Source organism: Marinifilum sp. D737 (assembly GCF_026672275.1).
Classification (GTDB): domain Bacteria; phylum Bacteroidota; class Bacteroidia; order Bacteroidales; family Marinifilaceae; genus Marinifilum.
In genome coordinates, this window is record NZ_JANQCD010000030.1 from 1 (window position 1) to 57,542 (window position 57,542).

Annotated in this window: 44 protein-coding genes and 2 pseudogenes; 16 read left to right on the plus strand and 30 right to left on the minus strand. The window is 36.1% G+C overall.

From position 1 onward, the window contains the following. Positions 1 to 1,340: 1,340 nt before the first annotated feature. Together NQ163_RS15915 and NQ163_RS15920 are read right to left on the minus strand one after the other, a co-directional pair. Positions 1,341 to 3,812, minus strand: coding sequence for a bifunctional UDP-N-acetylmuramoyl-tripeptide:D-alanyl-D-alanine ligase/alanine racemase (locus tag NQ163_RS15915; protein WP_268191321.1), 2,472 nt, complete (start codon positions 3,810 to 3,812; stop codon positions 1,341 to 1,343). A 40-nt stretch (positions 3,813 to 3,852) separates the two neighbouring features. Next, complete coding sequence (locus tag NQ163_RS15920) at positions 3,853 to 4,443, minus strand: thymidine kinase (RefSeq protein WP_120240707.1); 591 nt, start codon at positions 4,441 to 4,443, stop codon at positions 3,853 to 3,855. Between the two features lie 228 nt (positions 4,444 to 4,671). Between NQ163_RS15920 and NQ163_RS15925 the strand changes: the two genes are divergently transcribed. After that, on the plus strand, positions 4,672 to 5,364 hold the full coding sequence (locus NQ163_RS15925; RefSeq protein WP_268191323.1) for a hypothetical protein: 693 nt from the start codon (positions 4,672 to 4,674) through the stop codon (positions 5,362 to 5,364). A 3-nt stretch (positions 5,365 to 5,367) separates the two neighbouring features. Then, positions 5,368 to 6,081: a 16S rRNA (cytidine(1402)-2'-O)-methyltransferase gene (gene rsmI, locus NQ163_RS15930; protein ID WP_268191324.1), complete on the plus strand. Its 714-nt coding sequence runs from the start codon at positions 5,368 to 5,370 to the stop codon at positions 6,079 to 6,081. Positions 6,082 to 6,232: 151 nt separating this feature from the next. Here the strand turns inward: rsmI and NQ163_RS15935 are convergent, their stop codons facing one another. The 11 genes from NQ163_RS15935 to NQ163_RS15985 all read right to left on the minus strand — a co-directional run bounded on the left by NQ163_RS15935 (position 6,233) and on the right by NQ163_RS15985 (position 23,046). Beyond that, complete coding sequence (locus NQ163_RS15935; protein WP_268191325.1) at positions 6,233 to 7,297, minus strand: PorP/SprF family type IX secretion system membrane protein; 1,065 nt, start codon at positions 7,295 to 7,297, stop codon at positions 6,233 to 6,235. 210 nt (positions 7,298 to 7,507) lie between these two features. After that, complete coding sequence (locus NQ163_RS15940) at positions 7,508 to 10,090, minus strand: gliding motility-associated C-terminal domain-containing protein (protein ID WP_268191326.1); 2,583 nt, start codon at positions 10,088 to 10,090, stop codon at positions 7,508 to 7,510. A gap of 19 nt (positions 10,091 to 10,109) precedes the next feature. Beyond that, a complete protein-coding gene (locus tag NQ163_RS15945) occupies positions 10,110 to 10,826 on the minus strand; it encodes a hypothetical protein (RefSeq protein ID WP_268191327.1) in 717 nt (238 codons plus the stop codon). 10 nt (positions 10,827 to 10,836) lie between these two features. Continuing rightward, on the minus strand, positions 10,837 to 11,589 hold the full coding sequence (locus NQ163_RS15950; RefSeq protein WP_268191328.1) for a hypothetical protein: 753 nt from the start codon (positions 11,587 to 11,589) through the stop codon (positions 10,837 to 10,839). A 25-nt stretch (positions 11,590 to 11,614) separates the two neighbouring features. Next, entirely contained in the window at positions 11,615 to 12,295 is a 681-nt protein-coding gene (locus NQ163_RS15955) for a hypothetical protein (protein ID WP_268191329.1), read from the minus strand. A 36-nt stretch (positions 12,296 to 12,331) separates the two neighbouring features. Next, positions 12,332 to 13,240 carry a hypothetical protein gene (locus NQ163_RS15960; RefSeq protein ID WP_268191330.1) on the minus strand — a complete coding sequence of 303 codons (909 nt, stop codon included), beginning with the start codon at positions 13,238 to 13,240 and terminating at the stop codon, positions 12,332 to 12,334. A 17-nt stretch (positions 13,241 to 13,257) separates the two neighbouring features. After that, positions 13,258 to 14,112, minus strand: coding sequence for a hypothetical protein (locus NQ163_RS15965; protein WP_268191331.1), 855 nt, complete (start codon positions 14,110 to 14,112; stop codon positions 13,258 to 13,260). A gap of 35 nt (positions 14,113 to 14,147) precedes the next feature. Further along, positions 14,148 to 15,005 carry a hypothetical protein gene (locus tag NQ163_RS15970; protein ID WP_268191332.1) on the minus strand — a complete coding sequence of 286 codons (858 nt, stop codon included), beginning with the start codon at positions 15,003 to 15,005 and terminating at the stop codon, positions 14,148 to 14,150. Positions 15,006 to 15,039: 34 nt separating this feature from the next. Next, positions 15,040 to 17,871: an HYR domain-containing protein gene (locus NQ163_RS15975; protein ID WP_268191333.1), complete on the minus strand. Its 2,832-nt coding sequence runs from the start codon at positions 17,869 to 17,871 to the stop codon at positions 15,040 to 15,042. 534 nt (positions 17,872 to 18,405) lie between these two features. Further along, a complete protein-coding gene (locus tag NQ163_RS15980) occupies positions 18,406 to 19,320 on the minus strand; it encodes a hypothetical protein (protein WP_268191334.1) in 915 nt (304 codons plus the stop codon). Positions 19,321 to 19,455: 135 nt separating this feature from the next. Continuing rightward, a complete protein-coding gene (locus NQ163_RS15985; RefSeq protein WP_268191335.1) occupies positions 19,456 to 23,046 on the minus strand; it encodes a choice-of-anchor L domain-containing protein in 3,591 nt (1,196 codons plus the stop codon). Between the two features lie 304 nt (positions 23,047 to 23,350). Between NQ163_RS15985 and NQ163_RS15990 the strand changes: the two genes are divergently transcribed. Further along, positions 23,351 to 24,046, plus strand: coding sequence for a YjjG family noncanonical pyrimidine nucleotidase (locus tag NQ163_RS15990; RefSeq protein ID WP_268191337.1), 696 nt, complete (start codon positions 23,351 to 23,353; stop codon positions 24,044 to 24,046). A gap of 478 nt (positions 24,047 to 24,524) precedes the next feature. Here the strand turns inward: NQ163_RS15990 and NQ163_RS15995 are convergent. The 3 genes and pseudogenes from NQ163_RS15995 to dnaB form a co-directional block, all read right to left on the minus strand. Then, a pseudogene (locus tag NQ163_RS15995) lies at positions 24,525 to 24,905 on the minus strand (GxxExxY protein). 112 nt (positions 24,906 to 25,017) lie between these two features. Beyond that, positions 25,018 to 26,199, minus strand: a complete 1,182-nt coding sequence (locus NQ163_RS16000) for a hypothetical protein (RefSeq protein WP_268191338.1) — start codon at positions 26,197 to 26,199, stop codon at positions 25,018 to 25,020. A 404-nt stretch (positions 26,200 to 26,603) separates the two neighbouring features. Then, the gene (gene dnaB, locus NQ163_RS16005) at positions 26,604 to 28,163 is read right to left on the minus strand and encodes a replicative DNA helicase (RefSeq protein WP_268191339.1); all 1,560 of its coding nucleotides are present in this window, start codon (positions 28,161 to 28,163) and stop codon (positions 26,604 to 26,606) included. Positions 28,164 to 28,322: 159 nt separating this feature from the next. Here dnaB and ispE point away from each other — a divergent pair, with 159 nt between their 5' ends. After that, complete coding sequence (ispE, locus tag NQ163_RS16010) at positions 28,323 to 29,138, plus strand: 4-(cytidine 5'-diphospho)-2-C-methyl-D-erythritol kinase (RefSeq protein ID WP_268191340.1); 816 nt, start codon at positions 28,323 to 28,325, stop codon at positions 29,136 to 29,138. 57 nt (positions 29,139 to 29,195) lie between these two features. On the opposite strand, the gene NQ163_RS16015 is transcribed toward ispE, so the two are convergent. The 4 genes from NQ163_RS16015 to tgt form a co-directional block, all read right to left on the minus strand. Then, positions 29,196 to 29,504: a biotin/lipoyl-containing protein gene (locus tag NQ163_RS16015; protein WP_268191341.1), complete on the minus strand. Its 309-nt coding sequence runs from the start codon at positions 29,502 to 29,504 to the stop codon at positions 29,196 to 29,198. A gap of 12 nt (positions 29,505 to 29,516) precedes the next feature. Continuing rightward, the gene (locus NQ163_RS16020; protein WP_120240727.1) at positions 29,517 to 31,061 is read right to left on the minus strand and encodes an acyl-CoA carboxylase subunit beta; all 1,545 of its coding nucleotides are present in this window, start codon (positions 31,059 to 31,061) and stop codon (positions 29,517 to 29,519) included. Positions 31,062 to 31,261: 200 nt separating this feature from the next. Beyond that, a complete protein-coding gene (locus NQ163_RS16025; RefSeq protein ID WP_268191342.1) occupies positions 31,262 to 32,338 on the minus strand; it encodes an LptF/LptG family permease in 1,077 nt (358 codons plus the stop codon). A gap of 119 nt (positions 32,339 to 32,457) precedes the next feature. Then, positions 32,458 to 33,588: a tRNA guanosine(34) transglycosylase Tgt gene (gene tgt / locus NQ163_RS16030; RefSeq protein WP_268191343.1), complete on the minus strand. Its 1,131-nt coding sequence runs from the start codon at positions 33,586 to 33,588 to the stop codon at positions 32,458 to 32,460. 207 nt (positions 33,589 to 33,795) lie between these two features. Between tgt and NQ163_RS16035 the strand changes: the two genes are divergently transcribed. From NQ163_RS16035 to NQ163_RS16065, 7 genes are all read left to right on the plus strand, one after another. Then, positions 33,796 to 34,920, plus strand: a complete 1,125-nt coding sequence (locus NQ163_RS16035) for a glycosyltransferase (protein WP_268191344.1) — start codon at positions 33,796 to 33,798, stop codon at positions 34,918 to 34,920. After that, entirely contained in the window at positions 34,920 to 35,534 is a 615-nt protein-coding gene (locus NQ163_RS16040) for an RNA polymerase sigma factor (RefSeq protein ID WP_268191346.1), read from the plus strand. Before NQ163_RS16035 ends, NQ163_RS16040 begins: the two co-directional genes overlap by 1 nt. Positions 35,535 to 35,599: 65 nt before the next feature. Next, on the plus strand, positions 35,600 to 36,220 hold the full coding sequence (rsmG, locus tag NQ163_RS16045) for a 16S rRNA (guanine(527)-N(7))-methyltransferase RsmG (protein ID WP_268191347.1): 621 nt from the start codon (positions 35,600 to 35,602) through the stop codon (positions 36,218 to 36,220). Between the two features lie 103 nt (positions 36,221 to 36,323). After that, positions 36,324 to 36,482 (plus strand): 50S ribosomal protein L34, encoded by a 159-nt coding sequence (rpmH, locus tag NQ163_RS16050; RefSeq protein WP_110363239.1) that lies wholly within the window; start codon positions 36,324 to 36,326, stop codon positions 36,480 to 36,482. Between the two features lie 288 nt (positions 36,483 to 36,770). Then, positions 36,771 to 37,598 (plus strand): PASTA domain-containing protein, encoded by an 828-nt coding sequence (locus tag NQ163_RS16055; RefSeq protein ID WP_268191348.1) that lies wholly within the window; start codon positions 36,771 to 36,773, stop codon positions 37,596 to 37,598. A gap of 15 nt (positions 37,599 to 37,613) precedes the next feature. After that, positions 37,614 to 38,669: an RluA family pseudouridine synthase gene (locus NQ163_RS16060; protein WP_268191350.1), complete on the plus strand. Its 1,056-nt coding sequence runs from the start codon at positions 37,614 to 37,616 to the stop codon at positions 38,667 to 38,669. Positions 38,670 to 38,686: 17 nt separating this feature from the next. Beyond that, positions 38,687 to 39,661 (plus strand): D-alanine--D-alanine ligase, encoded by a 975-nt coding sequence (locus NQ163_RS16065; RefSeq protein WP_268191351.1) that lies wholly within the window; start codon positions 38,687 to 38,689, stop codon positions 39,659 to 39,661. A gap of 386 nt (positions 39,662 to 40,047) precedes the next feature. Here the strand turns inward: NQ163_RS16065 and gcvP are convergent, their stop codons facing one another. The 3 genes from gcvP to thpR all read right to left on the minus strand — a co-directional run bounded on the left by gcvP (position 40,048) and on the right by thpR (position 44,530). Then, on the minus strand, positions 40,048 to 42,936 hold the full coding sequence (gene gcvP, locus NQ163_RS16070; protein ID WP_268191352.1) for an aminomethyl-transferring glycine dehydrogenase: 2,889 nt from the start codon (positions 42,934 to 42,936) through the stop codon (positions 40,048 to 40,050). A gap of 299 nt (positions 42,937 to 43,235) precedes the next feature. Beyond that, the gene (locus NQ163_RS16075; protein WP_268191353.1) at positions 43,236 to 43,883 is read right to left on the minus strand and encodes an MBL fold metallo-hydrolase; all 648 of its coding nucleotides are present in this window, start codon (positions 43,881 to 43,883) and stop codon (positions 43,236 to 43,238) included. Between the two features lie 68 nt (positions 43,884 to 43,951). After that, a complete protein-coding gene (gene thpR, locus NQ163_RS16080) occupies positions 43,952 to 44,530 on the minus strand; it encodes an RNA 2',3'-cyclic phosphodiesterase (RefSeq protein WP_268191354.1) in 579 nt (192 codons plus the stop codon). A 119-nt stretch (positions 44,531 to 44,649) separates the two neighbouring features. Here thpR and elbB point away from each other — a divergent pair, with 119 nt between their 5' ends. Together elbB and NQ163_RS16090 are read left to right on the plus strand one after the other, a co-directional pair. Then, positions 44,650 to 45,303: an isoprenoid biosynthesis glyoxalase ElbB gene (gene elbB, locus NQ163_RS16085; RefSeq protein WP_268191355.1), complete on the plus strand. Its 654-nt coding sequence runs from the start codon at positions 44,650 to 44,652 to the stop codon at positions 45,301 to 45,303. 80 nt (positions 45,304 to 45,383) lie between these two features. Then, positions 45,384 to 45,929: a hypothetical protein gene (locus NQ163_RS16090; protein WP_268191356.1), complete on the plus strand. Its 546-nt coding sequence runs from the start codon at positions 45,384 to 45,386 to the stop codon at positions 45,927 to 45,929. 64 nt (positions 45,930 to 45,993) lie between these two features. Here NQ163_RS16090 and NQ163_RS16095 read toward each other — a convergent pair whose 3' ends face one another. Next, the gene (locus tag NQ163_RS16095; RefSeq protein ID WP_268191357.1) at positions 45,994 to 46,674 is read right to left on the minus strand and encodes a DUF4294 domain-containing protein; all 681 of its coding nucleotides are present in this window, start codon (positions 46,672 to 46,674) and stop codon (positions 45,994 to 45,996) included. A 168-nt stretch (positions 46,675 to 46,842) separates the two neighbouring features. On the opposite strand from NQ163_RS16095, the pseudogene ggt reads away from it, so the two are divergent. From ggt to NQ163_RS16110, 3 genes and pseudogenes are all read left to right on the plus strand, one after another. Continuing rightward, positions 46,843 to 48,414: pseudogene (gene ggt, locus NQ163_RS16100) on the plus strand (gamma-glutamyltransferase). Between the two features lie 214 nt (positions 48,415 to 48,628). After that, entirely contained in the window at positions 48,629 to 49,918 is a 1,290-nt protein-coding gene (locus tag NQ163_RS16105) for an arginine deiminase (RefSeq protein ID WP_268191358.1), read from the plus strand. 87 nt (positions 49,919 to 50,005) lie between these two features. Next, positions 50,006 to 50,542, plus strand: a complete 537-nt coding sequence (locus NQ163_RS16110) for an RNA methyltransferase (protein WP_268191359.1) — start codon at positions 50,006 to 50,008, stop codon at positions 50,540 to 50,542. A 1-nt stretch (position 50,543) separates the two neighbouring features. Here the strand turns inward: NQ163_RS16110 and NQ163_RS16115 are convergent, their stop codons facing one another. The 6 genes from NQ163_RS16115 to rpsO all read right to left on the minus strand — a co-directional run bounded on the left by NQ163_RS16115 (position 50,544) and on the right by rpsO (position 57,194). Further along, positions 50,544 to 51,335, minus strand: a complete 792-nt coding sequence (locus NQ163_RS16115; RefSeq protein WP_268191360.1) for a hypothetical protein — start codon at positions 51,333 to 51,335, stop codon at positions 50,544 to 50,546. A gap of 129 nt (positions 51,336 to 51,464) precedes the next feature. Further along, positions 51,465 to 53,189: a tetratricopeptide repeat protein gene (locus NQ163_RS16120; protein ID WP_268191361.1), complete on the minus strand. Its 1,725-nt coding sequence runs from the start codon at positions 53,187 to 53,189 to the stop codon at positions 51,465 to 51,467. Positions 53,190 to 53,304: 115 nt separating this feature from the next. Further along, complete coding sequence (locus NQ163_RS16125) at positions 53,305 to 53,940, minus strand: deoxynucleoside kinase (protein ID WP_268191362.1); 636 nt, start codon at positions 53,938 to 53,940, stop codon at positions 53,305 to 53,307. Positions 53,941 to 54,095: 155 nt separating this feature from the next. Then, complete coding sequence (locus tag NQ163_RS16130) at positions 54,096 to 54,584, minus strand: hypothetical protein (RefSeq protein ID WP_268191363.1); 489 nt, start codon at positions 54,582 to 54,584, stop codon at positions 54,096 to 54,098. 95 nt (positions 54,585 to 54,679) lie between these two features. Continuing rightward, on the minus strand, positions 54,680 to 56,824 hold the full coding sequence (gene pnp / locus NQ163_RS16135) for a polyribonucleotide nucleotidyltransferase (protein ID WP_268191365.1): 2,145 nt from the start codon (positions 56,822 to 56,824) through the stop codon (positions 54,680 to 54,682). A 100-nt stretch (positions 56,825 to 56,924) separates the two neighbouring features. Then, positions 56,925 to 57,194, minus strand: a complete 270-nt coding sequence (gene rpsO / locus NQ163_RS16140; protein WP_110363274.1) for a 30S ribosomal protein S15 — start codon at positions 57,192 to 57,194, stop codon at positions 56,925 to 56,927. Positions 57,195 to 57,542: the final 348 nt, after the last annotated feature.

Genomic DNA, 57,542 nt, shown 5'->3' on the forward strand with positions numbered 1-57,542 from the left:
TGTTTAAAGTCCTCCTGAAAAACTGCGAGCAACATCTTGATTCCATTGGCATCAGCTAATTTTTATTACGTAACTTCGGCTATGCAATAAAAAATAGAGCTTCGCCACTGAAAACCAATAAGTCACTCTCGAAATCCCAGTAGGACTCTAAACAACTTCAATGTGTAATACCTAATTGGGAATAATCAATCTAATATTTCCAAAATTCCAGTAATAATCTGTCAAGCTATTTTAGGAAGGGTCATAGAGGAAAGAGGTTAAAGCATGAATGCCAATAGTCAAAGACATTCCGAACTAAGCCAATAGTATTTTGCACTTAGCCAAAGACTTTCTGAGCTTAGCCAGAGACAGTCCGTCCTAAGCCAGTCATATTCCGAGCTTAGCCAGAGACAGTCCGTCCTAAGCCAGTCATATTCCGAGCTTAGCCAGAGACAGTCCGTCCTAAGCCAGTCATATTCCGAGCTTAGCTAGAGACAATCCGCCTTTAGCCAATCACTTTCCGGCCTTAGCCAAAGACAATCCGCCTTTAGCCAATCACTTTCCGGCCTTAGCCAAAGACTTTCCGCCGCTCCGCTGCCATCTTCCGCCGCTCGGTTGAAGCTTTCCGCCACTCGGTTATGGCTTTCCGCCGCTCCGCTGCCATCTTCCGCCGATCGGTTGAAACTTTCCGTTGTAGCTACACTATAAAATATAAGATCACAAATAAAAACATACAACACTAAACCTCAATAGTTTGCAGATAGGTTGTTTTTGGAAGCATTTCTTCTTTAAGCGATTGGCGGAAGTGAATAGGTGCTTGACAAAAAAAGTCAAGCAGAAAGGGGTATAATCTAGGCGAATGGCAGGGCTTGATTTATTTGCATGGTAAATTATCAATTGCCAGCGATGATATTGCAGCTGTGTTAGGGATAGCAGCGGAAAGCCCACAGCGAAGCGAGGACTTGTAGCGGATAGCCCGACCCGAAGGGGAACACCGATTATTAATTAGTATTAGTTATTGATGCGTTCCACTTTCAATAACTAACTAATTATATATCGGCATTTCAATTTAATATTTCTCTGTTTCGCCACTGGCTCACACAGAAATTTAAATGGTATAACACCCTCAAATAAGTTGATTTTGATATTCTCACTTTGGGTGAGATTATCAATATTTTTGAGAACAACCGGCTTTTACTGATAATCCCACTTGGAGTGGGAATATCAGGAGAAGTACTATTAAAGAAATTATTCTTGCAGGTAAACGCGCTTAACGCGACGGGGAACACCAATTATTAATTAATATTAGATATTGATGTGTTGATTTTTGATAATCCCACTTGGAGCGGGAATATCAGGAGTTACTCCTGAAGATAAATGCGTTTTACGCGGCGCGAAACGGTGGTAAGTATTTCGTAAGGTATGGTATCGAGCTGATTGGCCATTTGGCTTACGGGATAATCGTCGCCGAAAATGGTAACCGTGTCGCCTTCCTTGGCTTGCACATGGCTAAGGTCTATCATGCTCATGTCCATGCACACATTGCCCACCACGGGGCAAAGCTTGCCATTTACCAACACTTTGCCAAGGCCATTGCTTAACTTGCGGCTGAAACCATCGGCATAACCAATTGGAATAACGCCTATGCGGGTATCTTTTTCGAGTACGCCCTTGCGCCCGTAACCAATGGTATTTTCTTTCGATACGGTTTTAATTTGCGAGATGGTGGTTTTAAGGGTGCTAACATTCATGAGCTTGTCCTGATGCACTGCACTTACGCCATACAAACCAATGCCCAGGCGCACCATTTCGAATTGTGCATGGGCAAAACGCTCAATTCCTGCAGAGTTTAGGACATGGCGATCGATGGCATAAGGAAAATGCTGGCGTATTGTATCGCTCCATTGCTTGAACAGTTGTATTTGATGACGGGTGTAATCGTCGTGTTGCTCCTCGTCGGCACCGGCCAAATGCGAGAATACCGATCGGATATAGAAATGATCGTTGTTCTGAATTTGTGCAGTTAATTCGTCGAGCTCAGCTTGCATAAAACCCATGCGATGCATTCCGGTATCGAGCTTTATGTGTATGGGATAGTTTTTGACCACATTTTTACGCAAAGCCTGCTGAAATTCGTGTAATATTTTCAGGTTGTAGATTTCGGGTTCCAGATTGTACTCAATCATGGTTTCGAAACTATGCGGCTCGGGATTCATCACAATAATGGGGATGTTGACTCCTGCATTACGCAATTCCACTCCCTCGTCGGCAATGGCCACTGCCAGGTAATCGACCCTGTGGTACTGCAAAAGATTGGCAATTTCTACCGATCCGCTTCCATAGGAGAATGCCTTTACCATTACAGTAAGCTTGGTTTGGGGTTTAAGCAGCGATCTGAAATAATTCAGGTTGTGTACCATGGCATTTAAATCGACCTCGAGAACGGTTCTGTGTGCCTTAAATTGCAAGGCTTTCGATATTCGTTCGAAGTGAAAATCCCTGGCTCCTTTTATCAGGATGACCTCATCGTGAAACTTGCTTCGGTTAAATTGCGACAGAAACAAATTGGTATCCTGATAGAATATTGCATTATCGCCAAACAAATCGGCCTGCATGGATATGCGCTCGCCAATTCCAATGATGCGATCGATTTTTTGCTTGGCAACCAATTTTGCCACCGCCTTGTACAATCGTTTATCGGTGTATCCCGATTGGTAGATATCGGACAGGATGATGCATTTTTTCTTATCGGTTTGCTGTTGGTTCATTAAATCGATGGCAATCTCGAGCGATCCCAAATCGGAATTGTAGTAGTCGTTGATTAGAGTGCAATTGCCAAATCCTTCCTTAATTTCCAATCGCATGGCAACCGGTTCAAGCTTTAGCATTTCCTGTTTCAAGTCCCTTTCATCGAGGCCCAGCACCAATGCGGTAACATAGGTAGTAATGGCATTATCTACAGATGCACGATCGGTAAAAGGAATTGTAAACTCGCTGGTATTTTTTCCAACCTGAATGGTAATGCGTGTTCGATTGCCGATCTGTTTCTCCTTTAGAATTCGGCAAAATGCATGTTTATTCCTGGCCCAGGTATATTGCTTCTGATTGGGTTCAAGATTTACCACAAAAGAATTCACCACCAAAGTATCATCGGAACAGTACACCACTTTCTTACATGATGCAAACAACTTTAACTTTTCGGATAGTAAATGTTGTTTGTTCTCAAAGTTTTCGCGATGTGCCTGGCCAAGGTGTGTAAATACCCCGATGCCTGGTTGAATAATTTCGGCCAATTGTTGCATTTCTTCGGGTTGAGAAATTCCCGCTTCGAAAATCCCCAAATTCGCATTGGAATTCAGATTCCAAACCGATAATGGTACTCCAACCTGGGAGTTGTAGCTTTTGGGACTACGAACTACTCGGTAGGTATTCTGCAAAACCTGATTCAACCACTCCTTCACAATGGTTTTTCCATTGCTTCCGGTTATACCGATAACGGGAGAATTGAAATGCTTGCGATGCCTGGCTGTAAGTGTCTGAAGTGCTTTTAATGTATCCTCGACACGAACAAAAGAAGCATTTGTATATTTTTTTAGGCTTTCATCATCCTTACTGATTACAAAAGCCCGGACGCCTTTCTGGTACAAATCTGAGATGTATTTGTGTCCGTCGTGGCGATCGCCCACAATGGCAAAAAATACAGTTTCCTCAGGCAAGTATAAAGATCTGCTGTCAATTGATATGGATTGAATTTCATAATCGGCATTGCCAATTGTTTCCCCACCAACAATTTGGGCTATCAATCCTATGGAGTACAATTGTTCAGATCTCATTTAACAAGGCTTTGAATAAATGTCTTAATGATTTAAAATTCTATTTTGCTTCTGAATGATTTATGGCTTTGGTGTAGCACTCACGACAAAGCGGTTCGTACTCGTCCCTCTCACCCAATAAAACCAATTTTTCGGCTTCTGATAATCTGTGAGAGTAATTGGCCAGATTTCCACAACGCATACAAATTGCATGCACTTTGGTTACATATTCGGCACAAGCCATTAAGCTTGGTATTGGTCCAAATGGTTTTCCTTTAAAATCCATATCCAAACCAGCAACAATTACCCTTACACCCTGGTTTGCCAATTCGTTGCAAACATCCGACAAACCTTCATCGAAAAATTGTGCTTCATCAATTCCAACCACATCAACATTGCTGGCCAATAGTAAAATATTAGCAGAGGTTTCTACAGGAGTTGATCGAATAGAGTTTGAGTTGTGCGATACCACCTCATCTTCGGAATAACGAACATCGATATGAGGTTTAAAAATTTCTACGTTCTGTTGCGCAATCTTAGCACGATTCAAGCGACGGATTAATTCTTCTGTCTTACCAGAAAACATCGAACCTACAATCACCTCAATCCATCCCTGTCGACCAGCTCTGTTTATATCATTTTCAAGAAACATCTATTATAGTTTAGGTAGTTTATTGCCACTTATCATTGTATTCCAATTCAATTGGAAGGCATTCAATGCGTAAATGACATTGTTATGCGATTATTTAAAAAATTCAAATGGTTGTTACATCGATATACAAAAATAGGAAAAGAATCTTAGCAGAGAGAAAACAATCAAATCAAAAAAATCTCGTTTCTTTGTATAGATTTAATTTAAATCAATAATAAGCTCATTAAGATGGATCATAAATTACTACTTCAGCTGCTCCAAAATAAAACAGAGGAAATTCAAAAGCTTTTGGGTCATTTCAAGAACAATCCTGATGATTTGAACAAAGGTTTGAATCTTTTGGCAGATCGAATTGAAAGCCTTTCCAAAGAATTTGAATTCATGAAGGATGGTTTTTCTAAAGTAAATTCTTCTGTTCCCAAAGAGGAAAAAGTAGATTTGTTAAATGCTGAAAGTAGCGAAGCCAAAGTGATTCATGGTGAAGAAAAAAAGGAGTCAATTACGGAGGTAATCAAAAAAAGTGTGGAGATAAAAACTGAAACAGAAACTGTATCAGAAAATTCAACAGAAGAAAAATTGGAATCCATTGTAATTAGCTCGGAAAAAGCAAAAGAAGAAAAAACTGATACAGACGAAATACTAAATGACCAACTGCAAAAGAAATCAACAGAGGTAATTGGTGAAAAATTAATCAACAACAAGCTTAGCGATATCCAAACTGCAATTGGTATTAACGATCGTTTTTTATTTATTCGCGAACTATTTGAAAACAATACGGAAGCATACAATTCCATTATCAAATTCATTAACGAAACAAATAATTTTAGTGTTCTTGAGGAACACTTTAAAAACAACACCAACTGGGATTTCGAAAATCCTACGGTAATTCAGTTTATGGAACTTACTAAAAGAAAATTCTAAAAAATGTCAAAATTATACCTTATTCCTACTCCAATCGGAAATTTGGAGGATATGACCATACGATCCATTAATACTTTAAAGAGTGTCGATTTAATTTTGGCAGAAGATACCAGAACTTCCGGTTTTCTTTTAAAACATTACGAAATTAGCAAGCCCCTTTTGTCTCATCATAAATTTAACGAACACAAAACCTCCGAAAATATTGCCAACAGAATTTTGGCTGGCGAATCGGTTGCCCTGATTTCTGATGCAGGTACTCCAGCAATATCTGATCCTGGTTACTTCCTGGTAAAACATTGTGTTGAGCAAGGAATTGAGGTGGAATGTTTGCCTGGTGCAACAGCTTTTGTTCCTGCCTTGGTAAACTCTGGATTGCCTAATGACCGATTTTGCTTCGAAGGATTTCTTCCTCAAAAAAAAGGAAGGCAGAGTAAGCTAAATGAACTGGCAGAAGAAAGCAGAACCATGATTTTTTACGAGTCGCCTCATCGATTGGTAAAAACTCTACAGCAATTCGCCGAAGCATTTGGTGAAGAAAGAAAAGCTTCTGTTTCGAGAGAGTTGACCAAACTACACGAAGAAAATGCAAGGGGGACATTAGCCGAATTAATTGCTCACTTCAGCTCCAAAACAGTAAAAGGTGAAATTGTTATCGTGCTAGAAGGAAAAACTGTCGTAAAGAAAAAGAAGGAGTATATTAAGAAAGATCGACAGTAAGCAGTGAACAGTGAACAGTAAACAGTGAACAGTGAACAGTGAACAGTGAACAGTGAACAGTGAACAAAGTTACGAAACTTCTAGCTTAGAGCGCAACTGATAACTGATAACTGATAACTGATAACTGATAACTGATAACTGATAACTGAATTTAGTCTTCGTGTGAAAACTTAGGACAGGAGATGGCCTTATCACCTAGTTTCTTGACTTTTTGGCGACGTTTTAACTTGCGAATTTCTCTTGGGTTTGAATAGTTGTAGTTGTAGGTTAAGGACACCTCTAAACCACCTCTACTGGATGATGCTACCTGCAAGTCTGATACATTGATATCATAGGTTAGCATGATTTTTAATCGTTTTCTCTCGTAACCAAATGCAGGAATGATATCCTGGGTAAATCGATACCACATTCCGTAATGAAAAATTGTACCTCTGTTACCGAAAAGAGTCATGAAGTTTGCCCCGGCAATCCACTCATTGGCATTCTTCTCGGTTGTATACATGATTTCAGGTTTGAAATACATTCTTGGACTAATCCTACTTTCAGCACCTGCATGCCATGCAAATCGCCTTTTAAGGTTATTGGTACTATAGTTGATATCCTGACTTTCGTATCGATAAAATGATTCCTTTGGTTCGTTGATATGACTTACAGAGGTTCCCATGAAATATTTTGTTTTCCCTCTAAAATAAGTCATTTGCATACCCAATGAAAAGTCCATATAGAATAGCGATTGAGAAATAAAGTCCTCTCCCGTATCTCCACCTTCCAATTGCTCACCAAATGTTAGCTTACTCAAGTCTACTGATTTATTAATCATTTCGATCCCTGCGCCAGCATGTATGAACAGCGTATTCCCGGCATTTAAACTCTTGTTAAGAGAAGAAGCAAACATGACCTGGGTAGTTTTTAATCCCCCATCACCGGCTTTATCATTAAAGATCATACCACCAACTCCAATCCATGATGAACTTAGCAATTGAGTTGACAATTTACCATCCACATAAACAGCCTGGGAAACAAAAGGAATGGTAACACTATTCCACTGATTACGATAATTTATCCCTCCGCGAAGGTTGTAATCAGAATTTCCAGTAAGCGCAGGATTTAACAATAAGGGGATAGAATAGAACTGAGAAGAGTGTACACGTTGAGCCGAGAGCTTAAAAACTCCCAAAATTATAATCAACAGGAAAATAAGAATACACTTTCTCATACACACTCATTTGGGTTTGCCATTTACCCCTAAAAACCACAAATTTATTGGCATAAACCCCCAAAAACAAAAAATATGAAAATGGGTAATATTACCTTATTACCCAGACTTTATAATATTTTATTTGACAATATATCTATCCACTTTGGCGCTTTAAATATAACTAATCAATTTGAAAAACTATCATCAATAAAAATCGATTGGTCAAATCTATCTCAACAGAGTAATATTACCCTGTTTTTGCATTTGGCTTCCGTCCTTAAAGGAAACTTTCAAGAAATAGACATAAACATCCATATCCACGTTTTGTCCTTTGTAGGTACCATCCCATCCATCACCTTTACTGCGATGCATGTGAACTGACTGGAATATTCTATGACCTAATCTGTTATAAATAGTCAAACTCATAGTTTCCACTTCTTCTACATCACCCGCAAGTTCAAGTTTGTCATTTTTTCCATCACCATTAGGTGAAAAACCTGTTGGTAAATAAACATTGAATTGACTTCCATTGGTTGATACATTTATTGTATCTCTACCAATACAACCAAACTCATTAGTTACCTCTACACGATATTCTCCAGCTTGACTTACTTGAATAACTTGATCAATTTCGCTTGGCTTAATTTCAACATCTGTATTAACATACCACATGTAGGATACAAAATCTTCACCAGCATCCAAGTTAACCACCTGACCGTTTGTTAAGACAATATCATCACCTAAATCTACTTCCGGAGTTGGATTGAAGGTAACTTCAATACAATCTTCCTCGGTATTTCCGTTTTGATCGGTTACATAAACACAGTATTTACTGCTCTTTTCAACATATATTCCTTCGTCCGTTGATTCTGAAGGAGTCCAGCGATAAGTTGGAGTAAAGTCTGCATTATTGGTTTTAATTTCAGGAGTCAAGTAAATTTTCTCTCCCAAACAAACATTATCAATATCAGCACCCAAATCAACAGCAAACTTACCTTCTCGCTTGGTAATGCTTATTTCATCTGTTCCAACACAGCCCTGAGCACTAGTTACACGAACAGAATATACATTTTCATGGCTTACGGTAATGGTTTGAGTAGTTTCACCATTTGGCAACCATTCATAAGATCCACCAACACCACCATCTCCGGCATCAAGTGTTGCACTTTCCTCATCAAACAGAACAATATCTTCACCCAAATCAACAATTGGTAATGCATGAACAGTAATCGTAATTTGATCGGTTTGCTCATTTCCTGTATCATCGCGAACTGTTACCGTATAAAGTCCAGATTCGCTAACTGTTAATGTTGAAGTTACCGCACCATTTGACCATAAATAGGTATAGTTTTGAGAAATTGATGGATTTGGATTTAAAACAATCTCATCACCCACACAGATATCCTGATCATCACCTAAGTCAATTGCAAATACATCATTCACACTTGTAATCACAATCTCATCGGAAGCCGAACAACCATTAGCATTAGTAACCGTTACACCATAGGTATTGCTCGTATTTACCTGAATGGTTTGAGATGTTTCACCAGTAGACCATAAATAATCTGCCCCGGCATTTCCTGCATCAAGTGTTAAGACCTCTGCATCGGCCAATTGATAATCAGGTCCCAAATCGACTGTTGGAGCTTTCCAAACAGTTACATTAACAAATGCCGACGATTGTTTTCCTGTATTGGTATCGGTAACTGTAACAGAATAAACACCTGTCTCTCTCACCTCTAGTGTATTATTTACAGAACCATCGGACCATAAATAAGTGTAGGTTCCATCAAAATCAATTTCCGGAGTTAACACTCTGCTTTCTCCCTCACAGAAACTCAAATCAGCTCCTAAACCAACCGAGAAGGATTCTACAACTGTAACATTCGCATAAACGGTATCACCGGCACAATCAAATGCACTTCTTTCTATGAGTTTCACCTGATAATCTCCTGGTTTTACTGCCCACTGAACATCGAAGCTCAATTGACTATGGAAGTTATCGCTTAAACGACTTGCACTTTCGTTGAGTACTGTTGCTCCAGCTGGAACAAAAATCTCGTATTTTTCACTCTTCTCTATGGTTGCTGTATATGCATGAATGGTTCCAGACTGAATTACTGGTTCGTAGTCGCCAAATGCAGTATTTGGCAATGCCATTACATCAACCTCCAAAGTTTGATTTGCCAAATCTTCCTCGACTGGTATTCCGCTCAAAGTTTTTGCTTCAACAAGCAATATTTCTGCCCTGTGCGTTTTACCTGTTGTATTCGGAATCTCCAAATCAAAAGTAAATGAATTGGTATAAATTTCATTTGCACCTTCTGGCAATTCAGCAGGAGCTCTGTCAATGGAATACTTAAATGTCCAAGGTTTAGGTCCGGTATAATTAACCGTTACACTCAGCTTCCCATTTGTATCACCACCATTGTTTTTAGCACAAACATATGGCACCTCAAGATCTTCGAATACTGCTGTTGGACTTGCATCGTCTACCACTACAAGCATGGTTAGGGCATCTCCAAAACAGTGTGTGCCGATATCTTCAGGATAAACTTTTACTTCGTAAGTACCCGGATCGCTAAACTGATAATCACCTGATATATGAGTATTTGAAGCCAAAAATACAGTTGAACTCGAACCCAAAGCAGTATTTGTAACAGACCAGTGGTACTTAATACCATCAATTTTATCAACTTTAAAATTAAGCTGTGTTCCCTTTACCACATACTGCTGCGCCACAGCCGCTAATCCTCCCATGAGGATCAGCAGTGCGGTAAACAGTGTTTTATGTAGTAAGGTTTTGAACATTTATTTCAAGTCTTAATTTTTAGTTTAAAGTAAGATTTGTGATAACTGGTTTAGTATGAACTGTAATTGTTCTTGAGTTATCAGCATTAACTGTAACATCAGCACCATCATTTGTTTTAGCAGCAGTAATTACTACTGTATAGTCAACATCAGCACCAGTTTCATTTACGAAATTGTTGTTGATCGTAAGATCATCTCCATTGTTCAAATTAGGAACTGTAGTTGGCCCCTGAACAACTGCATTTGAGGCATCCCTAATTTCATAGGTTACTTCAAATGGTCCTACTCCACCAGTAAATGCTAATTCGAATAAACTTTGATCTGCCAGACCACCCGAAACTCCACCATTCAAATCAGAACAGGTTATTACATTTGTAGCAGCAGCCGCAAAGTTCACGAATGCTTCAGCTGCAATCGTTACATCTACATAAACAGCTTCAGAGATACAGGCATTATCATCAACTACTTGGGATTTCAATCGGTAAGTTTGCCCTACTGTAAAATTAACAGCATCCCAATTTATCGCAAGAGTTACTCCTGTTTCTCCTGTTAAATCAATTACAGCTACATCAGCTCCATCAACTAACTGCCATACATAGTGATCAGCAGTAGTCCCTGCCTGTGGATTAGCCGTATAGGTATGATCCGAACCAGAAGTTACAGTTTGATTTTGCTGAGCATTTGCCATACCGGCAAATGCAACAACACAAATGATTAATGATAGTATTTTTTTCATTTTCTATAGATTAAAAAGCAATGTCAACAATTGTTGGAAGTGCAGTTGCAGTCCAAGTGTGAGTTACAGGAGTACTTGTGAAATCCTTAATGGCTCCATTACCGTCTTTCAATTGATAAACATTAATGATAAAGTTTTCTGTTACTTTTGCATCAGCACTTAATAAATCTGCTGCAGGAATAGTGATTGTATAAGTACCTGCACCAGTAGTTGCACCAGCCAAATCAACATTTAACCACTTCTTAGCTCCTGTTCCAATAGCATATTCAATTTGAGCTTGTTTTCCAGATTCATGAACTAAGTAATCACCAGTAAGAGTCACTTCAAAACTTACATTTGAACCTGATATATTTACAGCACAATCTTCTGAAGTTGCATTAACAAACGCAAAATCCATGGTTGAAACTGAAGTTACAACTACTCTTAAAGTTTTATAGTTGTAACAATTCTTAGCATCAGTCTGCTTTACTCTTAAGTAATATGTAGCTGGAGAAACCGCTGGTTCATTCCATGTTATCGTTAGATCTTTGGTCAAATTGGTTCCTGCAGAAAATGTATAAGTATTTGCAGCAGCTACTACCGGAGTAGTACAATTCTCATCTGAAAATACTTCCCATTTAAAATCATCAGTACCTGTTACTTTATAGGTATGAGTAATTCCTGAATAAACATTGTGAGTTGCAGTCATCAATTCTCCATTTTGACCAAATGAAGAGTAACTTGCTACTACACACATCAAAATTGCTATTAATAGTTTTTTCATAGTTTGTAAGTATAATTAGTTCTGTTTAATATTCAATATCGCTAACAGTAGGCAAAGCAAATATTGTTCTCGAATGAACTCCTTTACCAGCTACAATATTTAGTGTACCACCATATTTATTCGTTGCCGAAATAATGGTTATATTATTAATTGTTTCATTATTTTCATCTTCAACAATGCCTAATACATTAAGCATTTTGTCTGCATAATTAATTGTCGCAGTACGGTCTGCAGTATCACCATCTAAACGATAGTTCACCGTAACTGGATATTGCGATTCGGCCAATTCTGTCCCCGAATCAAACATTGCTATCAATTCTGTAGCAAAACTATTGTCAGCATCAGGACAGTCATCTGATGCCAGTTCTTTGAATTCTATTGTCGGTGAAGACACAATTGTGTACTTCCAGGCTTTTATATTGGTACAACCATTTGTACCCGTTGCATATAAAGTAATAAAGTAATCACCTTGGCTTAACCATTCTACGTTTATGGCATTGCTTTCACCTATTACAGGTGTCAATTTGCACTGAGTTGAGGCATCAGCCTCTATTGTAAGAGCTGTATTGGTATATACTTTCCATTCATATGTTTGAACTTCGGCATTAGCCGGCACATGATATTTTACCTTAGAATTAAGCACAACAGTATAAGCACCCTGCCCGCTTGCCGAAGCAAGCGAGAGGATGATTACGGCAAATGCCATAAATGTCTTATATATTGTGTTTATTTTCATTAACTATTAATTCCCACCCATTGTACCAATTGTTGGCATTGTACTAAATGTATGAGTTGCGTTATTATCTGCAGTTTCATTATCAGTTGCAGAAGTTACAAGATCTTGAGTTCCTAAACTATTAATTGTTAATACTACATCAGCCGTTGCAATTTCATTATCAACAGTTACAGTAACTAAAATGTAATCCTGAGTTCCACCAACTGTAACAATTGAACCAGCAGTTAATTCTGTACCTGCAGCATCAACAACTTTAGTAATACTAGCTCCAGCTCTTAAAGCATCGAATGTAACTTGCCATCCGTTAGTAGTATTTGTAAACTCACGATTCACACGATATACAAGTTTAGAAGTTCCTAAGCTATAGTTATCCGGATCCATATTTACAATTGGGCTAATGGTTGTCTGATCAGGACACGTCTTATTCGTGATATCATTAGCTGGATCAGAAGGATCAACAGAACCTGGAGTAGCTGAACCGGTTACATCGGCAATCATAGCATTAAATTCACCAGACTGAACAACAATTTGGATACCCTTTACATTGGAACAACCATCTTTTTCAACATTAACGAATAAATAGTATGTTCCTGTAGCAGTTCCATTCCAAACAATCTTTACTTCATTAATTCCTGTTCCTGTTAAATTACCATCATTCCCTGCTACAGTCGCTCCATCTGGTGTAGAAAGAGTAAAATGTGCAAAATCTCCATCAGTAGAAGTAATTGCTGCTGCATCTATTGTAGCTGCTCTCGAAATATACCAAGTTGTCGTACTTGCTGCATCAATATTATCGAAGTTATAGTTATGAGTAGAACCAGGATAAGGTTTCTCAAATGTACTTTGGGCTTTAGCAAGCTCTGTAGAGCTTACTAAAACAACCATTGCTATTAATAATTTATAAATATTTTTCATGTCTTATATTTTTAAAATTATTCACCTACGAAATCACCAATTTTAGGCATCAAGTTAATCATATGAGTATCTGACCCAAGAGTTAAATCATCCAAACCAGTAACGTCATCAGATGCACTAGTCATTGTTAGTGTAAATGTAGGATTAGTTCCCGGAGTGTTCTTCATAATCACGGTAACTGTAACACTATCTCCTGTTTCTCCAGAAATAGATCCTGTTTTATCACCTGTTGCAGCAGGTGTCGCATCAATTGTAAAAGGAACGGTTGCATTGTCACAACTTACAGTATAGGCTCCGCTCCATTGATTTGTAGAACTTTCACGAGTAATTGTAAACGTCATACTAGTTGTTCCAGCTTCATAATGCGTATAATCAGTTAAATTTGAAACATCTGTATTTACAACTGGTTGTAAATTTGTTAAATCAGCACAAGTTGGCAAAGCAGCAGCAGCAACAGCAACATTAAAATCATTAGCTTGAGGCATAATATGTACAGCCTTATAGTTACCAACACCACATGAGCTACCATCTGCCGTAACATTCAAAAATAAATAAACTCCATTTACGCCATAATTAGTATAAGCATCTGCATCCCAAGTAATTTGAATTGAAGCTGCCCCTTCAGTTGCTCCAATACTACTAGATGCATTTCCTATAAAAACACCAAAATCTGAAAGCTTAACTGGAGTTGCAGAATAGGTACTCGACTCGGTAACATAGAATTCATAAGCTGCATTCGCCTCTACATTATTAAAAGTATAAGTATGCGTTGCTCCAGCATAAGGCTTAACAGCAGAACTTTGAGCGAATGTTTGGTTAGCAAAGGACATAAAGCCTAAACAAACAATTAATGATAATAATATCCTTTTCATATCTATTTTATTTATTGCGTTATCTATTGATTTTATTAATTAAATGTACCAATTACTGGCATCTTTTCGATCGTGTGTGTTACTGCAGATGGTAAGTTCTCTGGTGTAACATTAGTTAATGCATCAACTACACTCGTTGGGGTTATGGTAAAAGTTGGGATTTCACCAGGAACATTATTAACAACAATAGTTAGGGTTTTAGTATTACCACTAAGATCATCTACAGAAACAGATGTGGTTCCATTATTTGTAGTAACATCTACATCTGAACCATTAAAAGTATAAGTATAATCACCAGACCCTACTTGAACAATATTAAAGTCAAGATCCCAATCATTATCATTTCCTGCTTTTTCGAATGTAAATGTTAAAGTTGATTTTCCAGCATTATATACATAAGCTGGATTAGTTGTTGGTGCAACAACTGCTTGCAATCCTGTTAAATCAGGACATGAAGTTCCATCAAGATCCGAATCCGCTAATTGCAATGTAAAATTATTATTAATTGGAGTAATCCCTACGGCATTATAGTTTTCACATACACCTGTACCTGAAATTTTCACAAATAGATAAACCTCAGTATTAACCGTAGCAGTCGTTGGCCATTCAACAGTTGCTACTGCAGTTCCTGAAGGTGTATCTGTACCCACAGTTCCAGTTGTTGACGAAGTAATATAACCAGTTAATCCGGCATTAACAGCCCCAATTCCTATATTAGACGTACTAATATAAAACTCATAGTCTAATCCATCTGTAATCCCACTAAAAGTATAAGTGTATGTATTACCAACAAATGGACGTAATTTTTCACCATCTGCATTTTGTGCAAAGACCTGAGAGGAGATCATTAAGATTCCCAAACAAATTAAAAGCGAGTGTAATAGCTTTTTCATAGCATATAGTTTTATAGTTATTTTTTATCTTTTATTATTCAAATCCCACTATTTGTGGTATTATTTTCAAATTGTGTTGTATTGTTATCGCATCTTTTATTGCGCTATCAGTTCCTCCATCAGAAATTGTAAAATCAATAGGTAATATCGTACCAACAACATTATTAATATCTATTGTAAAAAGGATATAGTCTGTTCCTGCATCTGCATTTACAACACCCGATGCATTAGTTGTGGTTCCAAAACCACTTATCAAAACTTCATGTACAGTAACCCCAGTTCCTCCTATTGAATAATTAAAAGACCAAGCTCCAGTATCACACAATCGATTCACTCTAAATTGTATTTGCGATGTCCCAGGTGAATAGGTATTGCCTGAAGGCTCAATTACTGCCTGCAAGCCATTCAAATCCGGACAATGTGTTCCATTTGTAAATCCAGCATCGGTTTCTGGGTTCGTAGTTCCTGTTACATCAACAAGCGAAATGTTATTTTCTTTTATTACCGTAACATCGAAACTACAAGTTGCCTCATTGCCTGCTGCATCTGTTACTTCAAAAGTATTGGTTGTTGTTCCAACTGGGAAAATCGCACCTGATGCCAACCCAGCTGTTTGAACTGTAGTTGCTCCTGCACAATTATCGACTCCTACAGGTGTTGTATAAGTTACAACTGCACCACATGAACCTGCATCTGCAGGTTGGGCAATATTTCCAGAACAACTTATTGTTGGATCTTGATTATCAGTTACCGTAACAACTTGCGTATCCGTAGAAGTTAAACCTGCATTATCGGTTACTGTCCAGGTTACTGTTGTATTGCCTAATGGGAAAGTTACCGGGGCATTATTTGTCACAGATGCCACACCACAATTATCTGATGTTGTTGGGGTTCCCAAAGCAACCGAACTTGCATCACACGATCCTGCATCAGAGTTTACATTCACATCTGCTGGTGCAGTAATCGCAGGATTAACATCATCAATAGCAGTTATAGTCTGGCTTACATTAATACTGTTACTTGCATCATCAGTTACTGAATATATTCTTGTTACAATATAAGGAGATGCTGTTGTACCTAAACCTCCATTATTTGAATCAGAAACCCAAGCTACAGTTGGTGTAACTGTACAATTATCTGCTTCATCTGTTACAACCGTAATATCTGGCGTTGGCACTTTACTAATACACTTTACTGTAATAGGGGAAGGATTCGAAGCAGTAGGAGACACATTATCCCCTAATACATTCATTTCATACGTAGCTTCATTACCAGCCTCATCTGTAGCTGTAAGTATCACTTTTTCGCCTCCAAATACTTTTGTGCCTGCAGCAGGATTTTGAGTAATCACAAGATCTGCATCACAATTATCAATTGCATCAACGCCTACTGTATAATCTGGCAAGGTAAAATCACAAGCGCTTCCCAAATCAATTGTGTTTGCAGGAAGGGTAGATTTGATGAATTGTGGAGGCTCTACATCTGAATTAACAGAATAAAATTGTATACCATCAATTAAATTCCCTGAACTTGATGATGGACTAACTGTTTCAATTTGGAAACGCACTTTACCTCCTGGCAATGAGCTTGGAACTGTATAAGATCCTGAATGAACCACCCAAGCATCACCAATATCATTAGTAATTGTTGCTATATTCGAAAGAGTTCCTCCAACAGGACCAATTCGTAAACGTATTGTTTCTGAGCTGCTATTTCTATACCTGTAAGTAATGGCCCACACCATTTCGGCTCCAGGGTTTACATCCAAATCTTGATACATGGTATTGGCACCTTTTGAATTCAATTCACAAAATTGTCCTCCATCCGGTGTGGAAACACCTAAAAAGCCCGATCTCCAGATCTCAATTCCATGGGGAGTGCTACTCCATCCATTTACGGTTGAATAAACTTTCCAATCTTGTGTTAATACAGGTTCATTAAAAGTCCAATTCTCAATTGTTGTTTCACAAGGAGATACAACATAAATTGAAAACAATTCTGAATATCCACCAATACCACAAGCATTTGTCCCTCTAACTTTTAATTCTCCCGAAGTTGCATCAGCAGCAAAGTTTACTGTAATCTCATCACCATTATTTGTGATATTCGCACCAGTTCCTGAATATTCCCAATCATAATTTGTGGCATTTGTTACTGCTGGTATTCTGTATATAACCCCAGTCTGACCTGATTGAACAATTGCATCTCCTGTAATATCACCAGCATCTGATGGCGAAGTAAGAACAGTAGTGGTTATGCCTGCATAGGTAGCTATACAACCATTAGCATTAGTAACTTCAACAGTTACCTCCTGACCGTTTGTTAAACCTGTAGTAGAATAAGTAGAACCATCTCCATTTTGAACACTACTTCCGTCAACTTTAAAGTTATAATTTGTCCCACCATTAGCTGTAAAGGTCACATTATCACCAGCACAAATTGTATTATCCGAATCACTACTGGTTAATGTACCTGGTGGTAAAGCATGAACATAAACTGTTAAAGTTATTACATCTGAAGAACAGCCAGGGGTTGTTTCCACAATCTCAACTGTGAAAGTTCCTGCACTTGTCCATGTATAAGAAAAAATATCTTTGAAGTAATTTGATTTATCCGCATCCGGATGAACAGGGTGATTAACTGCATCTGTGGCATCAATTGAATGTGTTACAACAGATACCGGCATAGTAACTGGAGAAGTATTTACTTTCCATTCAACGGTAGATGCATCAAAACCATACATATGGTAGTCCACAGTTTGTCCTACACAAACATGCTGCTCAGTAGCTTGTCCCCAACCATTAGTTAGGCCAAAAACAAAAATGAATAGTAAGAAGATTGTTATATGGCGTAAAAATCTTATCAAATGCTCTTGTTTAGTGTATAAATATAGTACTTACCGCGCTTAAAATAAGCTATTTTTTTCCAATTTATAAACATCTATACGACAATTGTTAAAAAGTGTTTACTTATTTTTTGATTAATTTCATCTTAACAGATTTTTTTATCCGTTATTGACAAATATTAATCATTTTTAAACAAGCTTTCATGAAGCAATACCTCCCTCTCATCAATAAGATAAAACTACTCATCTACAAGTTAATATCACTAATCAACAAAAACAAAATATTGACACAATAAAAAATAATTCCAAACGTAGAGTCATTTACTTAAGGGGTGACAAATATACGCAACACAAGTAAAAAAAGAAGATCATATTATCTTAAATTTAGGAATCCATTCCAGAATCTCACCAATCACATCTTGTTTTACACTAAAAAACAAAACGGGTAAAGTAGCAGGTAGAATTGCCTTGAAAAGAAAAGCACTTCATGACCATTCGGTATCCTAAACAACTTATGTGATAATTTTTCTAAAGTAATAATTCTTCAAATAAATATTAATCATGAAATAAGCCTATTGGATTGGGAGCATCAACCAGATCAATAGTAACTATGTTTGAGTAGGTAACACAACCCGCCCCCTTACTTGCTTGACGAACAAAAAAAGTTGTTTGTGTAATTGAACCGATATTTGAAGTATAATCCAAACTCTCTGCATTTTCAATTAAAGTCCAACTCATCAAGTCGGTTTTAGGATCAGAATTTAATTTTGTTGTGTAGTACCATTGGTAGGTAAAACTGGTTTCATTGCCTGAGGTAGTCGCAGGACTAACATTCAAAAAAGGATCCAATTCGTTTCCTTCACAAATTTCCTGATCACTTGATATTTCACCTCCTGAAAAATTCTCTCCACAAATTGCCTGATAAATAGGATTGGTCATCAAGTCTGTTTCACCTCCAAAATTACAGTTGTTCTGATAATCAGTCAAACCATCATTACTGGCAGCTCCATCACATTGTAATACAGGATAAAGATTTGGATTCAAATGATTACCATCATCCGATCCATCAATCGATCCAAGTATGTATACATTTGACGGATCAGAACTAGTAAATCCCCCTTGATTTGTATCTGATCCCGTATGAATAAAATCACCAAGAACAATTAAAGTACCTCCTGCCTCAATCGTCATTTTATTTTCGGTAATCAAATCTCCTTCAACAATCAGAACACCATTATTTTGAATCACCACATCAGAATTATTATCAACAACCAAGTTTCTTACCATTAATTTTCCGGTACTGGTAATGGTAAGTAAATTTTTATTCAAATTTAAATCGGGATTAGCATTCGAACGACGATCATCCTCAGTAGAAATGGTTATTGGAGTCTGACCTGGAGGTGGAACGATACCTGCTATATTTAAAAACGCTGCACTAATTAGAGTAATAATTACACAAATCTTTTTCATATCTCTAGGGGGTTACTATGTTACATCGTCTTAATTTAATTAAATTAAATCACATATACGAAAAAGCGATGAATTTGTTTAAGAAGTACAAATTCATCGCTTTATTATCATACGTTAATTATAGGCTATCTACCCCTAATAGAAAATCCCAATTGGTTTTGGCTCTGTTTTTACCTGAATATCCAGGCTGGATTGACATGATTTTGAATCTCGTACTGTAATGGTATAGACTTGAGGTACTAATCCATTCAAATGATCTGTATTCAAGGCAGTATTATGACTCCAAAGATAGTCATACTCAGCTCCGGTAATACGAGGAGTTCCTCCCGAGGCTTCAACGCTAATTTCTCCATCTGTTCCATCCGAACAAAGATTTGATTCTATTGCTTTCAGAGATACAATAGGATTTGGATTCACCTGAATTCCACTCACACTTTGACTTGCACTACAATTATTATCGGAAACTACCTCCAATGTGTATGTTCGCGATGTTAATACATTGGTCAATGGAACTGCTTTTACATTAAGCCCAGTACCTGTAATTTCTGAGGAAGGATTCCAATTGTAGGTCGGATTGCTAGCATTAGACACATTGGCAGTCAAATTAATCTCGGCTCCACTACACACCTCGGTTTGATCAGCTGTTAAACTATTAATAATCGGTGTAGGTTTAATTGTTACCACAACATCATCCGAAGATTCACATGCTTTTCCAACTCCGTCGGAAACAGTAAGGGTGTATGTATATACACCTGCAGGAACATTAGGTGATATTGTAGGATTCTCGCTATTCAAATCCATATCGGTTAATCCTAAGGCTTTGTCACAAGTCCATTCATATACAATTCCCCCAGTCCCATTTAATGTTCTGGATTTTTCTTTTTCACACATTTCAAAGTCGGCACCCGCATTGGCTTTTAAATCGGTTGGTAACGGAATATTAATTGCAACATCCTTGGAGCTACAAGAAAATTTATCCTTTATCGTAATATTATGAGCCCCTACCGTGTAGGTCCCCTGAAACTTATTCTCATTTTGAAAAGCTCCACCATCCAAAGCGTATAAATAATTAAGAGGATCCAAGCCGTCTTTTAATTCAATAATAATTGTAGAAATAGCATCACCTCCTCCACAAGTTACATTGGAAATTGCATTGGCTTTAATTTCTCCAACATCCAGTATATCTATCTTTTTTCGGAAATAATCAGAAGCGTCGGTACTACAAGGACAACCTCTCAACACCTCAAACAAAATATCTTTGGCACCAGAAACCTCGTTACTGGCCATATAATAAATCTTAATATCAGATTGACCAGGAGCAAATGTAACATCTTCAGGAAAGTTCCCAATTTTGGTTCCATCCTCGGTAACTTCAAAATAATCAACTCCATTAACAGCCGTTCCTGAAATATTTACATGAAAGGTATATTCTTCATCCAAGTTTTCTTTTCTTGAAAAACTAATGTAACTCTTGTCACAACCACGATACATCACCGACTTGTCACCATCCAATCCATCCAGTTTATTTTCAACTGTTACCTCGTTGGATTTGAAACTTTTGGCTTCAAGAAATACTGCTGAATCCCAGCTGCCATCACCCACATCTCCAACGGCAAGTTTTATATGGTACGTTTTACACATTTCAACTTTATAAGTTGCAGTTAAAACTACAGTATGCCCATCATATTCTATGGCATAACCACCATTACCGATATACTTTCTTTGAATTCGCCCTCCGGCACTATACTCTGTTCTATCAGCAAACTGTCCATTATCCACATAATATTTTTCATTTACAGGATTACATGAAGCGCTGGGAATCGTACTATATTCCTGATAATAAAATTCTCTTCTAGATCTGTCCCAATAAGCTCCATTGGAATCATAAACATCATTAACATTATAACTTAACCCCTGGTAGGTACCAAAACTATATCTCCCTTCTACTCCTCTACCATGAACGTTATTAATGGCAACAGGCGTAACACCATCAGGCAACAAAGCAATGTTCTTAGCTGAGGCTCTACTTCCATCTCCAATGCCAGGACCACTTAAAAAGAATCCAAAAACATCATTAAAATTACCACATGCAAATTCTAAAAACTCCTCTGATGCAAACACATAACGAAACTGAAGCATATCTCCTGCCGGGGTAAAGTCAAATTCGAGGACTGCAGCATCTTCTGTATTTCCTGCAGATATTCCATTTAAATCCGAATCTCCATTAACGCCTGATAAATCGCTGGAAGTTCTGTCACTACTATTGGGACCAACAGCATTGCTCACATCTCCAGTTGAAAGAATAACCCCCTCTGACAATGAAAAATCTGAATCTCCTTTATTAAAATAACCTATCTGTCTGCTATCTCCGGTAAAGGTGACATTATCAGCAGTTAAACATCCAGTCACCAAAACATTCTGCACTAAATCTTCAGGAGAAGTTCCGATACTTGCATCCTGTGTATTAATTTTTATGGATGCAGTTGATGGTTTATCGTCATCCACAATGGTTATTGTCTCTTGCTGAGAACCATTTTCATTGGCATTGGTCACTCCTACAATATCAACAATTACATCCCTATCTCCATCGTTAGTATTGTTATCAATTGCTGTTAAAACAATAGTCTTTGAAAGACTTCCCGCAGGTATCACAATTGTATTTGAGCAATTGTAATCAACAGAGGGTGCAGTACCTGTAAATCCTAAATTAACAGTAATATCATTCACTGAAACTTCATCTAAATTAGCAGTAATACTAACATTTCCTCCATTTTCGTCAACCGTTGAACTACTTGTTACTAAACTTACAACAGGCATCTTTGGGAGAATATTTAAGGTATAATCTTCTACTTCTCCATAAAAGTGACTTGATTGACAAGGATCTGAATTATTATTATAATCCAATTTCACTCTCATTCGCGTTTTACCTAATACTGCATTTTCAGGTATAGTTATAATAACAGCAGCACTATTTCTACCATCGCTAACATTTATCTCTTCATTACTATCATTAAAGTCTCCATCCTGATTCCAATCTACCCAAAGTCTCAAATAAACTGGATATCCCCAAGAATTTACCACTTCAATATTCGCAGTATAATCACTTCCTCTTACCACATTAGCAGTCATACTTGAGAAATCACCATAAGCCTCACAATTACTAGAATTATCAATGCTTCCAATTTGCAAACGACTCAAATAAAATATATTTCCTCCCCACCAATCAGTAGCGCACTGAACATTAGGCTCGCAATAAGAAGCACCAACAGAAACAACTTCAATTATTGCTTCCCAACCTATCTGGGTATTTTTCCAATTTGAATTAAATTTAAATGTAATTGAATTACTTGATGAAGTTATTTCTCCAGGATCATTTCTATCTTGATATGAGCCTATAAATAAACTCCCTGTATTTAAACCGTCATAAATTGAGAGAATATCATTATTTTTCCTTAATCGAAAAGAAGTAAACCTTACTTTTATAATTGTTCCAATTGGAGATGTTAAAGTTAAAGTACTATTTTCATTATCCCCATAGTTGCCAAATTTTCCTCCAGAATCATAAAAATAATCTCCCGTTTTTACACTTACAGGTGAAGCATCTCCCATCTTAATATGATTAGTTTGAGCTAACACAGATAAAGTTGCAAATGGCAGAAGCAATACTATTAATATAACTTTAAAATATGATGTGAAATAAAACTTGGTATACAAAGGACTATCCATAAAAATACATTTTAGGAGTTGTTCAAAAATAGAGCTCCCAAAAATAGAAGAATAATCTTATTTTTAATCTCTTATCAAACTATTTTTGTTTATTTTTTATTAATTACACCAAAGAATAAATAAATCCCTAAAAACTGTAGAACAAGCTAAAAGATTAGAATCAAGAAATTCATTACTTATTTTAATCTCAATTTCATAATAATATTATATTATACTGAAAAACTAAAAGTTTTATTCGCACATCTTTAGTTTTCGCAAAGAGTAAACTACATTTGCATTTAACTGAATTTCTTTAGCTGTAAATATGAATAAATACAAACACATCTTCTTCGATCTGGACAGAACCTTATGGGATTTTAATGCAAATTCCGAAATTACCTTAAACCAATTGTACCGAGATTACCAATTGCAAAATATTTTTGGAAGCTTCCTGTTTTTTAAATCACGATTTGAATATCACAACGGCAAACTTTGGAATGCTTATTACCAAAACAGAATCAAGAAAGAAGATTTGATGTATAGAAGATTCTATCTGTGTTTGAAAGAATCGGGAGCAGACGATTTGGAATTGGCGAAAGAAATTGCTCAGGATTTTATTGAAATAAGCCCTTTGCAAACCAAAACCTTTCCCAAGGCACATGAAATGCTACAACAACTAAAAGAAAAAGGCTATCAATTGCACATTATCACCAATGGATTTAACGAGGTACAATTCAAGAAACTCACAAACTGTGAACTCATATCCTATTTCACAGAAATCATAACATCCGAAGATGCCGGGGCAAACAAACCCTCACCTTTGATATTCGAATATGCATTACAAAACACGGGCGCCACAACAAGTAATAGCCTTATGGTTGGAGACGACTTGAAAACGGACATTGCAGGAGCAAGAAAATCAAATATAGACCAGATCTATTTCAATTCGAATAAAACCAAGCATGACAGTGATGTAACTTACGAAGTGAACCAATTGATAGAAATCACAAAAATTCTGTAAAAAACGCTCAAGCCTTACAATTTAAAATCACTTTTTAAGATATTTTAACAATTCATAAGCAAAAACTGCCGAAGAGCATGTTTTTTGCAATAAAACAAAACCTATATTTGCAGCGGTAATTGTGACGGACAGGCTTGGTAACCCTTCCGTTCTTTCAACATCATTAAGTTTGTATGTAACTTCCATAAAAATTCTAATGGGTTAGTAAAAGTTACAGGGTTAATAGATATACAAATGGTTAATAAAATATAGAGTAAACTATACAAACGATGTTGAACTTAAGGCTGTGTTTAGGGGACACAGCCTTCTTCTTTTTTACCTTATCCACAAATATAAGGTCCACAAATGGACACATATTCACTCGAATTTACACTAATTTATGTAAGCTATTTGTCTTAATCCACGAATATTTTTTTTAATCCTCGAATACACTCAAATACACACGAATATTTGTAGGGATTAATTTGTAGACCTTTATTTAAAGGATAATTCTTTTATACTGAAGTCGAGTTGTGCCAAAATTAATGAGTAATGCTATTTTCTTTCTTGTGGCCTTCAAATAATTTAAGGTCTGAGCAATGTGTTCTGAATGAATTGAATCTGTAGCTTTTAGTTCTACGATAACTTCATTAAAACATAAAAAATCAGCAATGTATTTCTTTTGCAAAATATTACCTCTGAATGAAATTTCCAATATTTTTTCTTTTTCAAATAGGATGAGTTTTTCGTCAAGTAAAATTGCCAAGGCTTCTTGTTAAACAGCCTCAAGAAAACCACATCCTAATTCATTATGGACTTCCATTGCTGCACCAATAATTTGATAACATTCATCTTTGAAGGGGAATTCTTCAGAAATCATTTGTGTTTTAATTTGAGTTCATTTATGGACTTTTTTTCGCCCTCCATCTGTCTATACTAATCCACAGATAAGAATATCAGTAGGAATTATTAGAGTGAATTTGTGGACTATCTCAAGTTTTTCTTTTCTTTTTCTTGGCTGCAGGAAATAGCACATTATTTAGAATCAATCGGTAACCTGCCGAATTCTTTTTCAAATTCAAATCAGTTGGAGGATCACCAACCAAATGCTGGTAATCTTCAGGATCATGTCCTCCATAAAAAGTCCAGGTTCCTTTACCAAATTTTCCATGTATATACCTAGCCTCTCCTGCCGATTTATTCTCTCCCATGATCAAAACTCCGGGCTTAATCAAATCCTTTTTAAAAGCTGTGGTCTGCCCCATGAATCCCTTAATCATATTTTTATGATTTTGACACAACATTGTAGGAACCGGATCCCATTTGGCTGAAAAATCAAACAGGGTAAAATAATCTTCATCACGTCTTACCTTTCGAGTTAAGGTTACATCAATATCCGAAAACTCATACACATATGGATTGGTTTCCAACTTAAAATCAGTAAATGCAAAAGTTTTATTATAATCTAACTTTTCCTGAGCATGCTCATCAATGGGATCACCATCAAAAACATGATTGCAAATATCCGTTTTATCTGCTGCAAGGGTAATATCGAAAGTATCGGTAGCCGAACACATGGCAAATAAAAAGCCACCATTCTCAACAAATTTCCGAATGTTTTGCAAAACTGCCTTTTTTAAATCTGACACTTTTGAAAATCCATACTTTTGCGCTCTTGCCAAATTATCTTTTACCTCATCCTTATACCATTGCATATTTCGATAAGAAGCATAAAATTTACCGTGCTGCCCGGTAAAATCCTCATGATGCAAATGAAGCCAATCATAATCAGATAACTTATCACTTAAAACCTCATCGTCGTAGATAATGTCGTAGGTAATTTCTGCATAAGTTAGTGCTAAAGTTACCGCATCATCCCAAGGCTTTTTTCCCTTGGGAGTATAAACGGCAATTTTGGGAGGCTTCTCTAACTTAACGGCGTCCATATTTTCTTCGGGAGAAGAAATCTCATTCATGATCTGCGATACATTGGCATCGGAAATTACAGCATAACTAACGCCACGAATTTTGCATTCATCCTCAATACTTTTGCTTAATGGCAAGAGAAAAGAACCACCTCTATAATTCAACAACCAGTGTATTTCATGATTGTTTTGCAAAGTCCAATAAGCAATTCCGTATGATTTTAAATGATTCTTTTGTGAATTATCCATAGGAATAAGCAGACTTGCCGCGAAGCCAGGAATATAGGCTAAAAGGAAAAAAGTTAGAATTAGATATGATTTTGAAAAACCCTTCATAAGTCGAATCGAAAATTGATTTAATTCGAAAGTACAAAATCACAATCTAAGGAAAAAGTGAATCCTCCAATTAAGTTCATAAAAGCAAGTCTATGAATACACACACAAATAAGTGTTTATTTCAGATTCGTGTAAATTGGAGTGTATTTGTAAATAAATAATAAAACCATCAAAATCAATTATCAGATATCTTAAACAGGTCCACAAATGAACACGAACAAACACAAATAATTCCCTACAAATATTCGTGTGAATTTGTAGATAAATAAAAAGTAATTAATTATTTAAGAGGATTTGTGGAGATCCATGGAAAACATTTAAAATGGAGCAGCATCCTCAAAATCGCTTCCGCCAACAAGACCCGCATTTGGATCTTCGAACCCTCCTCCTGGATCCTGATTCATACTCGAGCTAAAGGTTTTCACCTCTTCAGGACCTTCATCTCCAAATGGATTCAAACTTTCGCCTTCCAAATCCATAAATCGAGCCAATTGATTACGGAATCGCAATTGAATTTCGCCTACCGCACCATTACGGTGCTTTGCGATAATGATATCAGCAATACCAATTAATGAGTTTCCTTCAGCATCTTCAGTAATACCATAACGTTCCGGACGGTGAATAAATAGTACCATATCGGCATCCTGCTCAATCGCTCCAGACTCACGAAGGTCGGAAAGCATTGGCTTCTTCGCATCACCGGTACGCTGTTCAACACCACGATTCAACTGAGAAAGTGCAATTACCGGAATATTCAACTCCTTTGCAATGATCTTTAACTGACGTGAGATTAAAGATACCTCCTGCTCACGATTCCCTCTCATGTCGGAACCTGCTGTCATCAGCTGCAAGTAGTCAATAATCACACAACCAATATCGTATTTGGCCTTTAGTCGACGACATTTCGAACGCAATTCATAAATAGACAAACCAGGTGTATCGTCAACATAAATCGGAGCATCAACCAAATCCTTAATCTTCACATGCAATTGTTCCCATTCGAAATCTTCCAGCTTACCATTTCTTAGCTTCTCTGAACCCAACTCTGTTTCACTGGAGATCATACGTTTCACCAACTGATCACCACCCATCTCCAGAGAGAATATCGCAATTGGCGCTTTGTGTTCAACCGCCATATTTCTAGTCATGGAAAGTACAAAAGCTGTTTTCCCCATAGAAGGACGAGCAGCAATAATTACCAAGTCAGATTTCTGCCATCCAGAAGTGATTCTATCCAAAGCCGTAAATCCGGAAGGCACCCCACTTAATCCATCAGGACGTTTTCCAGCTTCTACAATTTGGTTGATTACCTCATCGGCCAATGGACGAATGTGTGCTGATTCCTTTTTGATATTTCCCTCTGCAATATCAAAAACTTCCTGTTGAGCTTTGTCCAACAAATCCGCAACATCAATACTATCATCGAAGGCTTGATTTTGAATATCGGAAGAAACCCGAATTAACTCACGTTGAATGTGCTTCTGAGCAATAATACGAGCATGAAACTCGATATGAGCGGCTGACGCTACACGGTTTGTAAGCTGAGTAATATAGAATGGTCCACCAACATCATCCAAGGTTCCTTCTCGCTTTAACTCTTCAGTTACTGTAAGAATATCTATAGGTTCTTCCTTGGTAGAAAGATTCATAATTGCCTTATAAATCTTTTGGTGAGCATCTTTGTAAAAAGAATCGACTTTTAACAAATCACCAACCGAAATAATTGCGTCTTTCTCTAACATTAAAGCACCCAACACGGCTTCTTCAAGCTCTACTGCCTGAGGTGGCACTTTTCCGTACTCAAGATCAATTTTATTTTTCGATTGATTTTTATAATTGTTTGCTCCAGCCATATACTTCTTAAATAATTTATTCAACAGATTTCAACACTTTCTCTCTCTCACTTAATCATTCAAATTCGTGTCGAAAAATTTGAGAATGCAAAGATAAAGATAGAAAATTAAAATGCCATAATTTGATTTTTTTTGCTCTTTAAAACGAGTATTTTTAAGCCACATTTATCAAGAACACAAAATATGCTTTGCTTTCCAAATGCCAAAATAAATTTAGGTCTTAACATTATTGAGAAAAGACCTGACGGATTTCACAATATAGAAACTGTTTTTTACCCAATTCCACTATGCGATGCCCTGGAAATTGCTGAAAGCGATTCTTCAGAACAATATGAATTTACATCATCAGGAATTCCTATTGATATTGATCCTTCGGAAAACATTGTGATTAAAGCTTTTGATTTAATTGCTTCAAAATTCAAGATCCCTCCAACAGCAATTCATTTGCACAAAAACATCCCATTTGGTGCCGGGCTTGGTGGTGGATCGGCTGACGCTGCATACATGATTAAAATGCTGAACGATTTTTACAAACTAGGCATGAACTTCCAACAAATGGAAGAGTATGCAGTTCAAATCGGTAGCGACTGCCCTGTATTTATTAGAAATCAACCGGTTTTTGCCGAAGGCAAAGGTGAAATTTTCTCGCCAATACAGCTCGATTTAAGCAAATACCATATCGTCTTAATAAAACCTGATATCCACATTAGTACTCCAGAAGCTTATTCGGGTACTTCTCCTAAAAAACCAGAAAAATCGGTAAAAGAATTAATCAGTTTTCCATTAACAAAATGGAAAGAGAATATTATCAATGATTTTGAGAATAGCATTTTCCCAAATCATGCTGAGCTTGAAACTTTAAAAGAAGAACTTTACGAATCGGGTGCTATTTACGCAGCAATGTCGGGAAGTGGCTCAAGCATTTTTGGCCTATTTGAAAAAGAGCCAACGATTTTGGAGAACTGGAAAAAGTATTTTACCTGGAAAAGTAAACTATAAACAAACAAAAAGGGATTGTCATTACAACAATCCCTTAATATTTTCATATCAGAAAGATTACTCAATCTCTACCATTAACATTCTGTTAGGGACTTTTACTCCTTCTTCAACATGAATCTTTTTAATAACACCGTCGAAAGGCATTTCGATCAGATTCTTCATCTTCATCGCTTCAAGAATCATTAAGCTTTCTCCAGCCTTTACTTCCTGCCCTTCTTTTACGAAAATTTCAACAATTGTTCCCGGAATGAAAGACAGAAGGTTCTTAGGATTTGGTCTTTCCCAATTTTTTCTATTCTCAAACTTCTTGGTTAACTCTGTTTTGTATACAGTACCATCAACGTTGAATTCTTTTAAATTTTCCATAACGAATAATTTTTAGAATGGAGGAATACCGTGTTTTTTCGCAGGTCTTCTATCAACCTTATTGTTCGAAACCTCAATTGAGTGTAACAACATGTTACGAGTCTCTTCAGGCTCGATAACAGTATCAATATAACCTTTAGCCGCTGCAACATAAGGATTAGCAAACTTCTCTTTATATTCAGCAACTTTTTCTTTACGCATTGCTTCAGGATCTTCAGCATTCATAATCTCCTTACGGAAGATAATGTTAGCAGCTCCTTCAGGTCCCATTACCGCAATTTCAGCAGTTGGCCATGCAAACATGAAATCTGCCTTCATATGACGAGAGTTCATTGCAATATAACCTCCACCGTATGCTTTACGGATAATCACTGTAATCTTAGGCACTGTTGCTTCTGAATACGCATAAAGAATTTTCGCACCATGACGAATAACACCCATGTGCTCCTGATCAACACCTGGTAAGTAACCTGGCATATCCTCAAGAGTTACAATTGGAATATTAAATGAATCACAGTAACGGATAAAACGAGCAGCTTTATCAGATGAATCACAATCCAATACACCTGCCAATACCATAGGCTGATTTGCTACAAAACCTACAGTTTCACCATTCATTCTACCGAAACCAATAACGATATTTTTCGCAAAGTTCTCCATGATTTCGAAGAAATCAGAATCATCAGAAATTGCTTTGATTACGTTACGGATATCATATGGCTGAGTTGGGTCAGCTGGTACAATTTCCTCAATTTTGTATTCTGGTTTTGGTGGCTTTGGTGGGAAAGCTTTAGCTTTTTTACCGTTGTGCCATGGAATGAAGGTTAGGAGCTTCTTAATTTGTTCGAAGCATTCGTACTCGCTTTGAGCATAGAAATGAGCATTACCTGTAATTTCGCTATGTACTCTAGCTCCACCAAGTTCTTCCATACTAATTTCTTCACCCAAAACAGTTTTAATTACCTCTGGACCGGTAATGAACATCTTTGAGATGTTTTCAACCACAAACACAAAGTCGGTAAGTGCAGGAGAATAAACAGCTCCACCAGCACAAGGACCAAGAATTACAGACAACTGAGGAATAACACCAGATGCTAAGGTGTTACGGAAGAAGATTTCACCATATCCGGCAAGTGAGTTAACACCTTCCTGAATACGGGCTCCCCCTGAGTCGTTAATACCAATCAATGGTACACGCATTTTTAACGCATGATCCATGATTTTAGTGATTTTTCTCGCATGCATAAGACCAAGAGAACCCCCAGCTACAGTAAAATCCTGTGCAAAAATACAAACAGGCTCACCGTAAATAGTACCGGTTCCAATGATAACTCCATCACCATGAAGTTGCTTCTTTTCCATGCCAAAGTCGCGGGCTTCATGCTCTACAAATAAATCATATTCATGGAAAGAGTCCTCATCCAAAATAGATGTTACCCTTTCACGAGCAGTCAATTTCCCCATTGCAACTTGCTTCTGAATGGCTTTCTCACCACCACCTTGAAGCACTTTTTCTTTTCTCTTTCTAAGATCAAGAATGTTTCGTTTCAATGACATAATCTGTACATTTAGTTAGAAAATATATATTTCTATATATGTTGAATTCCGTGCAGCACACAAAATTCCAAGCTACAACGTTAGTAATTTTTGCGCTAGAAAAAAATTCTGGCGTAAAATACCCATACAGAGCAGCTATATAAAATAAGCTCTTTACATTGATTATCAAAACTTTTCCTAAAAAACTATTTAGAACAGTTCTATTTAGGGGCGATTCGATATAAGTACAAAGCGACACATGTAAAAACAATATTTGGCAACCAAACTGCTAACATCGGGTTCATACTACCATTGGTAGCAAAAACAACCGAAATTTGTAAGAAAAGTATAAACGAGAAACTTAACAGCAAACCAATTCCCAAATGAAGTCCCATTCCTCCTCGAATTTTACGAGATGCAAGTGACGCACCAATTAAAGTAAGGATGAATGTTGAAAATGGATTAGCCATTCTTTTATATTTCTCAATCTTATAAGCATTAATATTACTGTCTCCTCTCATAGTCTGCTGATCGATATAATCGTTCAGCTCGGTATAGTTCATTGCCTCAACTAAATATTTTTTGCGCCCAAATTCCTTTGGACCAAAACTTAAAGTTGTATCTATTTTTTTACCGTGTTCAAAACTCTCTTTGTCACCATCAATGTTTCTGATAAAGTAATCATTAATGGTCCACTTATTTTTTTCTTTATTCCATTTAATATTTCTCGCCGTCAGTTTCGATTTCAACTCTTTCCCTTCGAAATTCTCCAATGAAAATCGGTAACCTGTATTGCTTCCTGTATCCCAGTTATGCATATAAATAAATACACCTGGTTCAATCTGGCGATGAATATTTCGTTCCTTGTTTCGGAACTTCTTTTTTATGTAGGTTTCGTTAAATTCTATTCTTTTTGCATTTGCCGGCGGAATAATGAAATTACTCAATGCAAAAGAGAACACACCAATAATTAATGATGCTATAAAATAAGGAAACATCATTCTCCTAAAGCTAATCCCACTACTAAGTATGGCAATAATTTCGGTATTATAAGCCATTTTAGAAGTAAAGAATATTACTGCAATAAAGGTGAATAAGGCACTAAATAAGTTCGCAAAATAGGGTATAAAATTCAAGTAATAATCAAAAAGAATCGCATTAAGTGGTGCCTCTTTGTCGATAAATTCATCAATATGCTCCGAAAAATCGAAAATAACTGAGATACTAATGATTAGAACAATCGCAAAAAAGAATGTACCCAAAAACTTTCGGATAATATATAGATCTAATTTCTTCAAAACCTGTTTTTTATTTTCTGATACTCTCGGAAAACCCGAATTTAAATTTGCCGAATTAAAAGTAAAACTTATTCTTCAAATATCAATTACAACTGACTTATTGTAAGATTTTTTAACACTTATAAACGTGTAGCCAACTTTTTAACCATGATATCTTTCCATGCTGCAAAAGTTCCAGCATTAATTTGCTCTCTTGCCTCACGAACCAACCACAAGTAAAATGCTAAGTTGTGGATACTACAAATTTGAGATCCCAATAATTCACCAGAATGTACCAAATGGCGCACATATGCTTTGGAATAAGCTGAATCAACAAAAGAAGTTCCATTTGGATCGAGTGGCGAAAAATCATCAGCCCATTTCCTATTCTTAATATTAATGATACCTTCACTTGTAAAGATCATACCATTTCTACCATTTCTGGTTGGCATCACACAATCGAACATATCTACCCCGCGTGAAATGGCTTCCAAGATATTTACAGGAGTTCCCACTCCCATTAGGTATCGAGGTTTATCTTCTGGCAGAACATCATTCACCACTTCAATCATGGAATACATTTCCTCTACAGGCTCGCCTACAGCCAAACCTCCAATTGCATATCCTTCACGATCAAGCGAAGCAGCATGTTCAGCAGCTTTAATTCTTAAATCATCGTAAACACAACCTTGTACAATGGGAAACAATGTTTGTGAGTAACCATATTTAGGATCAGTTTCATCGAAACGTTTTACACATCTCTCCAACCAACGCTGGGTAAGTTCCAGGGAGTTTTTAGCATATTCATAGGTTGATGTTCCCGGAGGACATTCATCAAATGCCATAATAATATCGGCACCAATGGTTCTTTGAATATCCATTACATTTTCCGGCGTAAAGAAATGTTTCGATCCATCAATATGCGAGCGGAACATTGCTCCCTCTTCTGTCAATTTTCTATTGTCAGCCAAAGAAAATACCTGAAATCCTCCACTATCAGTCAATATAGGTCTTTCCCATCCATTAAACTTATGCAATCCTCCTGCTTTTTCAAGAATATCCAAACCAGGACGCAAATACAAGTGATAAGTATTTCCCAAAATAATTTCAGCATTGATATCATCACGAAGTTCACGCTGGTGTACTCCTTTTACCGAGCCTAGTGTTCCCACAGGCATAAATATCGGAGTTTGTATTTTTCCATGATCTGTTGTTAACTCTCCTGTTCTTGCAGAAGACTTTGGATCGGTTTTGTGTAATTTAAAATCCATATTGACTGTTTTAAAACTGCAAAATCCAAGAATCGGTTTTTGCAAAATCGGCAGCAAAGATACTAATAAATCTTAATCATGAATATAATAGGCGCTACAGACCAAAAACAACAATCTTTAAAACAGTTTTTTTCAATAAAAAATGCCTTCATAGGCTCTATTTATCATAGATTCGTTTAAATTTGGACTGCACAAAAAAATATAAAATTGGAAACATATTTTTATCACCCTCTCACACCAATTCAATGGTTTTTAATTATCGGATTGGTTCTTACATTTCTTATAGATTTAATCTATTCAATTTTCTATTGTAGAAAATTAAAAATTAAGGACAATTCATACATTCATTCCGAAACAATTCCTGTTTCAATAATTATATGTGCTAAAAATCAAGCACAATATTTAGAAAAGAATCTTCCCGGATTATTAACACAAGACTATCCCGAATATGAAATAATAGTTGTTGATAATGGAAGTGTTGACGATACTGAAGATGTACTGATCAGGTTGAAAAATATATATCCACACCTTAAATCAACACAAATTCCAATCGACGAAAAATTCAAACACAATAAGAAACTTGCAATAACAATTGGTGTTAAAGCAGCAAAGTACAACCAGGTTATTCACCTAAATCCAAATGGTTTTCCCAACAGCAAAACATGGCTATCAAACACAGTTGTAATTGCCCAAGGTAAACTATACAATGCCTATAGCAATTTCGAATATCAAAAAGGATTCTTTTATAACTTCATAAGGTATGATATTATTAAGCAAACCATTAAGATATCTGCATTTACAAGTATAAATAAGTTGTACGCAGGCAATTCTTTTAACATGAGTTTTTTGAAGTCTGACTTTCTTGAAAACAAAGGATATGCAGGAAATGCACATTTCGAAGCAGGCTACGATCACATTTTAAGCATGGATTTAGCTAAGAAGTCTGATTATACATTCTCCACAAATCCTGATAGCAAAATCACTATCGACGCAAAAAACCATTATAATATCTGGAAAACGATTAACAAGTATTACTTCAAGAGCAGAAAGTACATTCCATATAAAAGAAAACTACTGCTGGATTTAGAACCAATAGCACATTTTCTATTCGTAATTCTTCTTATTCCAGCCTTGATAAAAACACAACTATATTTTTCATTACTTGCAATATGCATGGTCAAAATTTTTATAAAAGGATACTGTTTTAAAATTTCAACAAGGCATTTGAGAGAAGAGAATTTATTTTTATCTTCGTATGTATATGTCTTATTAAGACCTCTGTATAAATTGCTATTTTATATACAAAGTTACATATACAGTAAACGATCATAATGGAAATAAATCCGAATCTCTCAGAAAAAGCCCAATACGACTATAGGCTGGTAAAAGCTTCAGTTAATGGCGATCAAAAAGCATATGAAGAGCTTTTTAAAAGATACAAGGACGCCATATTTTTCATGTTATTAAAAATGGTTAATAACAAAAACGACGCTGAAGATTTAACTTTTGAAGCTTTCGGTAAAGCTTTCCGTAATATCAGACAATACTCTCCCAAATATGCTTTCAGCACATGGTTATTTAAAATTGCGTCGAACAATTGTATTGATTTCCTAAGAAAGAAGAGAGGAAATACAATATCCATTGATGGAAAAGACGATGCTGAAAACGAAAGAACCATAACGCTTGAATCAAGTGGTCTTAATCCTGAACAAGAATTTGTTAAGAAACAGAAAGCAAAAATAATGCGGAATGAGGTTGGCAAGTTAAAAGAACGTTATCGCCGACTAATTGAACTTCGTTATTTTGAAGAGTTTTCTTACGAAGAAATTGCTCAAGAGCTAAAATTGCCAATAGGAACTGTAAAAGCACAATTGTTTAGGGCTCGTGAATTGCTTTTCAACAACCTTAAAGATTCTGAAGTAAAAATCGAGAAGAAAAAGAAATAATTTTTTTGTTGGAAAACGATGAATGCGAATTAGTTCTATCTTTGCCAACCTAAAATAAAATTGGCATGGAAATCATCGAAAAATATTTTACAGATTTAACTGAGGAACAAAAAGATCGTTTTGCTCAGCTTAAAGATTTGTATACCCACTGGAACAATCAAATCAATGTCATTTCGCGTAAAGACATTGATTCTTTATACCTACATCATGTTTTGCATTCATTATCGATTGCCAAAGTAATGAAGTTTGAACCTGGAACAAAGATCATGGATGTTGGCTGCGGAGGAGGTTTTCCAGGAATTCCATTGGCTATTCTTTTTCCTGAATGCGATTTTTACATGGTAGATTCCATTGGAAAAAAGATAAAAGTAGTAAACGAAGTAGCTGCAGCCTTAAAATTAAAAAATGTAAAAGCAGAACACACTAGAGTTCAACAGGTAAAAGAAAAATTCGACTTTATTGTAAGTAGAGCCGTTACTGCATTTCCAAAATTTGTGAACATGGTTCGCAAAAATTCTTCACCAAAAGATAAAAATAGTTTGGCCAATGGTATTCTTTACATCAAAGGAGGAGATTTTCAGAAAGAAATAGCCGGATACGGCGATAAAGTGCAGCTTTTCGACTGTACCAACTTCTTCGAAGAGGAGTTCTTTGAGACTAAAAAAGTTGTACATCTTGAGCTTTAGGAAAAATATTTTGCATCATCCTTTTGTTAGATTAAAAAAAAACTTATTTTTGCAGTCCAAAATCAACGCATATAATAACTTTATTCGATAAAAATTTTTCGCGATGAAAAGAACATTTCAACCATCAAATAGAAAGAGAAGAAATAAGCACGGTTTCAGAGAGAGAATGTCTTCTGTAAGCGGAAGAGCAGTACTATCTCGTAGAAGAGCTAAAGGCAGAAAGAAAGTTTCTGTTTCAAGCGAGCGCAGACACAAAGCTTAATTTTACAATTAAGTAACCGATATACAGAAAGTAAAGAATTCAAATTCTTTACTTTTTTGTATTTTAAGGTTTCAACCTTTCTAAAATTGATTGAGTTCCAAGGGAGCTCTTTTTTTTTGCCTTTTTTTGTAAGAATGAAGCTGCAATTCCAGTAGCTCATTTCTTAAATCTAAAAATCTCTGCTATTTTTGTAGAACGCAAAAACTACTGAAATAATAAGTATTTTTTGTCGTTAATGAACTATTGACTTTTAATGACGATAGCCAACCCAAAAGAAAACAGACTCGAATGAAATCAACTAATTTTTTTAAAAGCAGATTCTTTTTAATTCAGTTAGGCATTGCTTTACTAATAACAATTGCTATTGTATGGATTACTCTTTCAGGATTAAAATGGTATACACATCATGGCGAAAAATTAACCGTTCCAAATTTGTATGGAACAAGCCTCGAAGATGCTGCCAAAACAATAGATGAAGAAAATCTGCGATTCACTGTTTACGATTCAATTTACAATCCGAAATATGAGCCGGGAACTATTTTGGATCAAAGACCTGTGGCCGGAGCTATTGTAAAACGAAATCGAAATCTGTTTTTAACCATTAATGCGCACCAACCAGAACAGGTACGTTTCCCAAATTTAGTTGACAATTCGTTCCGTCAGGCTTACGAGTTACTTATTACCAATGGATTTAAAATTGGTCGATTAGAATATGAAAAAAGTCAATTTTTCAACTTGGTACTTTACCCTAAATACAAAGGCGATTCAATCGGATCAGGAAGCATGATAGATAAAGGTGCAACCATTGATTTGGTATTGGGAAGAGGTAATACATTCGGAGTTTTGGCTCCCAATTTAATGGGAAAAAACAATACCCAAGCCAAGGAGAAAATAATCATGTCAAATTTAAATGTTGGCAAGATACAATTCGATGAATCAGTTAAAAGTCAAATTGATTCTATACAAGCAAAAGTATTCAAACAATATCCAGCTTACAACGAAAATCGAAAAATTCGTCCAGGGAACAATATTGATCTTTGGCTGACAAAAGATACTCTTAAGCTTCAACATGCAGATTCGCTGCTTCAACAAAGATTAGGCAAATTGCTTTATTAAAACACAGCAAAAGTAATGACACAAGAACCAAAAGATAATATCAACCCGGAAGAGGAATTAGATAATAATCAGGAAGTATTCGAACATTTTCGTTTTGAAGTTGATCCTGGACAAAGCATGCTTAGGATCGACAAATATTTGGTAGACCGAATGCAGAATGCTTCACGAAATAAAATTCAGGAAGCTGCTGATGCCGGATGTATCAATGTTAACGACAAACCTGTTAAGCGTAACTACAAGGTAAAACCGAACGATATTATCACCATTGTTTTGAGCTATCCTCCACGCGAGATTGAAATCATTCCTGAGGATATTCCTTTAAATATTGTATATGAAGATGAAGCCTTCCTGATTGTTAATAAAAATCCAGGTATGGTGGTTCATCCATCTTACGGACATTATTCCGGGACTTTGGTAAATGCCCTTGCACATCATCTGAAAGATTTGCCACTTTTTAATTCAAAGGATCCTAGACCAGGTTTGGTACATCGTATCGATAAAGATACATCTGGTATTTTGGTAATTGCAAAAACCGAAGAAGCCAAAACCAAACTTGCATTACAATTCTTCAACAAAACCAGTGATAGAAAATATCGCGCTTTGGTTTGGGGAAATTTGGAAAACGACGAAGGAACAATTACTGGTCATATTGGAAGAAATTTAAAAAACAGAAAAGTTATGGATGTTTTTCCTGATGGAGAATATGGAAAGCATGCTGTAACTCACTATCGAGTACTGGAAAGATTGGGATATGTAAATTTAGTGGAGTGTATTTTGGAAACAGGACGAACTCACCAAATTCGCGCTCACTTCAAGCATATCGGCCATCCTCTTTTTAATGATTCTGATTATGGTGGAGATCAAATCTTAAAAGGAACTACCTTTACCAAGTACAAACAGTTTGTTCAAAATTGTTTTAAAATTTGTCCAAGACAAGCATTACACGCTAAAACTTTAGGTTTCGATCATCCTACAACAGGAGAATACATTTCTTTCAATTCGGAGATTCCTGAAGACATGAGCAGTGTAATTCAAAAATGGAGAGATTATACAGCTAGCAGAGAAGAATAACAAAGTACTATACACCCATGAAAAGAAACATTGCTGTAATAGCAGGAGGAGACTCAGCCGAGATTGTAATTTCACTTCAAACGGCCGATCATATTTTCAATACTCTTGATAAAGATCTTTACAATCCATACTTAATTGAATTAAAAGAATTAGAGTGGAATGTAAAAATTGAGAATGAATCCTACCCTATCGATAAAAATGATTTTAGTTTTACCAAGAATGGAATTAAAACAACATTCGATTTTGCATACATTGCAATTCATGGTACTCCAGGCGAAAATGGGATTCTTCAGGGATATTTACAACTATTAAGAATTCCACACTCAACTTGTGATGTTTTAAGCAGTGCATTAAGTTTTAACAAACATGCCTGTAATTCTTACCTAAAAAGCTTAGGTTTCGATTTTGCAAAATCGGTTCTCCTAAAGAAAGATGAAGAATATTCTATTGAAGAAATTCATGCAAAATTAGGAATGCCTTGCTTTGTTAAACCAAATGCTGATGGTTCAAGCTTTGGAATTTCAAAGGTAAAACAAGTTGAGAACTTAAATGAAGCCATTGAAAAAGCATTTAAGGAAGGGAAAGAAGTTATTATAGAAGAGTTTATTGATGGATTAGAATTCACTTGTGGTTTGGTAAAAACCAGAAAAGAGAGTTTAGTATTTCCCGTTACCGAAGTACTTCCAAAGAAAGAATTCTTCGATTTCGAAGCCAAATATGATCCAAATATGGCGGAAGAAATTACACCAGCACGAATTTCTGAAGAGTTGTCAGATAGAATTCAAACCATATCTTCCCAAGTTTACGATGCCCTAAAATGTAAAGGCATTGTTCGCGTAGATTATATGATCAAAGAAGATGAAATTTTTATTCTGGAAGCCAATACTGTTCCAGGTATGACTGCCAACAGTTTTATCCCTAAACAGGTTGCTGCTATGAATCGTGAATTAAAAGACATCTTAACTTTAGTTATCGAAAATGAATTCCTATAAGCATTTTAAAATAGCTTAAACCACTGATTAGGAAAGTTTTATAAATTCACAGAAAAATGAAAAAAAATGTATTTTTTTTCATTTTTTTTTACGCGTACGAAAGGCCTTATTTTTAGGGATTCTTTCCTTTTTTATGAAAATAACTACCTGAAAACTAAGCTAAAACTATTAGAACATCACGAACTTTTTACAAACTTATACGTAATAGGATATAGATTTTAATGGATTATTTTTCAATTCATTATTTCATAGTTAAATTTTAGGGTTAGTAATAGAACATTACAAGGAGGCAGGGGCAGCCTCCTTGTTTTTTTTGCCCTTTTGCGAATAAAAAAATCCGATGAGAAACTCACCGGATTTATATATCAAATTATCTTATTGACTAATTAGTCTGCATCAATGTACTCTTCGTTGTATACTTCCAAAGGTGCACATGTACACATTAGGTTACGATCACCAAAAGCATCATCCACACGACCAACTGTTGGCCAGAATTTGTTATCAGCAACCCATTTTAATGGATACACCGCCTTCTGACGAGTATAAGTGTGATTCCACTCATCTGCAGTTAACACTTTGTGAGTATGAGGAGCATTTTTCAATACATTGTCAACAGTATCAGCAACACCATCTTCAATTTCCTTCATCTCTTCATTGATCTTAGCCAATGCTTCAATGAAACGATCCAATTCTTCCAATGGCTCACTTTCGGTTGGCTCAACCATTAATGTTCCGTGTACAGGGAATGACAATGTTGGAGCATGGAATCCATAATCCATCAATCGCTTAGCAATATCAGTATCAGTAATTCCTACTGACTTGTTGAACTCACGACAATCGAAAATCATTTCGTGACCAACGCGTCCGTTCTCACCTGTATAAAGAATCTTAAAGCCTAATTTTTGGAATGAAGAAGACAAGTAATTGGCATTCAAAATCGCCATTTTAGTGGCCTCAGTCAAACCTTCAGCACCTAACATTGCAATGTAACCGTAAGTAATTGGCAATACGCTTGCAGAACCAAACGGAGCAGCAGCTACAGCAGTAATTGCATTTTCCCCACCAGTTTTCACACATTTGTGAGATGGTAAGAATTGTACCAAATGTTCAGCAACGCCAATTGGACCAACACCAGGACCTCCACCACCGTGAGGAATTGAGAATGTTTTGTGTAAGTTCAAGTGACAAACATCAGCGCCAATTAAACCTGGATTAGTTAAACCAACCTGGGCATTCATGTTTGCACCATCCATGTACACCTGACCACCATTCTCATGAATAAGATTCATCATTTCCTTAATTCCGGTTTCGAATACACCGTGAGTAGATGGATAGGTAATCATGTAAGCACATAAATCTTCAGCATGCTTTTCAGCTTTTGCTTTCAAATCATCAAACTCAACATTACCATTTTCATCACATTTTACAATAACAGGTTTCATTCCTGCAACTGTTACTGAAGCTGGATTAGTTCCATGAGCCGAAGAAGGGATCAAAACAACATTTCTGTGTCCTTCTCCACGAGAGATATGGTATTCACGAATCACCATCAGACCAGTGTACTCACCAGCAGCCCCTGAGTTAGGCTGCAAAGTACATCCAGCAAAACCTGTAATTTCCGACAACCATTTTTCAAGTTCAGAAATCATATCGGTATAACCTTCAACCTGATTCATTGGTACGAACGGGTGAATTCCTCCAAATTCAGGCCAGCTCATTGGCAACATCGAAACTGCAGAATTCAATTTCATTGTACAAGATCCCAATGAAATCATAGAAGTATTCAAACCGATATCTTTCTTCTCAAGATTTTTCATGTAACGCATCATTGCAGTTTCTGAACGATAGCGGTTGAAAACGTCAAGAGTTAAGAAATCACTTGTTCTTGAGAATTTACCATCAAAGTAAACCTTCTCTTCTACTTCTTTTGCCTCAACTTCTTTACCAGCAGCTTTAGCAAAAATATTTAAAATGGTATTGATCTCTTCTTTGCTGATTTTTTCATCAGAAGAGATACCTACAGTTTTTTCATCAATGTAACGGAAGTTCATTTCAGCCTCTAAAGCTGCATTTCTGATATCTTCCATTGCAACTCCTTCAGGAAGCACAACCTCAATTGTATCAAAGAAGTTTTCTATATTTTGTGTGTATCCTAAAGCTTTTACTCCTTCAGATAATTCACCTGCACCAGCATGGATGTGTTTAGCAATTCTGTTTAAGCCTTCAGATCCATGGTATGCTCCGTAGAAACCTGCCATAGTTGCCAACAATGCCTGAGCAGTACAAATATTAGAAGTTGCTTTTTCACGCTTAATATGTTGCTCGCGAGTTTGTAATGCCATACGAACTGCATGATTTCCCTGAGCATCTTTGGTTACCCCAATAATACGCCCTGGAACATTACGTTTGTAGGCTTCACGACATGCTAAATAAGCAGCGTGAGGTCCACCATATCCCATTGGAATACCAAAACGTTGAGTTGTACCAACAACGATATCAGCTCCCCATTCACCTGGAGGGGTTAACAATACCAAACTCATTAAATCTGCAGCAACCGAAACCAAAGCTTCAGCAGCGTGAGCTTTCTCTACGAAATCAGCATAATCTTCGATACTACCGTTTGCAGCAGGATACTGTACAATAGCACCAAAAACAGTTTCATCAAACTCGAATGATTTATAATCACCAACAATTAACTCAATTCCAAGAGGATTTGCACGTGTATTTAATACATCAAGAGTTTGAGCATAGATGTTTTGATCTACAAAAACTTTATTAGCTCCAGCTTTTTTCTTAGCGCGAGAACGAAGTCCCATCATCATGTACATCGACTCGCCAACAGCAGTAGCTTCATCCAAAAGAGAACAGTTAGCCAATTCCATTTTGGTTAAATCCAACACCATTGTCTGGAAGTTCAAAAGAGCTTCCAATCTACCTTGAGAAACCTCTGCCTGATATGGAGTATAAGGAGTATACCAACCTGGATTTTCTAAAATATTTCTTTGAATTACAGCAGGAGTAATTGTATCGTAGTAACCTTGTCCAATAAAAGTTCTGAACAATTTATTCTTAGCAGCAATTCCTTTAATCTTCGCAAAATATTCATACTCCGATAAAGCTTCTGGTAAATCCAGATCTTTTCCCAATCTAATATCCGAAGGGATAGTTTCTTCGATTAGGGCTTCCAATGATGGAGCACCTACAGTTTCCAACATGGTCTCAATATCGCCGTTGCGAGGACCAATGTGACGAGAAACAAACTTTTCGCTTGCCATATTGTTGTTTATTTAGTTGTTGTTGTTTATAAATAAATTTGATTGTAAAAGTAGCAAAAGATTTAAATTTTCAAGTAGTAAAATAAGCTTTTAAAACGCTGTTTTTTAACATTCCTTCGCAAGTAGAACAATCAACTTAACCTTTTGTTTTTTAGATTAATACAAAGATGACTTTTGTCATATTTTAACTTGGGTTTTTAATCTCGAACATGTTAATAATTTTGTTTAGTCTATCAACAATCATTAAAAAAGAAAAAGCCCCTTCAAAAAGAAGAGGCTTTATATCTATGAAACTAAAATTATAATCCTTTCAGAAACACATTGTTGTTGCGTTCGTGACCAATTGTTGTCGATGGACCATGACCAGGATAAACCTCTACATCATCAGCAAGAACCAATAGTTTCTCCTTGATTCCTCCGATTAATTGTTCGTAATTTCCGTAAGGAAGATCTGTTCTACCAATACTTTCGCGAAATAAAACATCACCAGCAATCACAAATTTTTGTTCTTCGTTGTAAAACACAACATGTCCCGGCGAATGTCCCGGTACATGCAATACTTTTAATTCAGAATTTCCAAATTTGATTACATCACCATCTTTAATTGCTTCGCCCATTGCAGGAGGTTCGACAACATTCTCAAGTCCTAAACGCACCGCATAATTAGGAGCTTCTGCCAACAAAAATTCATCATCTTTATGAGCACAGGTTAGTAAATTAAACGTGTCTTTCATAAACTGATTACCCAAAACGTGATCGATGTGCAGGTGAGTATTTAATTGTTTTACCAACTTTAACCCTTTTTTTTCCACAAAATCGATTAATTTTTTTCCTTCTTCTTCGAAAAACACTCCACAGTCAATTAAAACTGCTTCTCCTGTTTCATCATGTAATATATAGGTATTTTCTTGCCAGTGATTAAACACCAATGTTTCTATCGTAATCATATTTGTTATTTTTTGTAGCCCAAATTTACATTTATTTCAACGAACTAGAAATATGTAATGATGAAAATCTAATGAGAACTAGTTCCTCTTAACTCAAAGCGATCCATTACTTCATAAACTGGTCCCTGTTGAGTAAGTTTACTTTCCATTAAAACAAATTCTGATATAAGTATTTCTTCATCTCTCCAACTTTCATGAGATTCCAGGATACTTTTTACTTTATCAGGATTTTTAACACCATATTTTATTCTGCCAATGGTTAGGTGTGGTGAAAATCTGGTATCAGGAAATTCAACTATATTTTGCAAATGCTTCAAAATTTCATCTCTCAACTGATACATCATATCATCAGTATTAACACCTATCCACAACACTCTTGCTCTGTTAATAGATGGGAATGCACCCAAGGAGTTTAATTGAATTCGAAAAGGGAGAAATTTTGCTGCACATGTCCTTAATCGATTTTTTATCAATTCTATTTTTCTTATATCAGTTGCACCAATAAACCCAAAAGTAATATGTAAGCCTTTAAAATCAACCCACTTTATCCACTCATCCTTTAAATCTACCTGAACTTGTCGAAAAATCGCACGAATTTGATCGGTATTATTTATCTTTATTGCTATGAAAATACGTTTGGTTTCCACTTGAATCTATGAGTTAAATAATTTATACCAATATTACATCAAAGTAAAATTGGTATTATAGTTTCGAGTCCACAAATTATACAAAATAATCTGCATCTAAATATTTAAATCATATCAACATGAACTCAAAGAAAAAATTTGCTGTCGTATTAGCTGGTTCGGGCGTTTACGATGGGTCTGAAATTCACGAAGCTACTTTAATATTATATGCCATTTCGAAAAATGGTGGCGAATACGATATTTTTGCTCCTAATATCGATCAATATCATGTTATCAACCACATTACTGGCGAGGAAATGGCCGAAAAAAGAAATGTATTGGTTGAAGCGGCTCGTATTGCACGAGGGAATATTAAAGATTTAAAGGAATTCGATGCTAAGGATTATGATTCTATTCTTTTCCCTGGCGGATTTGGCGTTGCAAAAAACCTATGTACATTTGCTTTTAAAGGTCCTGAATGTGATGTAAATCCAGATGTTGAGACTGCATTGAAAGCCATGTATGAAGCTGGAAAACCAATTGGAGCATTGTGTATTGCACCTGCCCTAATTGCTAAAATACTTGGCAAAGTTGAAGTTACCATCGGACAAGATATGGGAACTGCAGAGGCAATTACATCTTTAGGTGCAACACATGTGAATACTGGTCATGGTGAAATTGTTTTCGATAAAAAAAATAAAATTGTAACCACACCATGTTATATGCTTGATGCAACAATTGCTCAAATTGGTGAAGGAGCCGAAAATGTTGTAAAAACAATAATGGCTCTATAATAATTGACACAGAAAGTTCAGAATATTAAAATGGAAGTACGCATAGTTTACAAATGCGTACTTTCTTTATTATTGAAACAATGAAGAACAGAAATACCAAAGATCCTGGCGAAAACCATATTTACCCTTTTATTATATCGAATATTTTAGTGTTTGTAGGGATATTTTTCAGCTTAAATTCTGCTCCCGAAGTAGCTATTATTTTATACTCCATGTCGCTTAACTTGTTTATTCACTGGCTTGGATTTTACAGTTCTACAAAAAAGAAAATTGCTCGTTTTTCTGAGTACTATAATAATTTAATGATTGGCATTTTCTGTGTTTCATCGGTAATTCCAGTTTTTATATTAATGATATCATTGGTCTTGGAATTCCCCGTTTCGAATTGGACCCTTTTATTGATTTCGCTACTACTGAGTTTTGTTTTCAAGTTTAGCTTGCACAAATACTTTTCATGGGAATCGGTAACCGAAAAACTGATGAACCGGTACAGAATGAGTATTGAACAAGAACGAGACGATCATTTTAAGATTCTTAAAGCACATCTCGATACCAATCCTGAAAAGTTTAAGGAATATATTGAGAAATCGCAGCTATTCGATGATAGAATTGAAAAACTATTCTAATTATTTCAGGAAATAAGCATTGCGCACATATTAAAAGGATTTCCGAACTGTGCAGAAAATTTACCTATGTGTTCGGAACCATTTCTTTTGCGCTCGAAAACTTCCTTTTGGAACGTAGCGGATAAGGCGGTGGCAACTCCCTGTTTTTAATTCGATCTAAAATTTCTTCTACCATCCAATCTTTTCCTAAAGGGTCGTACTCTGCCTTTAACGAAGTTCCAAACATCGCTGCAATTGATTGCCAAAACACGGCTGTTACCGATCCTTTTAACTCCTTTAAATGATAATAACTACTATTTCCCGATTCTCGGTCAATCAGTTTCATTAATAGCTTTCCCTGGGAAATCTTCAGTTTCATTAATGGCTTTTTGTACTCTTTCATCAAGCCTTTGTATTCTTTCCTGATTAATTTCCTGCGTTCCTTTTTACTATGCACATTTTTCAATTGTTCATTTAGTCGAACAATGGTATTGTTGGCTTCTTCGGCATATGGGTAAACAATTCTTACATTGCGAACCGTACGCCAATATTTGCGTGTACTGCGGTAATGTTTTCTTTTTCTTTTCTTGTATCTTTTAACATTTATTTCATCGAGGTTTACATGCAAATTTGTATCAGCAAAAACCACAGTATCCGGCACAAAATTGGTTCTAACTTCAGCATAAGTTTTTGCATTTGATTCTGCACCCAACAAAATCAAAATACCACACATTATTAATATGCCTAATCCAATTAATTGCTTCACAATTCAAAGTTAATCTTTCTATCTTTAAAGAAATTACCAAAACATACTATCATGCAAAAATTTATTCCCCTGTTTCTATTGCTGATTTTTTCGATAAATGGTATTGCTCAAGATCGAATAACAGGATTCAATTTTGCAACTCGCTCAGAAGTAATTGCTCAAAATGGAATGGCTTGTACCAGTCAACCATTGGCAACACAAGTGGCACTTGAAATTCTCAAATCGGGTGGGAATGCGGTTGATGCAGCCATTGCTGCCAATGCAACTCTCGGATTAATGGAACCCACTGGATGTGGAATTGGTGGTGATATTTTTGTAATTCTTTGGGATGCAAAAACAAAAAAATTGTACGGATTAAATGGAAGTGGCCGCTCACCCAAATCACTTACGCTAGATTATTTAAAGCAAAATACCAATGGAAAAATACCCGCATATGGCCCACTACCTGTTTCGGTTCCAGGTTGTGTTGATGGCTGGTTTTCCATTCACGAAAAGTTTGGTAATATGGATATGAAAGAGATTCTTAAACCAGCTATTCGATATGCACGCGAAGGCTTTCCTGTTAGCGAACTCATAGCCTATTACATGAACCGTTCAGCAGAAAAGCTGAAAAAATATCCAGGCTTTGCAGAAACCTATATGCCAAATGGAAAAATGCCAAAAAAAGGAGAAGTTTATAAGAATCCATACCTGGCAAACACCTATGAAAAAATAGCCAAAGGTAGTCGGGATGCATTTTACAAAGGCGATATTGCCAAAAGCATTGCAAAGTACATTAAAGAACAAGGCGGATTTCTTTCTTACGAAGATTTAGCCACACACAAATCGGAATGGGTTGATCCTATATCAGTAAATTATAGAGGATATTCGGTTTGGGAATTGCCGCCAAACGGACAGGGAACTGCCGCCCTTCAAATTCTTAATATCTTAAAGTATTACGATATTGCCAAGATGGGATTTGGCTCAACGGATTACTTACACACTTTTATTGAAGCAAAAAAGTTGGCATTCGAAGATCGTGCAAAATTCTACACCGATCCTGATTTTTCAAACATTCCTATAAAAGCATTAATTTCAAACGAATATGCATTGGAGCGAAAAGAATTAATCGATCCTAATAAAGCTGCTAGAGAATATCCTGCTGGAGAATTGGAACAAGGCAATACAATTTATCTTACCGTTGCTGATAAAGAAGGCAATATGGTATCACTAATTCAAAGTAATTATCGAGGAATGGGATCGGGAATGACACCTGAAGGTCTTGGTTTTGTTCTTCAGGACAGAGGGGAACTTTTTAGTCTGGATGAAGGTCATGCGAACGTGTATGCTCCCGGGAAAAGACCATTTCATACCATCATTCCTGCCTTTATTACAAAAGATGAAAAACCATACATCAGTTTTGGTTTGATGGGTGGTGCCATGCAACCATAGGGACATGCTCAGGTAGTAGTTAACCTAATTGATTTCGGAATGAACCTGCAGGAAGCAGGAGACGCACCACGAATTCGACATGAAGGTTCGTCGCAGCCAACTGGCACAAAAATGAAAGATGGTGGCTGGGTAAACCTTGAATCGGGTATTACATATCAAAGCATAAGAGAATTAATGCAAAAGGGCCATAAAATAAAATATAGCACTGGTGGATTTGGTGGATATCAGGCCATAATGTTTGACGAAAAAAACAGTGTATATTATGGTGCTTCTGAATCAAGAAAAGATGGTCAGGCTACTGGTTACTAAAACTTGATTAATCAACATTTATTTACATAAGTGGCATTTTTAATTAAATACACAAAAATCCCCTATTTATCTAGATTAATAGGTATTTGTGGAGATTTTAAAAAACATGAAATTTACTTAAGACTATTTTTTGGGATGCACTTAATTTTTACTTCTTTTGCAAATCACAATATAGTACAACAAACAAGTTTAAAAAAGACATAACAGATCGGGCATGACTAAGTATGTAGAATTAAATGTTAGATCGGAGATTGGTGAATTAGAGGGAGTAATCCTTCATACTCCGGGTGCAGAAGTCGAAAATATGACTCCTGAAAATGCCGAAAGAGCACTTTATAGCGATATTTTGAACCTTGCTGTTGCAAGAGAAGAATACAAGCAGCTAAGTGGTGTTTTAGGAGAAATTGCACAAACTTACCAGGTTAAAGATCTTTTGGCTAATGTTCTGAAGAACGACAAAGCAAAAGAGGCTGTTATTGATAAAATTTGCCTAATGGAACCTCAGGTAGGTGTAAAAGGCAATACCTATTGTATTAAAGATTATTTGTTGGATCAGGATGCAAATGAATTGGCTACTCTTTTAATTGAAGGTGTGCCACTAAAGCGAGATAACCTTACCAAATTTTTGAGCAAGGAACGTTTTGCAATGCGTCCGCTTCACAATTTCTTCTTTACTCGCGATGCTTCAATGTCGGTATTGAACGAAGTATTGATTGGTAAAATGGCTAATGGCGTTCGCGATCGCGAATCATTAATCATGCAATCAATTTTCGATTATACTCCAGGCTTTAATACAAAAACGGTAAATCCAATCGATAATCCATCAGTGGATCCTAATTGTATGATTGAAGGCGGCGACGTTCTTATCGCTCGCGATGACATCTTGGTTATTGGTAATGGAACAAGAACTACAACTCAAGGAATTGATTTTATTCTTGCTCAGCTATTATCGCAAAAAGAGGAAAAACAACGTCACATTTTGGTACAGGAATTACCAAGTCAACCAGAATCATTCATTCACCTTGACATGGTATTTACACTGTTAGATGTTGATAAATGTATGGTTTACGAACCATTAATCATGCGTCCAAACAAATATCAAACTGTACACATAACGATCCAAAATGGAAAAGTGCTTGATATTAGAAGAGAAAACAACCTTCTTGAAGCATTAAAAAAATTAGGTATGGATCTTAAGCCAATTTTCTGTGGTGGAAATGGTGATCCTTGGAACCAGGAAAGAGAGCAATGGCACAGTGGTGCGAACTTCTTTGCTGTAGGTCCTGGTAAAGTGGTTGGTTATGGTCGAAATATCCATACCATGGAAGCGATGAACAAAAATGGTTTCGAAATTCTTCGTGCAAAAGATATCATTCGTCATAAAGTTGAACTTTCAGATTACGAAAAATATGTAATTACCATTGAAGGTTCTGAACTACCTCGTGGTGGTGGTGGTGCACGATGCATGACAATGCCAGTACGTCGTAAACCAGTTAATTGGTAAGAAATTACACAAAATACCATATAAAGGAATCCCATTCGGATTCCTTTTTTTATTTTTGTTCCGCAATAAAGAATACAGAACAATAAAATGAGAAAATTAAAGAACAGCGAATTAGATCGCAAAAGCCTGGAAGAATTTAAAGCATCAGATAAAACTCCAATTGTTATCGTATTGGATAATGTGAGGAGTCTAAATAATATTGGTTCTGTATTTCGTACTTCGGATGCCCTTTTGATTGAAGCTGTTTATTTATGTGGCATTACCGCAACTCCTCCACACAGAGAATTGCACAAAACAGCATTGGGGGCAGAAGATTCGGTACAATGGGAATATTTTAAGAACACCGAGGATGCGGTTACAAAATTAAAAGAAAATGGATTTGATATCTACTCTGTTGAGCAAGCTGAGAATAGCGTATCTCTGGAAAATTTCGAGACCAATCCTAACAAAAAATATGGATTAATTTTTGGCAATGAAGTGAAAGGAGTACAACAAAAAATTGTTGATGCCTCTGACGGATGTATTGAAATCCCTCAATTTGGAACCAAACACTCCTTCAATATTTCGGTAAGTTGTGGTATTGTTCTTTGGGACTTGTTCTCTAAAATGAACTATCAGAAATAGCCTAAAGGTTAAATTCTAAAGTAATAATCGTTCCTGGAAAAGCCTTCTCATACTCTTTTGAGAAGGTTCGTTGTTTTACCTGTTTCCAAACTGCTGTTCCCGACAAGATCTGAATCTTTCCTTGGTTTTGTTGAACAAATTGCCTGATGGTAAACAAACCAATTCCTTTGTGATTCCTCTTAAACGTAGTGGTTCCATTTTGCACAGCCCATTCAACAGCTGCTATGGGATGATTGCTTGAAGATATATCAACAAATGACTTCCCTTTGTTAACAATGGTAACAAACAACTTCTTGTTGTATACCGAAAAATAATGCGATATAAAAACCTCACGACATTTACTATGCACAAAGGCATTTCTGAAAACCTCGGCAACACAAAGTTCTATTGCCATTTTCAAATGCTGATTTAAGCTAATATCCGGTCTTTCAGGAAATATTTTGGTTTCCAGATACTCTGATAAAGCTCCTTCGTCTGGACTTGTAAAATTCTGACATTTGATTAAGTGCTTCCATAAATCTTTCTTGGCAGCACCATTCACCAATTTTTTTGTATTAAATAGGTTATCAATTGGTTCCTGAATTCCAATTAAGCGCGGCTTATTTTTCTTCTTCTCCAAGCCAGAAATTAAACAACCTAAAACTGAAAACAAGTTAGATTCAATAACTTTTGTTTCCTCAAAGTTAAATACGATTTCTTCACCATAGCATTTTTTTGTTTGATGATACAAATCGGTAAAAAATACTACACCCTGAAAGTTATTTGTTAGCTTCTGAGGAATTGTAATCTCCATCTTTTTATCCTTGTTTAATTCCTAAATAAGAATCGTCTAAGATAAAAAAATAGAATAAATATTTTAGGTATCTAAACAAAAAAAGCGATCCTAAAAAGGATCGCTTTTCATATATCTTGTAATTTTTAATTACTCAACGATAGCTTTGAATTTAGCATCTTCAAATACTTTAGCAAATTCCATATCAGACTTCGCTACTGATTTTAAAGAAGCATCTTTAGCTACTGCAGTTTCAAGGTTAGTGAAAACTAAGTTATTGTTATCAGTTCTCGCACCTACTACAGCTTTTAGGTAGTATACCATTGCAGCATCGCTAGTGTTAGCGTTTAATTTTTCAAGAGCTACATTGTTCTTACCAGCTAAAATGTTAGCTAAAGCAGCGTTTACTGATGGACAATCACCGAAGTGCTTCACAGCAGTATCGTAATCAGCTTTCATGATAGCAACAATACCTTGGTTGTAGTTAACTTCTTTACCAGCACCAGTTGCAGCACCAAAAAGAACTTCTGCTTCAGCAACATTACCGTTTACTAACTCAACAGCACCTAAGTTGTTTTTCACAACTGGGTTGTTTGCAGAAAGTTTATCAGCTTTTTCGAAGTTAGATTTAGCGTCAGCTACTTTACCCATACCGAATAAGATCATACCTGCATCGTTATAACCTCTCCAGTCTTTAGAGAATTGCTTCTTAGCTGATTCGTAAATTTTCAATTTATCGTCAGCAGACTTCACTAAAGTAGCAGAATATAATAATTCTTCAACGTTTAGTTCAGAAGGGTTGTTCATACCAAGATCTTTCAATTCAGCGTCAGACTTACCAATAAGGTCAACGTTAACAGTGAATTTAGCTCTTCTTAATTTAGGAAGTACTTCTTTCTTAACATCGTCGAAAGCAGCAGAAATGTTTCTGATTTCTTTTTCACGTACTTCAGGATCTGAGTACATAGAAAGAACACGTAGAATCAACTCTTTATCTTGGATGTTAGAAGCTTTCATTAATTTTTGGAAACCTTCCCAGTCTTCTGGAGTAACTTTAGATTTGAAGAAATCATCAGCTGCATACTCAGTCATTTTACCTCTCTTCATTTCTTTCTTGATGTACTTAGAAGAAGAAACTTCACGCTTACCAGCTAATTTCTCGTTCCAATCTTGCTTACCATCTGGAGATGCATATGCAGAAACTTCAACTCCTTTGTATTCTTTCTTTTCGTCAGCTTTAACTGCGTCTAAGTAAGCTTTAAGAGCTTTAACATCTTCAGCTTTCATTTCTGACCAACGAACTTGTGAGCTGTTGATTAGGTAGTGAAGATCTGCCTCTTGTGTTTCTGGAATAATTCTTTGGAATGCATCTTTACCCACGATATTCATTGGGTTATTTTGTACCAAAGTAGCAGTAGCAACTACACCATCAGCAATTTTGTAAGGATCGAATTCAACTGATTGCTCACCTTTGCTAGCAGTCATTCTAACTTCTAAGTCAGAAATTCTCATTGCTTGCTCGTAAGGAACTTTACCTGTATAGGTAATAGTTTTTCCAGTTTCAAAAGGAACTACAGTATTGTTTCCTTGAACTTTCTCGCCTTGTAAAGTTTTTGATGCGAATGCTTTTTCACCACCTTCGAACTTCAAAACAGGAGTTGCAACAAGAACGGCTTTTTTATTAAAATATCCGCCTGGAATGTTAACAACAACTTTTACATCAACCATATCAGCGTGTGCTTCCAAAACTTCAGGAGTCACCTGATACTTGATATCGCTTGCTTCTTTCTTCATTTTATTAAGACCAGCACAGCTTGTAAGTACCAATCCTGCTAAAGCCAAAGAAGCTAAGGAAATAACCTTTGATCTTTTCATAACAACTACTTAATTATTTTAACTTTTAAAATTATATTCTAGTTCAAAAACAAATTTAAGAAAATTTTATGCAAATTAAATTTATTCCGTCTTTTTATTTGGATTTTCAGGGCTTTCAGAGAATTATCCTATTTAAACCTTGTTTACATTCGGTTTCGAAAATTGCCTTGGTAATTTTCTCATAATCACTTTCTTGATTAACAAAGTCGATATTATTGGTATCAATCACCAAAAATTTATGACCTTGTTGTTGTTTAAAGAACTCAAAATAACTGTCTTGTATCTTTAATAGATATTCAGCAGTAATCTCTTGTTCATATTCTCTTCCTCTCTTTTTGATATTCGATAATAGTTTCTCTACATTGGAATGCAGGTAAACATACAAATCGGGTTTAGGTAAGGAATTGTAAATGATATGAAAAAACTGACGATACAAAGTATATTCATCATCCTGGAGAGTTTGCTTTGAGAATATCAAGGATTTCATAAAATAGTAATCCGAAATGGTAAAAGATTTAAACAAATCACGCTCGCTTAATTCTTTCTTCAGCTGATTGTATCTATCTGCCAGGAACGACATTTCCAATGGAAAGGAGTATTTATCAGGATCTTTATAAAATTTTGGCAAAAAAGGATTTTCAGCAAACTGCTCTAGTATCAGTTTAGCATTCCGCTCCTCTGATATTTTATGTGAAAGAGTCGTTTTCCCGGCACCAATATTACCTTCAATTACGATAAAATTATAATCCATTAAAAATGTATTTGCGTTTTTGGAGTCATAAAAATAGAAAATGAAGGGCAAATATCAGGCTTTTTTAAAAAAAGAAAGAGCCAATTTTGATAAAAAAAATCAACACCAACTTCTTAATTCTATAGTCAGTTATTTTTGAGCAAGTTAGAAATATCTTATAATTGCTTTCCTTTTCGTTTGCATTCCCGATCTTTTCTATTGCCTAAAATGTTACCCACAATCATCCCAACACCAGCACATAAGAAAAAAACAGTCGGATTAAAATGATAAAACATCCCATAAGTTAATAACAAGCCAAAAACAACTCCTACCAATGCAAATATGGCTGAGTAGGTATAAGTAAAATGATGGATTTGATAAACTCCATGCTGATTTTTCAAGTGTTTTAAAAGTTTTTCTACGCGCTTTTCATATTCACTTCTATTTACACCAGATTTGTTGATCAAACGATCCAAATCATCAATGATTTTTTCCAGCTCTACTTTTGCATATTTACAATCCAAGCAAGACGTTTGACTATTCAAAAATTTGGCAATGCGTTTCAATTTCTCAATCTGATAAAATCGAAAATCTTTTACAGATATAAAATCCTTTACTTGTTCATCTACTTTTTCAGATATCTGATCTACCCAATTGTTTTCCATCTCTTCCTTTCATTTACATTGCTAAAATAGACAAAGCATATACAAAAAAAAATCCCGGGAATAATTTCCCGGGATTAAGAATAAAAATATATCGATTATTTATTTTCTTCTTTTTTCTTTCTTTCTGGTTTTGGTAATAATACTTTTCTTGAAAGTTTAAGTTTACCAGATTTTGCATCGATATCGATTAATTTAACTTCTAATTCCTGGCCTTCTTTCAACACTTCATCTACTGTTTGTAGTCTTCTGTGTTCTATTTCAGAAATATGAAGCAATCCATCCTTACCTGGAAGAATTTCAACAAAAGCACCAAAAGTAACAATTGATTTTACCTTTCCTTTGTAGATCTCTCCAACTTCAGGAACAGCAACAATACCTTTTACTCTTGCTACAGCAGCATCGATTGATTCTTTGTTATCTGCAGAGATATCAACCACACCTTTGCCATCAACTTCTTCAATTACAATAACTGCACCAGTTACTTCCTGAATTTCCTGAATGATTTTTCCACCAGGTCCGATAACAGCACCAATCATATCCTTAGGAATATCCATAGAAACGATACGTGGAGCATGTGGTTTCAAGTCTTCTCTCGGCTCCTCAATAGTTTCACCAATCTTATCTAAAATATGAAGACGACCTTGACGAGCTTGTTCTAAAGCCTGAGCCAATACTTCATAAGGAAGGCCATCAACTTTAATATCCATTTGAGTAGCTGTAATACCATCTCTGGTACCAGTTACTTTAAAGTCCATATCTCCAAGGTGATCTTCATCACCTAAGATATCAGAAAGAACAGCATATTTTTCAGCACCTGCAGTAGAAATTAATCCCATTGCGATACCGGTAACAGGCTTCTTAATCTGAATACCTGCATCCATTAATGCTAAGGTACCAGCACAAACAGTAGCCATTGAAGAAGATCCATTTGATTCTAAAATGTCAGATACAACACGAATTGCATATGGAGAATCAGCTGGAATCATTCCCTTTAATGCACGGAAAGCAAGGTTACCATGACCTACTTCACGACGGCTAATACCACGTGAAGGGCGAGCATCTCCAGTTGAAAATGGAGGGAAGTTATAGTGAAGAACGAACTTTTCTTTTCCTTGGTACAATACGTCATCTACAATCTTTTCATCAAGTTTAGTACCTAATGTAACTGATGTCAATGACTGAGTTTCACCACGAGTAAATACTGCAGAACCATGAGCGCCAGGAAGGTAATCGATCTCAGACCAAATAGGACGAATCTCATCAGTTTGACGACCATCTAAACGCAATCTATCTTCTAACACCATATTTCTCACCGCTTCTTTTTCCACATCGTGGTAGTAACGGCCAATAAGTGTCATATTTATTTCTTCTTCCTCTTTTCCTTCAGAGTATTCAGTAACAAACTCTTCTTTAACAGCTGCAAAATCTTCAGCACGCTGGTGTTTGTTTGCATTCTTACGACGAGCAACTTCAAGTACTTTATCGTAAGTTTTGTCAATGATTAACTGACGTAATTCTTCATCATTATTTTCATGACAATATTCTCTCTTTTCAGTTTTACCAACTTCCTCAGTCAATTCAATCTGAGCCTGGCACTGAACTTTAATAGCTTCGTGAGCAATTTTGATAGCTTCTAGCATTTCAGCTTCCGAAACTTCATCCATCTCACCTTCCACCATCATAATATTTTCCATAGTAGCAGCAACGATCATATCAAGATCTGCAGCTTCTAATTCGGTACGAGTTGGGTTAATTTTAAATTCACCATCAACTCTTGCCACACGCACTTCTGAAATTGGCTCCATGAATGGAATATCAGAAACTGCAAGTGCAGCTGAAGCAGCCAAACCAGCCAATGCATCAGGCATGGTATCTGCATCTGCAGAAATCAAACTGATAGATACAAAAGTATCAGCATGATAATCTTCTGGGAATAATGGACGTAGAGCACGGTCCACAAGGCGGGATACTAAAATTTCGTAATCAGAAGGTCTACCTTCACGTTTCATGAATCCACCAGGGAAACGTCCTAATGCACTAAATTTTTCTTTGTAATCAACAGACAAAGGCATAAAGTCAACATCAGGTTTTGCGTCCTTAGCGGATACTACTGTTGCCAACAACATGGTCTTACCCATTTTTACTACTACAGATCCATCAGCTTGTTTTGCCAATTTCCCTGTTTCAATTGTGATGGACCTTCCATCACCCAATTCAATTATTTTTTCGATCACTTTCATCTTTTGTAGTTTATTTCAAACTTCATTTTTGGATAAGCAACAAGGTGTCGCCAATATATAAAAAGCAATCCCGATTGCTCGGGATTGCTTTAATATGATATTATTTACGAATATTTAAAGCTTTGATAATAGCTCTGTATCTTTCAATATCTTTTGCTTTTAAGTAATCAAGAAGGTTTCTTCTTTTACCTACTAGCAATTGCAGTGCACGTTGGGTACTGTAATCTTTTCTGTTGTTTTTCAAGTGCTCAGTTAAGTGAGCGATACGGTAAGAAAACAAGGCAATCTGAGATTCTGCAGTCCCAGTGTCTTTGTTAGACTTCCCGTACTTTTCGAAAAGCTCTTGCTTTTTCTCTGCTGATAAATACATAATTCTTATTTTAAAATTAAAATTGTTTTAAAAGATTGTTATTCACAATCAATTTGCAAAATTAAGCAATATTTTCTACAAAGCAATTTCTAAGGGGAAAAACATCCTATGAATTGAAGGAATTTTACTGAAAGTTAATATGATATGAGGACCTTATCATATTTTTTTGAGAATTAGTTTAACTCTTACGTTTTTTCAATCTTGCTTGGCATTCATTAAACTCTTATCACAAGTGATTATTTGGCTAGTAGTTTTAAGTTTAGAGCAAAAAAAAAGAGTCTCACTCCTCTTGGAATAAGACTCTTTTAAAGGTTGGCGTCGACCTACTCTCCCACATTTCTGCAGTAC

What these genes read in the sequence shown, in the direction of transcription:
- NQ163_RS15970 (WP_268191332.1), bottom strand. Translation starts at nt 15,005, where the DNA reads ATGAAAAAGCTATTACACTCGCTTTTAATTTGTTTGGGAATCTTAATG.
- NQ163_RS16130 (WP_268191363.1), bottom strand. Translation starts at nt 54,584, where the DNA reads ATGGAAAACAATTGGGTAGATCAGATATCTGAAAAAGTAGATGAACAA.
- tgt (WP_268191343.1), bottom strand. Translation starts at nt 33,588, where the DNA reads ATGGATTTTAAATTACACAAAACCGATCCAAAGTCTTCTGCAAGAACA.
- NQ163_RS15945 (WP_268191327.1), bottom strand. Translation starts at nt 10,826, where the DNA reads ATGAAAAAAATACTATCATTAATCATTTGTGTTGTTGCATTTGCCGGT.
- NQ163_RS15935 (WP_268191325.1), bottom strand. Translation starts at nt 7,297, where the DNA reads ATGAGAAAGTGTATTCTTATTTTCCTGTTGATTATAATTTTGGGAGTT.
- NQ163_RS16075 (WP_268191353.1), bottom strand. Translation starts at nt 43,883, where the DNA reads ATGATTACGATAGAAACATTGGTGTTTAATCACTGGCAAGAAAATACC.
- NQ163_RS16040 (WP_268191346.1), top strand. Translation starts at nt 34,920, where the DNA reads ATGGAAATAAATCCGAATCTCTCAGAAAAAGCCCAATACGACTATAGG.
- NQ163_RS16125 (WP_268191362.1), bottom strand. Translation starts at nt 53,940, where the DNA reads ATGGATTATAATTTTATCGTAATTGAAGGTAATATTGGTGCCGGGAAA.
- rpmH (WP_110363239.1), top strand. Translation starts at nt 36,324, where the DNA reads ATGAAAAGAACATTTCAACCATCAAATAGAAAGAGAAGAAATAAGCAC.
- NQ163_RS15940 (WP_268191326.1), bottom strand. Translation starts at nt 10,090, where the DNA reads ATGTTCAAAACCTTACTACATAAAACACTGTTTACCGCACTGCTGATC.
- rsmI (WP_268191324.1), top strand. Translation starts at nt 5,368, where the DNA reads ATGTCAAAATTATACCTTATTCCTACTCCAATCGGAAATTTGGAGGAT.
- NQ163_RS15955 (WP_268191329.1), bottom strand. Translation starts at nt 12,295, where the DNA reads ATGGCATTTGCCGTAATCATCCTCTCGCTTGCTTCGGCAAGCGGGCAG.
- elbB (WP_268191355.1), top strand. Translation starts at nt 44,650, where the DNA reads ATGAACTCAAAGAAAAAATTTGCTGTCGTATTAGCTGGTTCGGGCGTT.
- NQ163_RS16060 (WP_268191350.1), top strand. Translation starts at nt 37,614, where the DNA reads ATGACACAAGAACCAAAAGATAATATCAACCCGGAAGAGGAATTAGAT.
- NQ163_RS16090 (WP_268191356.1), top strand. Translation starts at nt 45,384, where the DNA reads ATGAAGAACAGAAATACCAAAGATCCTGGCGAAAACCATATTTACCCT.
- NQ163_RS15925 (WP_268191323.1), top strand. Translation starts at nt 4,672, where the DNA reads ATGGATCATAAATTACTACTTCAGCTGCTCCAAAATAAAACAGAGGAA.
- NQ163_RS16120 (WP_268191361.1), bottom strand. Translation starts at nt 53,189, where the DNA reads ATGAAAAGATCAAAGGTTATTTCCTTAGCTTCTTTGGCTTTAGCAGGA.
- NQ163_RS15960 (WP_268191330.1), bottom strand. Translation starts at nt 13,240, where the DNA reads ATGAAAAATATTTATAAATTATTAATAGCAATGGTTGTTTTAGTAAGC.
- rsmG (WP_268191347.1), top strand. Translation starts at nt 35,600, where the DNA reads ATGGAAATCATCGAAAAATATTTTACAGATTTAACTGAGGAACAAAAA.
- rpsO (WP_110363274.1), bottom strand. Translation starts at nt 57,194, where the DNA reads ATGTATTTATCAGCAGAGAAAAAGCAAGAGCTTTTCGAAAAGTACGGG.
- NQ163_RS16015 (WP_268191341.1), bottom strand. Translation starts at nt 29,504, where the DNA reads ATGGAAAATTTAAAAGAATTCAACGTTGATGGTACTGTATACAAAACA.
- NQ163_RS15915 (WP_268191321.1), bottom strand. Translation starts at nt 3,812, where the DNA reads ATGAGATCTGAACAATTGTACTCCATAGGATTGATAGCCCAAATTGTT.
- ispE (WP_268191340.1), top strand. Translation starts at nt 28,323, where the DNA reads ATGCTTTGCTTTCCAAATGCCAAAATAAATTTAGGTCTTAACATTATT.
- NQ163_RS15985 (WP_268191335.1), bottom strand. Translation starts at nt 23,046, where the DNA reads ATGGATAGTCCTTTGTATACCAAGTTTTATTTCACATCATATTTTAAA.
- NQ163_RS15950 (WP_268191328.1), bottom strand. Translation starts at nt 11,589, where the DNA reads ATGAAAAAACTATTAATAGCAATTTTGATGTGTGTAGTAGCAAGTTAC.
- NQ163_RS15920 (WP_120240707.1), bottom strand. Translation starts at nt 4,443, where the DNA reads ATGTTTCTTGAAAATGATATAAACAGAGCTGGTCGACAGGGATGGATT.
- NQ163_RS16110 (WP_268191359.1), top strand. Translation starts at nt 50,006, where the DNA reads ATGAGAAAATTAAAGAACAGCGAATTAGATCGCAAAAGCCTGGAAGAA.
- NQ163_RS16115 (WP_268191360.1), bottom strand. Translation starts at nt 51,335, where the DNA reads ATGGAGATTACAATTCCTCAGAAGCTAACAAATAACTTTCAGGGTGTA.
- NQ163_RS16065 (WP_268191351.1), top strand. Translation starts at nt 38,687, where the DNA reads ATGAAAAGAAACATTGCTGTAATAGCAGGAGGAGACTCAGCCGAGATT.
- NQ163_RS15965 (WP_268191331.1), bottom strand. Translation starts at nt 14,112, where the DNA reads ATGAAAAGGATATTATTATCATTAATTGTTTGTTTAGGCTTTATGTCC.
- NQ163_RS16000 (WP_268191338.1), bottom strand. Translation starts at nt 26,199, where the DNA reads ATGGATAATTCACAAAAGAATCATTTAAAATCATACGGAATTGCTTAT.
- NQ163_RS16105 (WP_268191358.1), top strand. Translation starts at nt 48,629, where the DNA reads ATGACTAAGTATGTAGAATTAAATGTTAGATCGGAGATTGGTGAATTA.
- NQ163_RS15990 (WP_268191337.1), top strand. Translation starts at nt 23,351, where the DNA reads ATGAATAAATACAAACACATCTTCTTCGATCTGGACAGAACCTTATGG.
- gcvP (WP_268191352.1), bottom strand. Translation starts at nt 42,936, where the DNA reads ATGGCAAGCGAAAAGTTTGTTTCTCGTCACATTGGTCCTCGCAACGGC.
- NQ163_RS15980 (WP_268191334.1), bottom strand. Translation starts at nt 19,320, where the DNA reads ATGAAAAAGATTTGTGTAATTATTACTCTAATTAGTGCAGCGTTTTTA.
- NQ163_RS16020 (WP_120240727.1), bottom strand. Translation starts at nt 31,061, where the DNA reads ATGTCATTGAAACGAAACATTCTTGATCTTAGAAAGAGAAAAGAAAAA.
- NQ163_RS16055 (WP_268191348.1), top strand. Translation starts at nt 36,771, where the DNA reads ATGAAATCAACTAATTTTTTTAAAAGCAGATTCTTTTTAATTCAGTTA.
- pnp (WP_268191365.1), bottom strand. Translation starts at nt 56,824, where the DNA reads ATGAAAGTGATCGAAAAAATAATTGAATTGGGTGATGGAAGGTCCATC.